The organism is Bacillota bacterium, from assembly GCA_013314855.1.
GTDB lineage: Bacteria > Bacillota > Clostridia > Acetivibrionales > DUMC01 > Ch48.
In genome coordinates this window covers 1-57,671 of sequence record JABUEW010000005.1, presented here as the reverse complement: position 1 = coordinate 57,671, position 57,671 = coordinate 1, and the positions used below count along the sequence as shown (strand labels likewise).

Genomic DNA, 57,671 nt, shown 5'->3' with positions numbered 1-57,671 from the left:
TGGAGATGTATGATGAAGGTTATGTGGCAAAAAGGATGGAGATAGGGGCGGTTATCGGTGCAGCTCCAAGGCAAAACGTGGTGAGGGGAAAACCGTTGCCGGGCGATGTTGTAATATTGCTTGGAGGAAGGACAGGCCGTGACGGATGCGGAGGAGCTACAGGCTCTTCCAAGGAACATGATGAGCAATCATTATTAAAATGCGGGGCGGAAGTCCAAAAAGGCAATCCTCCGACCGAGAGAAAAATACAAAGGTTGTTTAGGAATCCTTCAGTAAGTAGATTGATAAAGAAATGTAATGATTTTGGTGCAGGCGGTGTGTTAGTTGCTATCGGGGAGCTGGCTGATGGCCTTGAGATAAACTTGGATGCTATACCTAAAAAGTACGAGGGGCTTGACGGTACAGAGCTGGCAATATCAGAATCCCAGGAGAGAATGGCAGTTGTGGTCTCTCCTGAAAATGTAAACCAGTTTATTTCTGAAGCGGCTTTAGAGAACCTTGAAGCTACGCCGGTCGCTTATGTTACTGAAGTGCCCAGGGTTAGAATAAGATGGAGAGGAAAATTAATTGTAGATATCAGCAGGGAGTTTTTGAATACTAATGGAGTGAAGAAAAAGAGCAATGCAGTTATAGTTGCGCCTGATGAAGCAAAAAACTTCTTTAGTATGTTGCCTGATGAGGTATCAATGTATAAGGACGACATTAAGAGTGCCTGGTTGAATAACCTCGGAAGGCTTAATGTTTGTAGCCAGAAAGGACTTGTTGAAAGGTTTGATAGTACTATAGGTGCAGGAACGGTACTGATGCCTTTTGGAGGGAAATGTCAGCTAAGTCCTTCAGAGGGCATGGTCGCGAAAATTCCTCTCCTCGAAGGTGACACATCTACAGGGACTATCATGACTTTTGGGTATAATCCGGTATTATCAAAATGGAGTCCGTTTCATGGGGCGGTTTACGCTATTATCGAAGCAATATCAAAAGTTTGTGCCATTGGAGGAGACTACCGGAGAATAAGGTTGACCTTGCAGGAGTATTTTGAGAAGCTGGGCAAAGTGCCCGAAAAGTGGGGGAAACCATTGTCAGCTTTACTGGGGGCATATTACACACAAATAAGGCTTGGCATACCCTCCATAGGGGGGAAGGACAGTATGTCCGGAACCTTCAAGGATATGGATGTTCCCCCTACATTGGTTGCTTTTGCAGTGGATGTTGCAGATGTAAATTGCATAGTTTCCACAGAGTTTAAAGAAGTGGGGAGCAAGGTTGTTATCCTTCCTCTAAATAGGGATAATAATGAATTGCCTGATTTTGAACAATTAGATAGAAACTATACAAGAATCCATTCCCTTATAAAAGAGGGGAAGGTCCTGGCTTCTTCTACTGTAAAAGCCGGTGGTATTGCTGAAACCATAAGCAAAATGTGTTTTGGCAATATGATTGGTTTTACCTTTGAAAATATAGGGGATTTGGGGCAGCTGTTTGTTCCTGAATATGGCTCTATTATTCTTGAGATTCCGGGGAATGAAGATTCTGATGCCTTATTGGATGGACTGGAATACCGCTTGCTAGGCCATACAAACAGAAAAGCGGAAATAATCATAAATGGTGTGGTCATAAGTCTTAAAGAGGCATTGCACAGTTGGGAGAAGCCCCTTGAGGAGATATTTCCCACAAAGATAGGGACAGAAGAGAAAATAGGGGCAGAAAAATTTAAGGACAATAGTAATTTAGAAATAAAAAGTGATGGAATAAATTGCAAGGAAATTAATGAGGTCCGGATAAATAATGATACGGAATGGTTTGCAAATCAGTGTTTAAGCCGGAATACAGGGCTTAATAAGATAACTTCAAGGATTAGAGTGGCAAAACCCAGGGTGTTTATGCCCGTATTCCCTGGAACTAATTGTGAATATGATACCACAAGGGCTTTTGAAAAAGCCGGTGGACTTGTTGATATAATGGTAATAAGGAATATTACCTCTAAAGACATTGAAGAATCCATTGAGATGATGGCAAAGAAGATAAGTAACTCCCAGATTATTATGCTTCCAGGGGGGTTCAGCGGGGGAGATGAGCCTGATGGTTCAGGCAAGTTTATCGCTACTGCTTTCAGAAATCCTTATATAAAGGAAGCGGTGATGGATCTTTTAAAGGAGCGGGACGGGCTTATACTTGGAATATGTAACGGTTTCCAGGCACTTATAAAGCTTGGACTGGTACCCTACGGGGAAATCAGGGATATGACGGAGGACAGTCCAACCCTTACATTTAATACTATTGGACGCCATGTTTCGCGGATGGTTTATACAAAAGTAGTATCAACCCTTTCGCCCTGGCTTGCCAAAGTGAAACCGGGTGATGTCCATACTATTGCCGTATCCCATGGAGAAGGCAGGTTTATTGCTTCACCGGAACAAGTTTCCGATATGTTTAAAAAAGGACAGGTAGCAACCCAGTACGTGGATTTTGATGGGAAGCCTTCTTATGATATCCGTTTCAACCCCAATGGTTCCGTTATGGCTATTGAAGGCATTACAAGCCCTGACGGCAGGGTATTTGGAAAAATGGGCCACTCTGAAAGAATAGGGAGCAATGTTGCAAAAAACGTGCCGGGTGAAAAGGACCAGAAGCTGTTTGAGGCTGGAGTGGAGTATTTCCTGTAAGGTTTGCAGGAATTTATGATATTATGATATATTCAGGGATATGTTAAGGATATATTTTTAAAGACCAAATAATTAATATTTGATTTAATTGGATTTAATGGTTTGAGTTTTTTACGGAGGTACAAATGATTGCTATTATAGACTATGGTATGGGAAACTTGCGCAGTGTTCAGAAAGCATTTGAGTATACAGGTTATGAAGCGGTAGTTACTAAAGACCCACGCAGGATTTCCGATGCAAGCCATGTTGTACTGCCTGGAGTGGGCGCTTTTGCAGATGCTTTTGAAAACTTAGAAAAAACAGGCTTGCTTGAGAGCATATATAAAGCTGTAGAGAGTGGGAAACCTTTCTTAGGCATATGCCTGGGATTGCAGCTTTTGTTTGAGAAAAGCCATGAGGGAGGACTATTTGGAGGGCTTTCGCTTTTACCTGGAGAAGTAAAAAGGCTCCCGAAAAATCTTAATATAAAGATACCCCACATGGGGTGGAACGAGTTAAAATATAAGGAAAATCCCATTTTTAACAACCTGGAAAATCCCTCTTATGTTTATTTTGTCCATTCCTATTATGTAAAACCGGAAAATCAGGAGCATGTTATTGGAACTACCTTTTATGGCATGGATATTTCGGTGGCGGTTAACAGGGAAAATATATATGGACTTCAGTTCCATCCTGAAAAGAGCGGAAATGAAGGACTTAAAATACTGGTGAATTTTGCAAAGCTTAAGTATTAGGAACATATAGACCTTTGGACTTATCGACATATTGACTTGCTGAAAATATCGGCAGAGTATTAACTATAAGGGGGGAATTTGATGCTTACAAAACGTGTTATCCCTTGCCTGGATGTTAATGAAGGAAGGGTTGTAAAAGGTGTTAATTTTGTTAATCTGCGGGATGCAGGAGACCCTGTGGAAATTGCAAAAACATACAATGAGGCCGGTGCTGATGAGCTGGTTTTCCTTGATATAACTGCATCAGCGCAAGAACGAAAGATTATGCTGGATGTGGTTGAAAGGACTGCCGAACAGGTTTTTATCCCCTTGACGGTGGGTGGCGGTATACGGGAATTATCGGACTTCCGCGATATTTTGAAGGCCGGGGCCGACAAAATCTCTATCAATTCTGCAGCCATACGCAATCCGGAATTAATAAACCAGGCAGCTTGGCGATTCGGCAGCCAGTGTGTAGTGGTTGCCATTGATGCAAAACTTCGCCAGCATAAAAAAGGTTGGGATGTCTATATTAACGGAGGAAGGATAAATACTAGTAAAGATGCAGTAGAGTGGGCCATGGAAGCGGAACGAAGAGGAGCGGGGGAGATACTTCTTACAAGCATGGATACCGACGGTACAAAAAACGGGTACGACATAGCTTTAACCAAGGCAGTATCTGAAGCTGTAAACATTCCTGTTATTGCATCGGGTGGTGCTGGAAAGCTTGAACATTTTTATGACGTAATTGTAGAAGGCGGAGCTGATGCTGTGCTGGCTGCGTCACTTTTCCACTATGGTGAGCTTTCAATAGCCCAGGTGAAGCACTACCTTGAAGGGCGCGGAATTCCGGTAAGGAAATAATCTGATCGAATCAGTCCTGGAAATAACATAAGCTAATAAAATAACCTAACCCGGAAAGCAACTTAAAATAGGTGTGATGGAAAGATTTTGTTAACAATCGGTAAAGGTATGGGATCAGATGCTTATCCCCTAATGCTAATGAATTTTCATTTCTTTTTAATAGTTAAATTTTCCATGTCTAAAACAGCTTTATTTTGAAGCAGAAAATCCATACCAATAATTCCATTGATATCAAACCCATAGTTCATCCCGCCAACTTCTATGGTAAAGTCTTCTACAAACAAATCCCCTATCTGTATTCTATCAACTGTTTTAGTTATCACAAGTTCGGTCCCGCCTACGCCTCTAATGGTTTCTACAGTATCACGTTCATCAATCTCGAGACCTATCTCCGCTAATTTATCAAAGCTCAATATAGTTCCGGCCGAACCTGTATCAACTAAGACTTTTGAAAGAATAGTAACAGCTTGTTTATAAGTTACTTGAAGATTAACAAACGGGAGTCCATCAATAATCTGCATCCTGCTCATGCTCTACGAACCCCCATCCAAAGCTTTTCCTTTATCTCTAGCTCTTTATTACTGGTGCTAAAAATAAATAGCTCTCTTTCAGGATTTTGCTTATGCAGTTCAATGTACTTTCTCATTGCCTCTGTTCCTGACTCGAAAGTATTTAGTACAGCCATATCCTCAATGATTCTTTTACCCTGTTCCGAATGAGCAACTATTGCTTCAAATAACACCCAAGTGTTAGGATAATTGTCTCTTACCTGTTCCCACTTCATTACTAACACCTCTTTTATTAAATTACCTGTTTTTATTATAGCACAAATTAATGAATATTGTAATTACGAATTAATTATTTTATTCTAATACTACTATGTTGATTTACCAATAACCTTTACCTTGCATTACCAGTGAAAAAAGGTTTAAAACCATGTAAAATATAATACGAGCTATAAAATTCTATAAGAATTGAAGCTATTTAAAGATAAATCTAATTTATTGAGATAGGGGAAGGAATAATATCATTGATGATAGTAAATTTACTTGAATGTAGTAATGAATAACCCCATATAAATAATACTTATCTACCATATTACAATTGATGATTTTACTATTATGTTACCCTATAGTATAATATATGGGAAAATGAAAGGGGTTTTATACTTGAATAATGAGCTTGTGTTAATTCTTGATTTTGGAGGTCAATACAACCAGTTAATTGCAAGAAGAGTAAGAGAGTCTAACGTTTATTGCGAGATATTTCCTTATAATATTTCAATTGATAAAATTAAAAATTTAAATCCGAAAGGAATTATTTTTACAGGGGGCCCTGCATCAGTTACTGATAAAGGGGCTCCTTTTTGTAATGCAGAAGTTTTTAAACTGGGCATTCCAATCCTTGGAATATGCTACGGTATGCAGCTTATGAGCGTTATGCTGGGCGGGGAAGTTGCCATGGCCGAACAAAGGGAATACGGAAGCACGGAAATAAACTTAAATTCATTAAGCCGGCTTTTTTCCGGTATAGAAGAGAAAACCACCTGCTGGATGAGCCACACATATTATGTAAGCAGGCTGCCGGAGGGCTTCAGAGTTATAGCCGGTTCGGCAAATTGTCCAGTGGCAGCCATGGAAGATGAAAAAAACAAATTTTACGGAGTGCAGTTTCATCCCGAAGTCGTGCATACCCCGGCAGGTAAAGCCATGCTGGAGAATTTTCTCTTCAGAATATGCCGCTGCTCGGGCGATTGGAAAATGTTATCCTTCGTTGAAAGTGCAATAAGCGACATAAGAAAAAAAGTAGGTAATAAATCGGTGCTTTGTGCCCTTTCAGGAGGAGTGGATTCATCTGTGGCAGCTGTGCTGGTGCATAAGGCAGTAGGTGAGCAGCTTATCTGTATATTTGTGGATAACGGCCTGCTTAGAAAATTTGAAGGTGACCAGGTTGAAAAGGTATTTAGGAACCAATTCAATATTAACCTTGTAAGGGTGGATGCAGGAGAGAGATTTCTTGGCAGACTTAAAGGAGTTATAGAGCCTGAAATGAAAAGAAAAATAATTGGTGAGGAATTTATCCGGGTGTTTGAAGAAGAAGCTAAAAAGATAGGAAAAGTTGATTACCTGGTGCAGGGAACCATATACCCCGATGTTGTTGAAAGCGGCTTAGGAGACGCAGCAGTAATAAAAAGCCATCATAACGTGGGTGGTCTGCCCACCAATATAGAGTTTAAAGAAATTATAGAACCGTTAAGAAATCTTTTTAAAGATGAGGTCAGAAAGGTTGGAAGGGAGCTTGGCATTCCGGATGAGATAGTGTTAAGACAGCCTTTCCCAGGACCAGGCCTTGCAATAAGGGTAATGGGGGAGGTAACCAGGGATAAACTTGAGATTGTGAGAGAATCAGATTACATTTTCCGAGAAGAAATTGCCAAAGCCGGACTTTCAAGTGACATAAACCAGTATTTTACTGTCCTGACAGGCATAAAAACTGTAGGTGTTATGGGGGATGAGAGGACATACGACTATGTCGTTGCTTTAAGGGCAGTTACCACTACGGATTTTATGACGGCAAACTGGGCAAAAATTCCATATGAAGTATTAGAAAGGGTATCCAACAGAATTGTGAATGAGATTAAAAACGTAAATAGGGTATTATACGATATAACAAGCAAACCTCCCGCTACTATAGAATGGGAGTAAAGTACCGGATATGTATTAAAGCATGAAAATGTATATTGCTGAGAAATATGTTATTAAGCTAACAATAGTACAGTTAAGAAAGGAGAAAATTAAGTGGGATTTTTAATATTAGAAGATGGAACTGCATTTAATGCAGTTTTTTTTGGGGCTGAAAACAAAGTAATCGGCGAAGTGGTATTTAATACAGGTATGACTGGCTACCAGGAGGTTTTGACAGATCCGTCCTATTGTGGACAGATAGTAGTAATGACCTTTCCGCTAATAGGAAATTATGGTATAAATGAGCTTGACGTTGAATCTGAAGGGCCCAAAGTGAAAGGATTTATTGTCCGGGAAGCTTGTAGAAAACCTAGTAACTGGATGTCAGGGGGAACTCTAGAAGAGTATCTTCGCAAGAATAACATAGCAGCTGTTGAAGGGGTCGATACGAGGACCTTGACTAAAAAGATAAGAGACAGGGGGACCATGGTGGGACTTCTCACGCCTGATATTCCTACAGAGGAAGATATTTTTCAGCTCAGGAATTACAGCTTCCGACATCCTGTTGAGCAGGTTACTACAAAACATGCATATACAATTCCAGGAGAAGGATATCACATAGCAGTAATGGACTTTGGAGTCAAGAAAAACATTCTCGTATCTCTTCAGCACAGAAACTGTCATATAACGGTATTTCCGGCAAGGGCAGGAGCCGAGGAAATTCTTGGCTGCGAACCTGATGCTATTGTACTGACTAATGGCCCCGGTGACCCGAAAGATAATATGGAAGCGGTAGAGACTATAAAGAAACTTATAGATTGTAAACCGATTTTTGGAATTTGCTTGGGGCACCAGCTGCTGGCACTGGCATCAGGTGCAGATACGGAGAAATTGAAATATGGCCACAGAGGCTGCAACCATCCTGTAAAGGATTTAACAAGTGGGCGCACATATATTACATCCCAAAATCATGGCTATACGGTAAAGGATGGGTCCGTTGACACTAAAAAGATTGAAATAACTCATCGAAATCTTAATGATGGCACAATCGAAGGGATGAAGTATAAAAGTAGGCCGGTTTTCAGCGTTCAGTTCCACCCGGAAGCCTGCCCGGGTCCTAACGATACAAATTTTCTTTTCGATGAATTCTTGAAGTTGGTAGGTGGTTAAATAATTGTAGTAAACTAGAGGCTTTCAGCCGGTAAGTTTTATTGCTTTAAAAATAAACCGCCTTAATATAATCGCCGCACTATAGTGCTGGTGTCGTTAAATAACGGGAATAGTTAATTAAGTAGAGAGGAGATTATACGTGCCAAAGAAAAAAGATATTAATACAGTATTAGTTATTGGGTCAGGACCAATAATAATTGGACAGGCAGCAGAATTTGACTATGCCGGAACCCAAGCATGCCGGGCATTAAAAGAGGAAGGTGTGCGTGTAATCCTGGCCAACAGCAATCCTGCCACTATAATGACGGATATGCATATGGCTGACAGGGTGTATATAGAGCCTTTAACAGCAAGGGTAATCAAGAACATTATAATAAAGGAAAAACCAGACAGCATACTTCCTACCCTTGGAGGGCAAACGGGACTGAATTTGGCAATGGAGCTTGCAGAAAGCGGGTTTCTTGACGAGCAAAATGTAAAACTACTTGGGACTTTAGCTGATTCAATCAGAAAGGCTGAAGACAGAGAAATGTTCAAAAAAACCATGGAAGAAATAGGGGAACCTGTTATACAAAGTGTTGTTGCCAGTAATGTGGAAAAAGCCCTTGAATTTGCTGACGAGGCAGGATACCCGGTTATTGTACGTCCTGCCTACACCTTGGGTGGGACCGGGGGAGGTATTGCAAAAAATGCAGAGGAACTAGAAAGAATTGCTGCTGATGGAATCAGGTCAAGCCGGGTTAATCAGGTTTTAATAGAAAAATCCGTGGCAGGATGGAAGGAGATAGAATATGAGGTTATCCGCGACAGTAAAGGCAATTGCATAACGGTTTGCAACATGGAAAACATTGATCCTGTAGGTATACACACAGGAGACAGTATTGTTGTGGCACCTTCGCTGACCCTACGGGATAGGGAATACCAAATGCTAAGGACGGCTTCTATCAAGATTATCAGTGCACTTGGAATTGAAGGCGGATGTAACATACAGTTTGCACTAGATCCGGAAAGTATGAAATACTATGTTATCGAAGTAAATCCAAGAGTAAGCCGGTCAAGTGCCCTAGCTTCTAAAGCTACAGGGTATCCTATCGCAAAAGTGGCTACAAAAATTGCCCTGGGCTATAGTCTGGATGAGATACAAAATAATGTAACAGGTAAAACTTTTGCCTGTTTTGAACCGGCCCTTGATTATGTAGTGGTAAAAATCCCTAGATGGCCTTTTGACAAATTTGTTAAAGCGGATACCTCACTGGGAACCAGAATGAAGGCTACAGGAGAAGTGATGGCTATAGGAACAACCTTTGAGATGGCCTTGATGAAAGCAGTACACTCCTTGGAACTTGGTATTGACTCGCTGGAAATGGTACACCTGTCAAATTTAAGTAAAGAAGAAATAGCCAAAAAGTTGGAAGAAAAAACTCATGAACGCTTATTTGTAGTTGCGGAAGCTTTACGGAGAGGAATTCCGGTGGATGAAGTAAACCGGAAAACTCAGATTGACCCCTTCTTTCTTTATAAATTTTTAAATATAGTAGAATTGGAAGAAAAATTGAAAAAATTATCATTTGAGCAGCTTGACAGAGAAACCCTGAAATCTTGCAAAGATAAAGGCTTTTCAGATGAGGCAATTGCCAGGTTTTTGAAAGCAAAAACAAAAGACATCCGTAAAAATAGAGAAGAGTGGGGAGTAATACCTGCCTATAAAGTGGTGGATACGTGTGCTGCGGAGTTTGAAGCAGTAAGTCCCTATTACTATTCTTCCTACGGGCAAGAAAATGAAGTAAATCCGGGAACAAAGGGAAAGGTGGTGGTAATAGGTTCAGGACCTATTAGAATCGGCCAGGGAATTGAATTTGACTACTGTTCTGTTCATTGCATCTGGGCATTAAAGAAACTAGGTTATGAAGCTGTCATAATAAACAATAATCCCGAAACTGTCAGCACAGATTTTGATGTTTCAGACCGTCTGTATTTTGAGCCCTTGACACCGGAATATGTACTGAATATACTTGATAAAGAAAAGCCTGATGGTGTAATGGTCCAGTTTGGAGGCCAGAGTGCCATTAAACTTGCAAAAGCAGTTCATGAAGCAGGTTATAAAATTCTGGGCACTCAGATGGAATACATTAACAAGGCTGAGGACAGGGAAGAATTTGATACACTGCTTGGTGAGCTTGGAATAACAAGGCCTGCGGGAGATACGGTATTTACCGTTGAAGAAGCGGTCAATACTGCTGAAAGGTTGGGGTATCCGGTACTGGTAAGACCTTCATATGTACTTGGAGGACAGGGAATGGAAATTGCCTATAATATGGAGGATATAATTGAATATATGGAGATAATCAACAGGACCAGGCAGGAACATCCTATATTAATTGACAAATATATTATTGGCAGAGAAGTGGAAGTAGATGCCATTTGTGACGGTGAAGACATCCTTATTCCAGGAATAATGGAGCATATTGAGAAGGCGGGAATACATTCGGGTGACAGCATATCTGTATATCCTTCCGTAAATATACCTAATCATATTATAGAGCAAATTGTGGAATGGACTAAAAAGCTCATGATATCTCTGCAGGTAAAAGGCCTTATAAATATACAGTTTATAGAACATAATGGAAAACTATACGTAATTGAGGTAAATCCCCGTTCAAGCCGTACAGTGCCCTATATCAGCAAAGTAACGGGAATACCGATGGTTGAGCTGGCAACCAGGGCAATGCTGGGAGAAAAATTAAGAGACATGGGTTACATGACAGGCCTTTATCCTTCGAAGGGTATGGTGGCTGTAAAAGTGCCGGTGTTCTCTTTTGATAAGCTGCCTATGGTTGAAGTGAGCTTAGGTCCTGAAATGAAGTCTACAGGTGAAGTATTGGGTATTGGCAGAAGCCTGTACGAAGCATTATATAAGGGATTAACGGCAGCAGGATATGCCTTCCCTGAAAAAGGGACTGTTTTGATTACAGTTGCAGATATTTACAAACAGGAAGCTATTTCCGTTGCTGAAGAATTTCAAAAAATAGGCTTCCATATACTTGCAACTGAAGGTACTGCCAGGGTTTTAAACTTGAATGGAATAAAGGCTGAAGCTATCAATAAGGTGAGCCAATCCGGACCTAACATTAGTGATGCAATAAGGAAAAGAGAAATAAACATAATAGTTAATACTCCTACTCGTGGAAGAGTTCCTCAAAGGGATGGATTCAAAATAAGGAGGTTGGCGGTGGAAAACTCAATACCATGCTTGACATCATTGGACACGGCGCGAGCTTTTATTAACTCTTTTAAATTGCATATGGAAGGTAAAAACCAGGATGTGATTTGTTTAAATGACATCTGATTTTAACCTATATAAAGTCTATTTTAATCAAAATAAAACAGAATGGAGTGATAATGTATGTATAAAAAATTATCGGAACAGCTTATAAAGTGGATATACAACCAGGTAAAGGAGGCCGGTGCTAAAGGTTGTGTGTTAGGAATAAGTGGAGGGGTGGATTCTGCAGTAGTGGCAGCTTTATGCATGAAAGCTTTTCCTGACAACGTTCTGGGACTTCACATGACCTGTTATAGTGCACCCCAAGATACTGTTGATGCGAGGCTTATTGCACAACACATTAAACTCAACTATAAAGAAATTAGCCTTGAGAAGGTTTATGATTGTATGATGGAAGCGTTGACTACAATCAGAACAGGTGAGGAATCCAAAATGCCTGGGGGAGAATCCCGGCCTACAGGCGACGCAGAGAAGCTTGCATCAAGCAATATAAAACCCAGGCTTAGAATGATTACGCTATACTATTATGCTAACCTCTATAATTATCTTGTTGTGGGAACAGGCAACAGGAGTGAGCTGGAAATTGGTTATTTCACAAAGTATGGGGATGGAGGGGTTGATATACTGCCTTTAGGTGGACTTGTCAAAACCCAGGTGTGGGAACTGGCAAAGCATCTTGGCATACCTGATGAAATAATACGTAAGCCTCCAACTGCTGGTTTATGGGCTGGTCAGACTGATGAGGGTGAATTGGGCTTCACATATAAACAACTGGACGAAGTTCTTCTTACGGGAACTGGTGATGAAAGAATTGTTGAAGAGGTGAAAAGACGAAGGATTATTAGCAAGCATAAAATCAGGATGCCATCCATACCAGACATAAAAATTCTCGATAAATAAAGAAACTGTAAGTCTAATTATCTATTTGATGAGCTAGAATGATTGCTCTTGCTAATTCACGCAAGGGTATACCTCTATCCATACTCTGTTTTTGTAACAACCTGTAGGCTTCGCTTTCCGACAGGTTATTTTTTTCCATTATAATACCCTTAGCCTTCTCGATAAGCTTTCTGTCTTCTAATGTTTCCTTTAGTTTTTTTATTTCTTCTTTAAGGCTCATTATTTTATGGTAGCTTATCAAGGATAGCTGAATAGTTTGCAGCAATGCGGATTTAGTGATTGGGCGTTGAAGAAACGCAATGCCCTTAGGATGTTCAACATCGATCCATAGACTGTCTTTATCTGAGTTAGTTATTACGATAACCGGGGCAATACCATCTTCTTCCGCGATTTCTGCAATCCGAACACCGTTTATTCCCGGAAGGTCACTATCTGCAATAATTAAGTCAGGGCGAAGGGTTCTTATACGCCTTATGGCTGATGCCCCATCAGTAGATTCATCTATGACAGTAAACCCATAATGTACTAAAAAAGATTTAATTTTTTTCATCTCTTCAATTTGACCAAGAGCAAGACATATTCTAATTCCAACCATATAAAATTTCCTTTAATATGCCAATAGCTTGAATATAAAATAATTTTCAATTTATTATACTGTTTTATAATCTGCTTTGCAATAGGAATTTGAAAATGCGCTTATTTGAAAATGTATTGCTAAATTAGGACATTATGATATTATAAGTAAGTAGATGTAAAAGTAGCATGGTAGATTACAGTTTGCTTATTTATAAGTTTAGCTTATTTATAGTATCACAATTATTAATTTTGACAATACACCATGCTATAGTATAATGTATTAGTAAAAAAGGGTAGGAAAGAGAAAATTAAGCTAAAATTCTGCAAGAATCAGGATAGCAGTACCAAAAGAGAAACTAAACTTAAGAAGGGAAAAAATGACTGGTAAAAAAGTTGTTTTAATGGATAAATTAAAAGAAGAATGTGGAGTATTTGGTATATACAGCAGAGATGGCCATGATACTGCCAGGCTTACCTATTATGCACTTTATGCTCTTCAACACCGTGGACAGGAAAGTGCCGGGATTGCAGTTAATCGCAATGGAGAAATAATTTACTATAAAGATATGGGGCTTGTGCCGGAGGTTTTCAATGATACAGTATTAAATGGCCTCAAAGGTAACTCAGCGGTAGGACATGTGCGGTACTCTACTACAGGAGCCAGTATAAAAGAAAATGTGCAACCACTGGTTATAAAGTATATAAGTGGACAGATGGCACTTTCACATAACGGCAACCTATTAAATACATTGCAGTTGAGAAAAGAACTTGAAGAAAAAGGTGCCATATTTCACACAACGTGTGATTCAGAGATTATTGCAAGCCTAATTTCTATGTACAGCATTGAAAGTGGGACTATTGAAGAGGCAATAGAGAAAGTGATGAGGGAAGTAAAGGGAGCGTATTCACTAGCAATACTTACTGGCGAGGGGCTTATTGGAATAAGGGATCCATATGGAATCAGGCCCTTATGTTTAGGAAGGTTACAAAACTCACACGTGATAGCATCCGAATCCTGTGCACTGGATGCGGTTGGTGCTGAATTTATACGGGACATAAACCCGGGAGAGGTTGTATTAATAGGAAATAACGGCATTGAATCTATCCGGATGAAAGCTCCGGAAAGGACAGGATTGTGTATTTTTGAATACGTTTATTTTGCAAGGCCGGACAGTATAATTGATGGGGCAAGTGTTTACCGGGCAAGGATTGAAGCAGGAAAGCAGCTTGCAATAGAACATCCGGCAGAAGCGGATTTAGTAATAGGTGCGCCTGATTCAGGATTGACTGCAGCCTTAGGTTTTTCAATCCAGTCAGGTATTCCTTATGGGCAAGGGCTTTTGAAAAACAGATATGTTGGAAGAACTTTTATACAACCAGCTCAGAAACAGCGGGAAATGGGTGTATCAATAAAATTTAATGCTATAAAAAAAGCTGTGGAAGGGAAAAGTATTGTTATGGTAGATGACTCCATTGTGAGGGGGACTACTACAAGGAGAATAGTTCAAATGCTTAAAAATGCGGGAGCTAAGAAAGTCCATATGAGAGTGAGTTCTCCTCCGGTAAGGTATCCGTGTTATTTGGGCATAGACACTCCGTCAAAGAAACAACTTGTTGCGTCGTCCTGCTCCGTGGAGGAAATCAGGGAAATGATAGGTGCTGACAGCCTGGGTTACTTAAGCCTTGAAGGGTTGCTTAAAACACCGGTAGGTGTGAAATGTGGTTTGTGCACCGGATGTTTTAATAACCAATATCCCGTGGAAGTGTGAGGGGAGGTGTATAGAATGGCAATAACAAGAGAAATTATAGAATATATTGCCGGACTGGCAAGATTGCAGCTTGACGAAAAGGATAAGGAAGAAATGGTTATTGAAATAAGCAAAATTATCGCATATTTTGATAAACTTAAAGAGATGGATACATCAAACATAGATGCAATGGAATATCTGAGTATGGATGAAGATATGGATGGAAATGTTTTAAGAGATGATGTGATTACTGAGTCTTATGATAGAAAAGATTTACTTTGTGGGGCTGAAGAAGAGGAATTGGGATACTTTATTGTTCCTAGGGTTGTAGAATAATAGTTACTCTGCGAGAATGGAGGAAGAGTTGTGGAATTTCATGAACTCACAATAAGTAGTTTAAGCAGCCTTATAAATAAAAAAGAGATTAGCGTGCCTGAATTAACAAGGTACATGCTGGATAGGATAGGGAAACTGGATTCAGAATTCGGGTGTTATATAAGTGTTGTCGAAGAACAGGCCATGGAACAAGCAGTTAAGGTCCAGGAGAAGTTGGATAAAGGTGCTTTGAATTCTCCCTTGGCAGGAATCCCTATGGCTGTTAAAGACAATATTTGTACCAAAGGTATACCTACTACATGTGCTTCTAAAATGCTGAGTAATTTTGTTCCTCCATATGACGCTCATGTAGTAAAAAAACTTTATGATAGCGGGGCAGTGCTTTTAGGAAAAATTAATATGGATGAGTTTGCCATGGGAAGCTCTACAGAAAGCTCTTATTTCAAAAAGACAAAAAACCCCTGGGATACCGAAAGAGTGCCGGGAGGTTCAAGCGGAGGCTCAGCAGCTGCTGTAGTTGCAGGAGAAGCAGTGTATTGCCTTGGGTCGGACACAGGAGGTTCTATAAGGCAACCGGCTTCATTCTGTGGGTGTGTAGGCTTAAAACCAACCTATGGTTTAATTTCAAGGTTTGGGCTTATAGCTTATGCGTCTTCTTTTGACCAGATTGGGCCTTTGACCAAAACTGTTGCTGATTGTGCCATAGTGCTTAACGCAATAGCAGGCTATGACCCTATGGATTCTACTTCTTTAAGAAGAGAGCATCCTGACTATACAAAAACCCTTATAGATGATGTTAAAGGCATGAAAATCGGTATACCGAGAGAATTCATAGACGATAGTGTGGAAAAGGATGTCAGAGATGCTGTACTTAATGCTGTTCGGATATTTACAGGTTTAGGTGCTGAATGTGAGGAAATTTCCATTCCGGTAATGGAATATGTTGTTCCGGCTTATTATATTATAGCTCTTGCAGAAGCCAGTTCCAACCTTGCCAGGTATGATGGAATTAAATTCGGATATAGGGCTTCAGGCTGCAAAGATTTGATAGACTTTTGCAAGCGAACCAGGAGTGAAGGTTTTGGAACTGAAGTAAAGAGGCGTATCCTTTTAGGAACTTATGTATTAAGTTCCGGTTATTATGATGCGTATTATAAAAAAGCACTTAAAGCAAGGACAGTTATAACCCAGGAGTTTAACAGAGCTTTTGAAAAATGTGATATAATTATCGGGCCTGTAACACCTACAACAGCTTTTAAAATAGGTGAAAAAATTAATGATCCGCTTAAAATGTATATGGGAGATATATTTACAGTTCCCGTTAATATTGCCGGACTTCCAGCTATGTCTATCCCCTGTGGTATGGACAGTAAGTCTATGCCGATAGGGCTTCAGCTCATAGGAAAGCGTTTTGATGAAACAACAATCCTTAGAGCGGCTTATACCTTTGAACAAAATACTGAGTTTCATAAGAATAGGCCTGTGTTAAACGGATCAAATATATGATTTGATATGATTGATTTATTGATATGATATGATTCGATGTGATTCGATATGATTTGAGGTGAAAAAATGGTTTATGAAGCAGTAATTGGCCTGGAAGTACATGCGGAATTATCTACAAAAACAAAAATTTTTTGCTCCTGTACCACTGAGTTCGGTGGCCTTCCAAATACCCATTGTTGTCCTATTTGTATAGGCATGCCGGGAGTATTGCCTGTTTTAAACAGGCGTGTTGTTGAATATGCAATAAAGGCAGGACTTGCTACAAATTGTACAATTTCCGTCTTTACCAAGCAGGACAGGAAAAACTACTTTTATCCGGATCTTCCAAAAGGTTACCAAATATCTCAATATGATTTGCCTATTTGTAAAAATGGATATATAGAAATTGAAGCAGGAGGACGAAAAAAGAAAATAAGAATTCAAAGGATTCATATAGAAGAAGATGCAGGGAAGCTTTTGCATAGCGAGGATGGCACTTATTCTTTTGTAGATTACAATAGGGCAGGAGTACCTTTGATTGAAATTGTGAGTGAACCTGATATAGCATCTGCCGAAGAAGCAAGGGCCTACCTTGAAAAACTTAAATCCATACTTCAGTTTATAGGTGTTTCAGATTGCAAAATGGAGGAAGGCTCCTTGCGTGCTGATGTGAATATTTCTATCAGACCACAAGGAAGAAAAGAGCTTGGAGAAAGGACCGAAATGAAAAACTTAAACTCGTTCAGAGCTATTTTCAGGGCTATTGAAGCTGAGGTTGCAAGGCAGATAAACGTAATTAAAGCCGGGGGGGTAATTCTCAGAGAAACAAGACGTTGGGATGATAACAGAGGAGAAAGTTATCCGATGAGGAGCAAAGAAGATGCGCAGGATTACAGGTATTTTCCTGAACCTGATTTACCGCCTTTAACAATCAAAAAGGAACTGGTAGAAGGAATGAAAACTACACTACCTGAGCTTCCCAGTGACAGAAGAGAAAGGTATATATCCGAATATGGACTGCCTGCATATGATGCTGAGATTCTTACATCTTCAAAAGAGTTATCAGACTTCTTTGAAGAGGCAGCAAGGAAAAGTACAAATGTTAAGGCCGTGAGCAATTGGATTATGGGAGATTTAATGCGTATACTTAAAGATAGGAATATGGGGGTAGAGGATATACAGTTTCCGCCGGAATATCTTGCAAAGCTAGTATCCTTAATTGACAAAGGTATTATTAACGGGACAACAGCTAAAAAGGTTTTTGAGGAAATGTTTGATACTGGAAGGGAGCCTGAAGTTATAGTAAAAGAGAAAGGACTGGAGATTTTAAACGACGAGGAGGCCCTCTTTGATGTTGTGAGGAAAGTAATAAAGGATAACCCTGCTTCAGTGGCTGATTATAGGAACGGAAAGAAGAAAGCATTGGGTTTTCTCATGGGGCAGGCAATGAAGGAAACAAAAGGCAAAGCCAACCCTCAAATTATAAATGGGTTATTATTAAAAGAATTAGAAAAATAAAAATGGAGCCCCTGCACTTTAGTGCAGGCGGTGTTAAATCATCGTCAACGCATTATAGTCAACGCATTATAATATTCTCCCTCCTGGGGCCATTGGATATCCATTTTATTGGAATACCTATAAAGTTTTCAATAAACTCAACATATTTTTTCGCATTCCCTGGCAAATCATCATATTTTCGGATTCCTGATATGTTACATTTCCAACCGGGGAATATCTTATATACCGGTTTGGCCTTTTCAAGTAGAGAAGTAACCGGAAAGTTTTCCGTTACATGTCCATCAATTTCATAGCCTATACAAACCGGAATCTCATCGAGATAACCAAGAACGTCAAGTAAAGTCAACGCAGCTTCCGTAGCACCTTGAACCATACAACCATATCTGGTAGCTACAGCATCAAACCAGCCCATCCTGCGTGGACGGCCAGTGGTAGCTCCATATTCGCCTGCATCACCACCCCTTTCGCGGAGCTCAGAAGCCTCTGCGCCGTGTAGTTCGGTTACAAAAGGGCCAGCGCCTACACAACTGGAATAGGCCTTGATGACAGCAATGATGTCTTTGATCTCATAAGGGGGAATACCTGCGCCTATAGCGGCAAATCCTGCCAGCGGTGAGGAAGATGTAGTAAAAGGATAAATCCCGTGGTCAGGATCTTTTAATGCACCCAGTTGCCCCTCAAGGAGAATCCTTTTCCCTTCTTTCAGTGACTTATGCAGGAAGCTTGTAGTATCACAAACCATGGATGATATTTTTTCGCCCAGAGACAACAGTTCATTATAAACCATGTCTTGGTCTATAGGTGGCACGTTGTACAGCGTTTTAAGCAATAGGTTTTTTACCTCGCATATAGAAGTTATTTTATCTTTAAGTATCTCCCTATCGTAAAGGTCACATACCTGTATACCAATTTTATAATACTTATCTGAATAAAAAGGAGCAATACCTGCTTTCGTGGAGCCAAACTGCCTGCTGCCTAGCCTTTCTTCTTCGTATTTGTCAAATAGAATATGCCATGGCATTACAACCTGTGCCCGTTCGGATATAAGTAGTTTTGGTTTTGGAATACCTTTATCTTCTAAATTCTTTAATTCATCGAGAAGAATTTTTATATTCAGCGCAGTGCCGGGCCCCAAGATATTAGTTACGTGATTGTAGAATACACCTGACGGAAGTAGGTGCAAAGCAAATTTTCCGTAATTATTTATTATAGTATGGCCTGCATTACTGCCCCCCTGGAATCTTACAACAATATCTGACTCAAATGCAAGCATGTCGGTCATTTTACCTTTACCCTCGTCACCCCAATTGGCTCCTACTACAGCTCTTACCATCTAAAAACCCCCTAAAACAATGTACGTCTATTATGTTTATTTTATCTCTACTGCTATTATATTTGTTTTTAGGGAATAAGTAAAATTCATATTACTTATTTAAATCATAAGATGAAGTTATACACTTTAAAATTTTCCAATACTGGTCTTGTTTTGAATCAACTCCATAAACTTTTTGGCTGCAGCAGTCAACGGCACGTTACGTAATTTAATTATGCCAATATGCCTTGGAGGTATTTTTTCCTCCAAGGCAATTTCAAATAATATACCACTTTTTATGCTTTCTTCTGCAAAATTCCTGACAACACAGGATATGCCCAAACCTCTGCAAGCGAATTGAACAATAAGGTCGCTTGTTGCAAGCTCAAACTCAGGAACCAGTGATACCGAATGCTGAGACAGGTAATCATCTATATACTGCCTTGTGCTCGTATTTTTTTCAAGCATAATTATAGGATACTTGACGAGCTCCTTTATTGAGACTTCCCTTGAAGTAAGGTCGCTAAAACGGTAATTTGCAACAAAACAGTCCTGAATTTCCATTACTTCAGATACATCGATTGTTTCATCATTAGTTAAAGGAAGGCTTACTACCCCAAAGTCAATGGAACCCATTTTCAGGGAATTCACAGTTTCGGGAGACGGACCGTTTGTAACTTTTATTCTAATTTTAGGGAATTGCTTGTGAAATTCTTCAAGGTAAGGAAGTAAAAAATATTTTAAAGTCATGTCGCTTGCACCAATACGTATATTGCCCAAATCAAGATTAATAGCTTCCATAAACTTGCTTTCTGCTAACAATATCGTATTATAGCCTTGTTCAATATATTTAAACAAGACTTCTCCTTCAGGTGTAAGGACAATTCCTTTAGGTGCCCGGGTGAACAATTGCCCTCCAAGCTTGGATTCAAGCTTTTTTATGGCCTGACTTACTGCAGGTTGTGAGATAAAAAGCTCCTGGGAAGCTTTGGAGATGCTACCTGTCTTTACAACATAATAAAAAACTTTATATAGTTCCAGATTAACATCCATAAAAACCACCATAAAAATAAAACGGATTGGACAAATATACAGTATATTTTATTATAACATATTGTTATAGTTAATATGTGTTAATTATATAAGTTTAATTTTAATTGATAGTGTACAGCATAACATACATAGCATTCATTATATCAATACTTTGTTAAATAGTGTTCAAGTTCCCATTTGGTTATTTTGGTCCTGTAATCATCCCATTCTTTTCTTTTGGCTTCAATATATTTAACAAAAATATGCTTTCCCAAAATCTCCTCGGCAAGTTTGCTCTTTTCTAATTCATTGATGGCTTCTTCAAGGCTTCCGGGAAGTGAAAGAATGCCTTCTTTCAGCCTTTGTTCTTCTGTCATTTCGAATATATTTTTATCAATTGGTAATGGAGGCTGAATTTTGTTTTCTATTCCATCAAGACCTGCAATTAAGATTACAGCTAAAGCCAGATACGGGTTACAGGATGGATCAGGGCACCTTAATTCAAGCCTTGTAGCTTCTCCTCTAGCAGCCGGTATTCTGATAAGAGGACTTCTGTTCCTTGCAGACCAGGCGATATATACAGGTGCTTCATAGCCAGGCACAAGGCGCTTATAAGAATTTACAGTGGGGTTTGTTATTGCTGTAATTGATCTTATGTTTTTAATAAGTCCTCCGATAAACCAATAAGCTTCCTGGCTTAATTGCAGGGAGTCGGTTTCATCATAAAATGCATTTTTGCCATCCTTAAACAACGAAATATTTGTGTGCATACCTGAACCGTTAATTCCAAAAATGGGTTTTGGCATGAATGTAGCATGCAAACTATTCTTTTGGGCTATAGTTTTAACAACCATCTTGAATGTCATTATATTGTCTGCTGTAGTAAGAGCTTCCTGATATTTGAAATCAATTTCATGCTGGCCGGGTGCAACTTCATGGTGAGAAGCTTCTATTTCGAAGCCCATTTCCTCAAGAGCAAGGCAAATATCCCTTCTTGAATTTTCGCCTAAGTCCACTGGTCCAAGGTCAAAATATCCGGCATTGTCGTGGGTTTTTATTGTTGGGTTTCCTTCGTTATCGGTAAGAAACAAAAAGAATTCACATTCGGGACCGACATTAAACTTTTCATAACCCATATCGGCGGCTTTTTTCAAGGCTTTTTTCAAAACATACCTTGGATCTCCTTCAAATGGAGTACCATCAGGGTTAAGTACATCACATATAAGCCTTGCTACTTTACCGGTTTGTGGCCTCCACGGAAATACTGCAAATGAATTGGGATCCGGTGCTAAATACATATCTGATTCTTCAATTCTTACAAACCCTTCAATTGATGATCCGTCAAACATGCACTTGTTATTCAACGCCTTCTCAAGCTGTTCTGATGTAATAGCAACATTTTTCAGCATACCAAATATGTCAGTAAACTGAAGGCGTATAAATTTTACATCTAGTTCTTCTACAAGCTTTAAAACATCTTCTTTTCCATATCTTGACATGTAATACTCCCCTTTCATAAAATTTGTAGTTTAAATTTATAGTTTTTAAACCTTTATAATAAATAAAAAGACGTACTTGACGAATGATAAATACCCTTCGTTGAGTACGTCTTGCAATTACCTGTATGCTTCATTGCACAATCAAATAGGTATTAAATTTTATATTACTAAAAAATGTTTAACTATTTTTTATTATAGCATAATAATTATATTGATGCAATAGTTTATAATAAAATTTTATAAATTTTTAAAAATGCAGGATTTTTATTACTAACTTGCAAAACCAGATAGCTCTGCATCTATATCTGCTTTATCCGGCTACTGCCTGCTTATTTCTTAGCAAGCACCTTTTTTAATTTGGCAAACCTTGGTAGGCCATCCTCAATAGGAGGCCTTGATTCACCTTGAATTAACGGAAGGGCATATTTTGCAAACTCATCTGAAACTCCCGTCCCATCATTAATAATCCATTCAAGAGGCACTTTCTTTTCAGTATTGGCTACATCAGTAAGATTAATAAGTTTAATATTACACTTGTATTCAGGTTGTTCAGCCCTTTCAAAAGCTACCATCTTGTCCGTAACTCCCTGTACAGCATGTTGGACTGCAGCCTGTCCAGCCATGTAAGCCTCATTTACATCAGTAAGTGAAGCGAGATGAGCAGCACATCTTTGGAGCAAGCTGAATTCAATGCCGCGTACCTTTGCCCCCGTTTTCTCCTTTACTATATTTGCAAGGGTTGCAGCAAGTCCCCCAAGTTGCGCATGACCAAAGGCATCTTTATGTTTGGCAAGGTCGGTACCATATTCCGAAATATATGTGCCTTCTTTATCTTTAATGCCTTCGGAAACGGCAACTATAACATTCCCGTTTTCTTTGTATATTCTGCTGACATTTTCAATAAATTTGTCAAGGTCAAAAGGAAGTTCAGGCAGATAAATCAAATCTGGTCCGTAACCTTTATATGACGCAAGAGCAGATGCGGCAGTAAGCCATCCTGCATTTCTTCCCATAATTTCCAGTATGGTTATCATCCCCTTGTCATATACCCTTGCATCATGGTATATTTCCATTATTGATGTAGCAATATACTTTGCTGCACTGCCATACCCAGGACAATGGTCGGTACCCCAAAGGTCATTGTCTATGGTTTTGGGTACGCCCATCACTCTGCATTCATAACCAGCTTTTTGCATATATTTGCTGACTTTATTGCAGGTATCCATGGAATCGTTTCCGCCATTGTAGAAGAAATACCTTATGTTATATTTTTTAAATACTTCAAGAATTCTTTTATAATCTGTTTCGTCTTCTTCAGCCTTTTTAAGTTTGTAACGGACAGAACCCAGGGCGGAAGATGGCGTTGTCTTGAGCAATTCCAATTCATAAGGGTCTTCCTTGCTCATATCATAGAGGACCTCATTTAAAATTCCTTTAATTCCATGAGCTGCTCCATAAACTTCAGTAATGCAGTCTTGTTTTAATGCTTCCTCTATTACACCGGCGGCACTGGCATTAATAACCGATGTCGGCCCGCCTGATTGGCCAAACACACATGCACCTTTTAACTTACTCATGTAAAAACCTCCTTAAAATGTGTATAGTTAAGTATATTAAAGCATTAAACTAAGTTTTAATCTACATAAAAATATAACATAATACTTGTTTAATTGCAATCTGCTTTGATATGAAAAGAGTGACAAGCGTCGCATCGCGTTGTCAGACTTCGGACACAAAAATCCTCACATATACCCACATATATATTCCGAAGAGATTATGAACAAAAATATCTATAGAAATTCCATAAAACATCTATAGATTTTGCATCAAAAAGTTATGAATATTGTATATACTGAAAGCAGATATAATTACTATTTATATAAACTCAAATTTAATAAAGGCAAGAGATTATAGTTGGCTAAAGTTTGTGAAAGGGGAATTTTCATGGGAAATGCAACTTTGCGGCTAAACAAATCCGGATTATTATCCAATGGCAGGATAGGTAAATTCGGGACGTTGCTCAACAGAAAAAAAGCAGGATTGAGTGGAGTAAATTTAAGAGAATGAAAGCGCTCTACATTATTTTTCTCATTCCCTTGATTCACATGCTAGTATTTGATTATCTTCCAATGTACGGAGTATTAATATCATTTAAGAACTTTAAATATGCGGATGGTATACTAGGGAGTAAATGGAACAATTTCAAGCATTACAAAGACTTATTTGGAGATATATTGTTTAAACGGGTGTTCTGGAATACATTAAGATTAAGTGTATTGCGGATAGCTTGCTTTCCTCTCCCGATAATATTTGCACTGCTTTTGAATGAAATAACGAAAATGAAGTTTAAAAGAGTAGTCCAGACTATTTCGTATCTCCCCCATTTCTTGTCATGGGTAGTTATAGCAGGTTTCGTGTATCAGCTTCTTTCCCCTGAAGTAGGTATAATTAATTATTTGAGGACTTTATTCGGAAAAGAACCTGTTTATTTCATGATAAAAAGCTCGTACTTTATTCCAATATATCTGGTAACAACTTTTTGGGCGGGAGTTGGATGGGGATCCATAGTATATCTTGCATCAATATCTGCAATAGACATAAATATGTATGAATCAGCAGTTCTAGACGGTGCAAACAGGTTCCAGAAAGCCATTCATATTACATTGCCTTCTATTACTCCAACAATAACAATATTATTTATTCTTAGCCTTCGCAATATATTGAAGGCGAGTTTTGACCCGATTTTTAACTTATACAACCCCCTTATTTACGATGTTGCGGATGTTATTGAAACTTACACTTTCAGGAAAGGACTTTTTGAAGCGAAATACGATTATGCTGCTGCTGTAGGACTATTCCAAAATGTTGTTGGACTATTACTAATATTGATTACAAACAGTATAATAAAAAAAATAAATGATTATGGAATATGGTGAGAGGAAGTGCTTGAAAAGTGAGTTTTCTAAAACAGAAGTCAATAGGAGGATTTGTATTTGATATATTCAATTATACTTTTATGGTAGTATTTTGCATCTCAATACTATTTCCTTTCTGGGATATGATAGTTCTTTCATTTACTCATCCTGACAATACCACTTCGCTAACTTTAAGGCTCTGGCCGGAAAGGTGGTGCTTTGACGCATATGAATTTGTTTTTTCCGACAACAAAATCATAAATGCATACGCCATAACAATATACAGGACAGTTGCAGGCACATTGCTTCATATCGTGTTGACCCTGTTCGCAGCATATCCTTTATCAAAAAGAAATCTTCCTTTAAGGAAATGGCTAATGATATATATATTGCTGCCCATGTTTTTTTCCGGAGGGCTTATACCGTCGTATATTATCAACAGGAAACTGGGATTTGTAGACAGCCTTCTTGTCTATATAATTCCTGGGGCAGTTGGCTCATATGTAATAATCCTGGTGCGCAACTATCTTATGTCAATGGACAATGCCCTTGAAGAGTCTGCGTTTATAGACGGAGCGGGATATATTACTATACTATTTAAAATAACCATGCCCCTGGCAAAACCAATAATAGCTACGATTGCGCTCTGGAGCGCGGTAGGTCATTGGAATGCATGGATGGATTGCCTTATATATATAAGGGATGAACGCAAAATCGTTATGCAGATGATACTTAGGAGAATGATCGATTATTGTATCACGCAAGGTAGAAGTTAAACAGGAAGCGCCGGATTTTAACGTTAGTATTTTATAGTTCTGGTGGGTTTTTAAATATATACAAAATATATACAAATAAAAATAGATAAAGGAGGGTAAATGTACATGTCAAAAAAATTATCAAATATTTATGCCTGGCAATTGCTCTATTCATGATAGTAGGGCTTGCCGGGTGTGTAAAAACCATCAGTGAAAAAGAGCAGGATGATGGAAAGGAGGAAGAGGCCAGTCAGACCGGTGCGATCCCGGAAGATCCATACGCCAAGAAGTTTGAAATATCATGGGTATCATGGGCTTGCGGAGATATCGAACAGGATAACTGGGCAGCTAAAAAATTGGAAGAAAAGCTTAACATAAAGCTTGTAACCAAAAAGGTCGATCTTGCCCAAAGTCAACAGGTTGATCTAATGTTAGCCTCGGGAGAAATGCCTGATTGCGGATGGATAGGCAGAAGCCCTGAAAAGATGGATGAACAAGGTTTGATAAGGACTATACCCAAAGACTTGATAACCAGGTATGCGCCAAATTACGTCAGGCTTCTTGACAGCGACCCGATTGGCTGGAAATTAAACCTTGCAGAAGGCAAAGAAGACGAATATCTTTGTCTTTCGGGCTACAGGGCAGGAGACAAAGATGTATTATCCTTTACTTCGGTTTATCGTCTTGACTGGCTAGAGAATGTTGGCATAAGCCCTAATGGTTCCCTGGAACAAATAGATAATGATGGCAGGATATTTATTGTTCAAAATCCGTTTACCCAGGAACAGTTCGTAAGCATAATGGAGGCATTTACCAAGAATGATCCTGACAAGAATGGCAAAGATGACACATACGGCATGACGGCGGCGGGAAGAGATGCTTTTTACTGGAATCCTATTTTTGGCATGTTTGGTTTTCAGGATACCGGGATAGTTGAGGAAAATGGAAATGCTGCAGAGTTTTATGTAACAAATCGTTATAAAGAATTTCTTAAGTTTGCAAACAATTTATACAAGGAGGGTTTTCTTGATACTGAATTTGCAACACTAAACCGGCAAAAAGCATGGGAAAAGATTGCATCCAATAAAGCCGGATATAGCGGTATTACGGTTGGATGGCTTAATAGCGGCTTTAAAACAAGGCCTCCTCTTAACATGCTGCAAAATGAAGGGGCAAAAATTTTGATAACTCCGCCTGAAACCGGTTTAAACGGAAAAGGTGGAACAAGGCCTTATAGCTTTATGAACTATGCTTATTACTTTTATGTGGCAAAAGAGGTAGACGATGAAAAACTGGTTCGAATACTTCAGTTGTTTGATTACGCAAACTTTGACAAGGATGCGAAATTCTTTTTAAGATACGGAGAGGAAGGGGTTCACTTTGAATGGTCAGGGAAACCTTATGAATCGGCTCCCATATTAAAAGAAGGAATTAAAACCGGTTCGAATACAGGATTGGGGTCATACAATTCAAATTATATTACGGACCTGGATATTAAAAAGCTTTCGTGGGAGGAGACTACGGCAAAAGCTCAAAAATATGCATGGAATGAATGGCAGAAACATCTTTTAAAACCTTACAAGATGGGAAAATTACATTAAAAGAATCAACGACGCAGGATATTCCAAGATACAAGAAGAATTAAACAAGGCGCCCCTTTATGAAGATGTATTGAAAGGCGATTTTTAGTTTTTTGGTTTAACGTAAGGTTAGGTAGTCCGGGAGAGCGTATAAGCGAAACCGGCGGTGGATAGCCCGGTAGATATGCGAAGCCGGATATAGGAAGCTACGCATCCGGAAATCATCAATTGTTTATCTTCCGGTTATCTTCCGGTTGTCTCCCGGATATTAACAATGCATTTGAAGGCAAGGGCAAAGGAGAATAAAACATGAATATCAATAACATGAGAGGTCTTATTATAGCTTCTCCTACTCCTTTTGACAGTAAAGGCGGTATTGATAGAGAAGCAACTGAAAGAATGCACAACTATTTTATTGAGAATGAAGCAGATGGAATATTCCTGCTGTCTTCCACAGGGGAGTATTTTTCCATGCATCCCCAAAAAAGAAAGGAGTTTGTCAAAGTATCTGTTGATTGTGTTTCCGGGAGGGTGCCGTTAATGCTTATGGTTAGCGATGCCTCGCTGGAAGTTGTAATGGAAAATATAAAATGCTACTCGGAAAGTGGAGTGAACGCATTTGTGCTTACTCCTCCATACTATTACAGGTATTCACAGGATGAGCTTTACAGGTTTTTTACAAAGGCAGCTGATTGCAGTCCCATACCATTAATACTGTACAATGTTCCTCTCAGGCTTCCGAATAATCTTGAACCGGATCTCGTCGAATCCTTAAGCCGGCACTCGAATATTATAGGAATAAAAGAAACGAGCTTGGATGCCGAAAGGCTTTTCAAGCTTCTTTGCATATTTAAAGGCAGAGAAGATTTTGTTGTATATAGTGGGTCTGAAAGGTTTGCCGCTTACACAGCCCTGTTCGGAGGCAGTTTTGTCTATGCGCTTGCAGCGCTGGGACCGAAGCTTTTCAAGGAAATGCTCAGGCTTGGGAAAGAAAAAGACACAGGTGGAATACAGATGCTTCAGGATAAGATAAATAAACTTTCCGGGATTTTCAATGCAGTAAAAGGAGGAAGCCAGGAAAGTTTTTCGAATTTTTCCATCGGGATAAAAGCTGGTTTAAAGCTAAAAGGGATATGTGAAATCCATGGTTCCCAGTTAGGGTATGAACTATGCGATAGAGATTGGGAGCGGATCAAAGAAGCCGTTCTTGAAGCAGGAATTAGTAATGCAGGTAAATAATACAGGGGATAAACAGAAATAGTTTTATTACAGAATCAATATAAACATAATTAATATGTAAATTTGATATATAAATATGTAAATTTGATATATAAATAGGAAAAAGGAGTGAAATACTTGGAGAAAGACATTCTTACCCCGGATAAAAAAGTTTTTATTAGAAGCGAATACGGACCAATATCTTTTGGATTAGTGCTAAGGGGTTCGGTAGTGGAGTGGTCCGGCAGGGGTGCCAGGGATTTGCTTATTAGCAGGTGCTGGGAAGGGATTTACCTATATCCATCCAAAAGCCTTAATGATACAGAGCTAAATACCGAACCCATAAAAGTTTTTCCATCTCTTGTTCAACCAACTTTGGCTATTCCTGCCGATTGGAATGGAGATGGCCTTGATGATCTCATAATATCGGATAGAAGAGGATTTTTATATTATTCAGAGAGAAGAGGGGAGTACCCGGATTTATCTTTTGATTTTATGGGTGTTTTAAAAGATTACGATAGCGGCCTTACATTTAATATACCGTATGATAATCCCGGACATCAGTTGAATGATCAAAATAAATATATAGAACCGCAATTTCATAATTATACCTATCCATCAATCTATCCCGAAGGAGAAGGCAGCCGGCTGAACCTTGTTATTGGGGATTTTTCGGGCAATTTATGGTGGCTTCCCGACCTGGGGGACGGAAAGGAGAAACCTGTTTATAAGGGCCGAAAATACAGAAAAGATAAGTCACAGCTGGTAACACAATATGGCATGGAATTTATAGAAAGATACGGTGATGAATATGTAATGCCCTGTTATAAACTGGTGGATGAAAATGATATCCCGTTTTTGCTTGGAGAAGGGGTCGATGGAGAAAAATACTTCACGGGAAGCAATACATGCCCGGAATTGTATGGAAATCCTGTTACGGATACATATGACCTTTTAGTATTGGCAGGTACAAAAACCAGGAAACTTTTCTTCCTTCATAGGATTGGCAGCAATAGCCAGGATGTCCCCATGTTTAAAAATATGGGAGAAGTGCCTGTTGAAGGGCTGGATATATCAGGATTCGGATTTCATTCAACACTTATTGACATTTATAATGAGGGGTGGACTGATATTTTCATATCCAATGGAAATGAACTGGCTTTGCTTAAGAATAAAAGAGTCAGCAATATAGTGCCCGAATTTAAATTTGACAGGTGGATAAGCAGCAATGATGCAATTACTTCAGGATATAATTTTACTGAGATCCTGGAAGATAAGGACAAGAAAAAAAGATTCATAATTGACTCCGGGAATAATAACTGGAGTTGCAGAGAAATATTGGCAAAAAATGGCGAGATAAGGTTATCAAAAGAAAAAATTCCCATAAAAGATCAAAACGGCATATTTGCCGTAGAAGGCGAAACGGATTCAATAGGGGGGAAAAACTGGGGATTTAATAGAATGTTTAAATGGGATTTCGACAATAGCGGCAGGCAGCATATGATAGTAGGCACCGATAAAGGGTTTTTGTATATTTTAATTGATGAAGGCCGGATATGGAATAACAAAGAAATAAAATTCAAATCGGCAGGTCCCCTGAAGGATATTCACGGAAATATAATCAAGGTGCATAACAGGCTGTGCGCGGTACCTGCGGATTTAAACAACGACGGGTATGAAGATCTGATTTTGGGTGCCGCAACGTATCAACTGGGGATAAAAACCGATCCTAATCCCGGTGGAGGTTTATATTATTTGATTAATAAGGGTATTGGCGCTGACGGACTGCCTCTGCTGGCAGAGGTTATGAAACTCCCCATAGAAGGCTGGGAGCCAAAAATCGGTTTAAACAGCATGATTAACATGCAAACCCTGGATATTGATAATGATGGAGAAAAGGAAGTCATAATAGGGATAAGGGAAGAAAAATATTTGAACAGAGTCTTTAAAGTAAAAAAAGATGAAATAGGATTACAATATACAGGTTTCAAAGTGCCAGGAATGCGCCATATAGAGCATCTTCTGGATATAGACGGAGATGGGATGGCAGAAATTGTTTTTGCCGGGGGAGAACCGGGGATTGGGTATTATATAAAATGCAGCTGTTGCTAGGAGCCTGCCCGGATAACCTGCTATTTTCGGGCAGACTCCCAGAAAGCCGCATACGGCAAATGACAGTAGTAGTATTATTATTATAAATATTATCATTATGGGGAGATCCTTTATGAAGAAATTAAAAATTATGGCAATATATGCTCATCCTGCCGACCCGATTACCGATTGTGGCGGTACGCTTGCATTGCATGCCGAAAGAGGAGATGAAATAACCGTATTAACATTAACTCATGGAGGCAGAATTCATCCTAACCTGTTTGCTGAGGAATGGAGGAAGAAAAACCCGGACCAATCAATAATCAATGCAAAGAAAAGCGAAGTGATAATGAAGAAAAGGAAAGAACTTGAGAAAGCGGCTGAAATAATAGGTATTCATAATTTAATATCTTATGACTTTGAGGATAACTATATTAAAATTGAAGAAGATATTGTGAATAAAACTGCGGAGGAAATTGCCAGGACAAGGCCGGATATTATTATAATGGATTATCCTGTTAATGCGGCTTTCCCGGATCCTCACACCCTTGCAAGTATAATGATCTTCAACGCTATAAACAGGGTAAATTTATTTGTGAAAAATCTTGATGGCAGACCGGAGCTTCATGTAAAACAAATATTTTTAACCAAGTTGCCGGTAAATGCGAGAGATGGAATAAGTCTCAACGGATTAAGGAACGATTTATTTATTGATATAAGCAGTATTATAGGAAAAAAGATAGAAGCCATGGACCAGTTCATAAGCCAGGGATATAGCGGAGATTTTGCCCGCATATTTCAGTGTGGTTTTTAAAAAACTTACAGGTCAGAATTTTGTCGATTATGTAAACAAAGTGAAAGTAGAAAAAGCCAAAATTCTCCTTTTTGAAATCAATATATCTTGGACTTGACAAGGATTATATCAGTATATACGATGCCGCGGGAAATCTCGTCGCATCCAATAAATTCCGCCAGAAAACAAGTTTGGATCCCGAAAATATTGAGTTTAAATGGAATATAGATGAGAAGATTTTGGATTACAAAACTGTAAAGCTGATACTTCAACCCGTTATAGAAAACTCAATATACCATGGCGTAAATAAAGTGGAACGGCACGGTGTTATTGAAATATCATGCATTGATGCCGGTGAAAACATTGAATACAGAGTTAAAGATAACGGCGCGGGTATAAGTGAAGACGCTTTGCAGCTTTTAAGGAAGAGCTTGAGTGAACCCGGTTTGGGCAACAGGATTGGTATTTATAATGTCCAGTCAAGATTGCGGCTTTATTTTGGAAAAAGGTTCGGGCTTGCAATACAGAGCAAAAAAGGGGAAGGCACGGAAGTAACCATAACAATACCTAAAATTCCTGATACTCTTACCGGATGAATTGTTGGAGGTGTTAAACTCATAATAACTTGCATAAACGAAGTGTATGTGTAAATTGCGGCAGCTGCGGCGATAAATCTATGATGGCAAGACATCGTCCGGAGCTATATTATCACTATTTGACGATTATAGGTGTTGGAATTTTGTGAGAAGACAATGCCAAGGAATACATATTATATCGTGTTGACAAAATATATAAATTCGGCTATAATATATGCAAGTTGTATTTTAGCCGAAAGGGCGTGTTGCTATGAACTATATAAAACGTGATTTAGAAGATATAGTGCTGGGATTATCTAAGGAATATCCGGCTATACTCATAACAGGTCCGAGACAGGTTGGTAAAACTACAATGCTCCGGAAGTTAATGGAAGGAACCAGTCGTATATATGTAAGTTTGGATGATTTAAATAATAGAAATTTGGCAGAAAATGATCCGGCAATGTTTTTTCAGATTAATAAGCCCCCTGTATTGGTAGACGAAGTGCAGTATGCTCCGGGACTTTTCAGATATATTAAAATACTAATTGATAAAAACCACAATGCTGGTGATTTCTGGCTTACAGGCTCCCAAATTTTCAAACTAATGAAGGGAGTACAGGAATCTTTAGCAGGGAGGGTTGCTATACTTTCCATGTCATCCTTATCACAACATGAAATATATGGAGAAGGCAGCAATGAACCATTTACAATTGATTTGGATTCACTGCTAAGAAGAAAAAACACTAGAAAACCTGCGGATACTCCTGAAATGTTCAGAAGAATTTTTAATGGTTCCATGCCTGCTATAATTAGTGGAAAGTATACCAATACAAGCATATTTTATAGTAGCTATCTGAATACATATTTGGATCGGGATATAAAAGAAATATCGGGAACGATAGATTCTTTAAAATTTTTTAATTTCATTACGGCAACTGCTTGTAGATGCAGTCAGATGCTTAATGTGGCAGAAATTGCAAGAGATGCGGATATAAATCAGGTAACAGCCAAAAGGTGGTTAACCATATTGGAGACACTGGGAGTTATTTTTTATCTGCATCCATATTCAAACAATATGCTCAAACGAACTATTAAATCGCCAAAACTATATTTCTTTGATACAGGATTAGTTACCTATCTTACGAAATGGAGCAGTCCGGAAACATTGGAACGGGGTGCGATGAGCGGAGCAATATTAGAGAATTATGTTGTTTCCGAAATTGTAAAGAGTTATTATAACTCAGCTAAGCAACCGTTTATCTATTATTATCGGGATAAAGATACAAAAGAAATTGATGTAATACTTGAGATAGATGGTAAATTAATGCCTATGGAGATTAAGAAGACAGCAACCCCAGGAAGACAATTAACAGAAGTTTTTAAATTGCTTGAAAAAGCTTCCGTAGAAAGAGGACAAGGAGCAATTCTTTGCATGAAGCAGGAATTATCTGCTATTGATAGAGATAATCTGATTGTTCCAATATGGATGATATAGAGTAGAAAGACAATATTATCGCAAAATAAACAAATTCCTGTGTCAACAGAGATGAAGCACGAATTTAAAAGAATGTGTCTAATGGGGACGTACACATTTTGTCACATTTTTTGTCAACTGTTTCGCAAGTGGGAGAAGGAGTCACAGGAGAGGAGGATGGTTTTTGCTTGGTGTATTTATAAATGACTCCGGAATTTTTCATACACCCATGCTTCACGCTTTACTATGCGGACTGAGCGCGGAACGAGCTACCCACTAAGCGGACTCGCCAAGCGGCGCCATTTAGAGATTCCAAGAAAGAGTATAGTTGCACATAGAATTGACTATTGACATAGAATCAGCTATTGACAGAGAATCGAAGCTGACTCCTCTTTTCAAAATTGATGAAGAAATAAAGCAATTCAGACCTTATATATTTCAAGTGCTTAGCGAAGAAGTTGCCTTGAAAGACATGATGAATATGCAGGGGATGGACTTCATAAAGGGTTTTTCCGGAACAAGAATGGCCACTCTCACATTCAACAAGACAGATGGTGACAAGAGGCTTCTTTCCATGAATGAAACAGCAAGAAACGAAATAGACAATACTTATCAGCTTATTGATCTAATAAAAGGAGAGGTTGACAAATACCTTCCTGTCACCGAATCTCAAGAAAACGAGGATGTCTTTGTTCTTGGTCCTAATTTCGTTGAGACGCTTTACAAAAAGATCGACATTATGCTAAAGCACATGATTGATGCTGAAAGAAGACTCTATGAAAGCAACAATAGGTAGAATGGATAAATGGACAAAAGAACCATTGCGCATAAATAAATCACATCTTTTTGCAAACAATATAAAGCAGAGACGGTGTTGACTTTAACAAGGAATTTTTTATTACAATGTATCCATGCTAAGCTCATCATTCATCATTTTCAATATGTCTTTATATTTAGTTTTATAAATACAGTTCATAAAGCAGTCATAATATTTTGCAAATTTATTCCAGAATATAGCTTCTTTGTCTGCTTTTGTTTTAGTCAATATCTGCACTTCCTTTCTCAGTGCTTTTGCAAAAACTATTTTCCTTCTTTGAAATTAAAAAAGAAATTGGTGCATTATATAAATCAATTATATTATATCTTGCCGTTTAATAAAAATAAAGAGCATATAAATAATGCTTATTCTGCACAAAGACCCGCAAGTATCATGCACGTATCACGTATATAACTGCTCTGCTATAATAAAATTAGAATACCTTAACTTTTTTTCAATATTAAGATCAGAGCTAAATTTTCAAAACTCCTTGATTTTAAACCACAATATGTTAAAATTATATTAAACATGACAAAAAGTTAACAAGGAGAGATTATATATGCCGTTGGTTACATCAAAAGAAATGTTTAAAAAAGCCTATGAGGGTGGTTATGCAATTGGTGCATTCAATGTAAACAATATGGAGATTATACAAGGGATTACCGAAGCAGCTAAAGAAGTAAATGCTCCCCTTATCTTACAGGTATCTGCAGGAGCCAGAAAATATGCAAAACATATATACCTTATGAAACTTGTTGAAGCAGCGTTGGAAGATACAGGACTTCCTATTTGTCTCCACTTAGATCATGGTGAAGACTTTGAAATATGCAAGGCATGTATTGATGGAGGATTTACCTCGGTTATGATTGACGGTTCAAAGTATCCTCTAGGGGAAAATATAAGGTTGACAAAACAGGTGGTAGACTATGCCCACAGCAAGGGAGTTGTTGTCGAAGGTGAGCTGGGAAGGCTTTCAGGAATAGAAGATGCAATCAATGTATCTGAAGCGGATGCTGCTTTCACAAAACCTGAAGAAGTTGAGGAATTTGTTAAAGCAACAGGCGTTGATTCACTGGCAATTGCTATTGGAACCAGTCATGGTGCTTATAAATTCAAGGGTGAGCCCAGGTTGAGATTTGATATCCTGGAAGAAGTACAAAAAAGGCTTCCTGGTTTCCCTATAGTGCTTCATGGGGCATCATCAGTTATTCCGGAACTTATTGATGATATTAATAAATATGGCGGAAAAATGCCCGGAGCAAAAGGTGTTCCGGAAGAGATGTTAAGAAAAGCAGCTTCAATGGCTGTATGCAAGATAAATATTGACTCAGACCTCCGCCTTGCTATGACTGCTTCTATTAGAAAACATTTTGCAGAACACCCTGAAGACTTTGACCCCAGGAAATATTTAGGTCCTGCTAGAGCAGCTATAAAAGAATTGGTAAAACATAAACTTATTAATGTATTGGGTTGCGCCGGCAAGGCGTAAACTTGCATGTGGTACCAGTGCCCGCGTGTTGCACCGGCTAAGACTGCCCTTCAAAAAACAAATTAAAATTTAGGGCAGTCTTTTTATCTTTACATATTACTCTTTTTGCAAATGTTCTCTTTCTGAGTGAACTACCTCCTAAGACAAGCAATGATGGTTTTCTTGAAGTATAAGAATTTATATATTTTTGCTCAGGTTTAAGCAGTTGATGCAAGTGGGTTTGAAGCAATACACCAACAATTTACATGGTAATAAATGTCTGTTAAAACTGAAGAGAAAATGATAGAATTAGGGATATGGATACGAAAGAAAATATATTAAAGCAAATATTTTTTGATGAGAATAAAAACTGGGACAGATTTGTAAAACTGCACGGTAAAAACATAAGGGAGGTAGTAATTGAAGAAGTAGAGAAATTCCGGTTGTGTGGTGAGAAAGAAGCAGGGTTCAGCCTGTTTGCGTGTGATTGTTGTGGTGAGACAAAAGTAGTGCCCCATCGTTGTAAGGGAAGATTTTGCAGTGTTTGTGCAACAGGATATATGCAGGAATGGAGCAGGAAAACGGCAGAGAATATGTATGACATTCCACATAGGCATATCATGTTCACACTTCCTGAGGAGATGTGGGAAATATTTCTAAGACGTCGAGATCTGCTAAAAGACTTAATGGATATATCAGTTGACTTATTGCAGGACTGGTTTAAAAAAAGAGAAAAAGTAGAAGTTGGTATGATGGTGGGGCTTCACACGTTTGGAGCTACAATGAATTTTAATCCTCATGTACATGTATTACTTACAGAGGGTGGGTTAACAAATGATGGTAGGATGAAACGAGTTGGTTTCATCCCATATGAAATGTTGAGAAAAAGATGGCAGTACTGCGTAATAAAAATGCTAAGAAAGAAGTTATCGGGCCGTGACAAAGAAAGATACGGGAAGGTATTAGGCAAGACATACAGTAATAATGATGAGGGGTTTGTGGTATATGGACCGCCAAACAAAAGGAAAGTAGGGATAAAGGAGCAGATTGGTTATATAGGCAGATATATAAGGAGGCCGGCAATAGCTTTAAGAAGGATATTGTCATATGATGGCAAGACAGTAACATTCAAATATTTTGATAAAAAAGAAAATAAGGAGAAAACAGAGACAATAGATGTAATGGAATTTATAGCAAGGATAATAAGGCATATACCGGACAGGAATTTTAAAACGATAAGGTATTATGGGTTATATTCAAGGAGAAACAAGGCAAAAGTAGATAAAATACTCAAAGTAAAAAAGAATAAAATACCCAAAAAGAGCTGGAAGGAAAAAGTTGAGGCGGGAACAGGGAAGAATCCGCTGATGTGTCCAAGATGTGAAGTAGAAATGGAATATAAGGGCGAGGTATGTTTGAAGAATGGTAAATTAGTGATAACATATGCAAAGTGTGCGAAGGCCCGACGATGTTTGGAGGGATTGATAGGATATGAACCGCCAAGAAAAAAGAAGATTGCAAAGGGAAGAAGAAAAGAGAAAATGGTTAAAATCAACCCAAAACAGCAGCAAATCGACGGTCAGATTCATTTGCTTGCAATGTAATGTTGAAGAGGATATACCAAGGGAAGTTGTAGAATATTGTGATGCAATGGATGATGGAGATATAGATGTACCGCCACGATTCTCTTGTGAAAACTGCGGCGGTGAGATGATACCAAAAAAGTATAAAGGTGTCCATGGTATTCAGTACGAGTATTAGCAGGTACTTGAATTAGTTACGCGAAGCGGTGCGCGTTAGCGCTTTTTTTAAAGTATAAGAATTTATATATTTTTGCTCAGGTTTAAGCAGTTGATGCAAGTGGGTTTGAAGCAATACACCAACAATTTACATGGTAATAAATGTCTGTTAAAACTGAAGAGAAAATGATAGAATTAGGGATATGGATACGAAAGAAAATATATTAAAGCAAATATTTTTTGATGAGAATAAAAACTGGGACAGATTTGTAAAACTGCACGGTAAAAACATAAGGGAGGTAGTAATTGAAGAAGTAGAGAAATTCCGGTTGTGTGGTGAGAAAGAAGCAGGGTTCAGCCTGTTTGCGTGTGATTGTTGTGGTGAGACAAAAGTAGTGCCCCATCGTTGTAAGGGAAGATTTTGCAGTGTTTGTGCAACAGGATATATGCAGGAATGGAGCAGGAAAACGGCAGAGAATATGTATGACATTCCACATAGGCATATCATGTTCACACTTCCTGAGGAGATGTGGGAAATATTTCTAAGACGTCGAGATCTGCTAAAAGACTTAATGGATATATCAGTTGACTTATTGCAGGACTGGTTTAAAAAAAGAGAAAAAGTAGAAGTTGGTATGATGGTGGGGCTTCACACGTTTGGAGCTACAATGAATTTTAATCCTCATGTACATGTATTACTTACAGAGGGTGGGTTAACAAATGATGGTAGGATGAAACGAGTTGGTTTCATCCCATATGAAATGTTGAGAAAAAGATGGCAGTACTGCGTAATAAAAATGCTAAGAAAGAAGTTATCGGGCCGTGACAAAGAAAGATACGGGAAGGTATTAGGCAAGACATACAGTAATAATGATGAGGGGTTTGTGGTATATGGACCGCCAAACAAAAGGAAAGTAGGGATAAAGGAGCAGATTGGTTATATAGGCAGATATATAAGGAGGCCGGCAATAGCTTTAAGAAGGATATTGTCATATGATGGCAAGACAGTAACATTCAAATATTTTGATAAAAAAGAAAATAAGGAGAAAACAGAGACAATAGATGTAATGGAATTTATAGCAAGGATAATAAGGCATATACCGGACAGGAATTTTAAAACGATAAGGTATTATGGGTTATATTCAAGGAGAAACAAGGCAAAAGTAGATAAAATACTCAAAGTAAAAAAGAATAAAATACCCAAAAAGAGCTGGAAGGAAAAAGTTGAGGCGGGAACAGGGAAGAATCCGCTGATGTGTCCAAGATGTGAAGTAGAAATGGAATATAAGGGCGAGGTATGTTTGAAGAATGGTAAATTAGTGATAACATATGCAAAGTGTGCGAAGGCCCGACGATGTTTGGAGGGATTGATAGGATATGAACCGCCAAGAAAAAAGAAGATTGCAAAGGGAAGAAGAAAAGAGAAAATGGTTAAAATCAACCCAAAACAGCAGCAAATCGACGGTCAGATTCATTTGCTTGCAATGTAATGTTGAAGAGGATATACCAAGGGAAGTTGTAGAATATTGTGATGCAATGGATGATGGAGATATAGATGTACCGCCACGATTCTCTTGTGAAAACTGCGGCGGTGAGATGATACCAAAAAAGTATAAAGGTGTCCATGGTATTCAGTACGAGTATTAGCAGGTACTTGAATTAGTTACGCGAAGCGGTGCGCGTTAGCGCTTTTTTTACGCCTTTTTTACGCCTTTTTTACGCCTTTTTTACGCCTTTTTTATAAAACCCTTTTTGCACCGGATATATAGTCAGCTGTATAATTAAAAAAATATAAGCCAATACTATTTTCCGAGGTGTTGACCAATGGGAAAAAAAGTTGGGATTCCACGGGGATTGTTTTATTACCAATATTATCCCCTCTGGAAGACTTTTTTGGAGGAACTTGGTGCGGAAATTATTGTATCTGATAACACGAATAAAAGAATCATGAATGATGGTGTTAAAAAGTGTGTAGATGAAGCCTGTCTGCCGGTAAAAATATATCATGGGCATGTGATGAACCTAAAAGACAGAGTGGATTATTTATTTATTCCAAGGTATACCAGCGTATCAAAGAGGGAATATGTATGTCCTAAATTTGGCGGCCTGCCTGATATGATAAGGCATACTTTTACTGAATTACCTCAAATAATTGATGTAGAAGTTAATTTGAGGAAGTCAAAGGTAAATGCTGCAAAAGCAGCTATAGAGGTTGGAAAATACTTAACAGACGATATTAGAAAAATAAAAAAGGCATACAAAAAAGCTCTGATGGAATATAAGCATTTTAGACTAAAAGTGAAAAAAGGAATATTACCGAGTGAGATATTGGATGGTTGCCGGGAGCAGTATGAAGAAAGCAATGAGAGTGGCTATATAAGTTATGGACATAAGAGTAGTAAAAGTAATCAATGTGAAAAAAATATACTTAATATAGCACTAATAGGGCATAGCTATAACCTTTATGATAACTATGTAAATATGGATATTATTCCAAAACTCAAAAGGCTTGGAGCCAATATCATTACAATTGATATGATAGATGGGCGTACAATCCATGAAAAGTCTAATCTTCTTAATAAGAAAATATTTTGGTATTTCGGCACAAAAGTTATGGGAAGTATATATCACCTGCTGGATAGGAATGATATAAGCGGGATTATATATGTTATGAGTTTTGGTTGTGGAATAGACTCTTTTGTATGCGATTTAGCAGAAAGAAAAATTAGAAGAAATAAGGATATTCCCTTTATTGTGCTGACAATTGACGAACACTCGGGGGAGGCGGGACTGAATACAAGGATTGAAGCATTTATAGATATGATAAGGTGGAGGAATAGTAATGAAAGTAACTTTTCCCCATATGGGGAATCTATATATTTGTATTAAAGTTTTAATGGAGGAATTAGGTATAGACTATGTAATTCCTCCTTTTACAAGTAAAAGAACTTTAGAAATCGGGACCAGGCATGTACCTGAATGTGCGTGCCTTCCTCTTAAGATTACTACGGGGAATTTGATTGAAGCTTACCAGGTGGGAGCTGACACTGTATTAATGGCCGGTGGGTGCGGGCCTTGCAGGTTTGGTTACTATTGTGAAATGTACAGGGAGATTTTAAAAGATTTAAATTATAATATGAATGTTATAACACTGGAACCACCTAATGGAAATATGGTGAAACTTTTACAGAGAATAAAGAATCTATTGGGAGGATTTAATTTATACAAAATACTGAAAGCAATAAAAAATACCACTCAAGTTGCCATAGAAGTTGATGAAGTTGAGTGCTTGGCATCTAAAATACGTCCACGTGAACTGGAAAAAGGGGATGTAGATAAAATATACAAAAAATTTCAAAAGGATGTTATAGCAGCAAAAGGTATAGAACAAATTAAAAAACTGATAAGAGACGCCAAGAATAATCTCTTGAAAGTAAAAACCGATGAAAAAGCAAATCCTTTGAAGATAGGAATAGTAGGAGAGATTTATACTACTATTGACTATTACACGAATTTTGATATTCAATCGAAGCTTGGAGCTATAGGGGTTGAGACACACCGTTACGTAACCATTAGTGATTGGATAACAGAGCATATCGTCAAAAATGCTCTCAGACTTCCCAGGAATTTAAGTTATGCCCACGCAGCAAAGCCTTATTTGGGGAAAATGATAGGCGGCCATGCCAGGGAGACAATAGGAAATACTATATTGTATGCACAACAAGGATATGATGGTGTTATTCAGATTTATCCCTTTACATGCATGCCTGAAATTGTGGCTGAAAGTATACTGCCTGCTGTTGAAAGAGATTTTGATATTCCTGTCCTAACATTAATAATTGATGAAATGACGGGAGAAGCAGGGTATTTTACACGGATAGAAGCATTTGTTGATTTACTTCACAGAAGGAAGGAGAAAGGAACAGTTGACTTTAGATACATATTATCTGGGGATTGATGTTGGTTCAGTAAGCACGAATTTAGTTGTTATAGATACAAATGATAAAATAATTGAGAAACTCTATTTGAAAACAAGCGGTCAGCCAATAAAAGTACTTTGCGAGGGCTTGAAACTTCTTGGAGACCATTTGGGTAGAAATGTAAATATTTGCGGCGTAGGTGCTACCGGAAGTGGAAGACAGCTTGCAGCCGTTATTACAGGTGCAGATATAATTAAAAACGAAATTACCGCTCATGCTGTTGCTGCTCAAAGAATTGTACCGGATGTAAGGACGATCCTGGAAATTGGGGGGCAGGATTCAAAAATTATTTTTCTAAAAAATGGAATAATATGTGATTTTGCAATGAATACAGTATGTGCTGCAGGTACCGGTTCTTTTCTTGACAGGCAGGCAGCCAGGCTGGGAATACCGATAGAAGAGTTTGGCGGATATGCATTGCGTTCAAAATCACCAGTGAGAATAGCAGGAAGGTGTGCTGTTTTTGCTGAATCGGATATGATACACAAACAGCAAGCGGGGCATAGTCTTGAAGACATTATTTGCGGCTTATGCGAAGGACTGGTCCGAAACTATTTAAATAATCTGGCTAAAGGTAAAGATATATCAGAACCGGTAATGTTTCAGGGCGGAGTTGCAGCTAATGTGGGTATAGTTGCTGCTTTTAAGAAAGCACTACAGAAGGATATAATAATTCCCAAGTACTATGATGTGATGGGGGCGTATGGTGCAGCATTGATTGCAAAGCAGAAGACAAAGGAAAAGACGCAAAAAAACAGCACTAAATTCAGAGGATTCAAGTCGGCAGAGGATAATTATGAGGCAAAAAGCATTGAATGTAACGGATGTTCCAATATGTGTGAGGTTGTGGAAATATCATCTAATGGAAATGCAATTGCCAGGTGGGGAGACAGATGCGGAAAATGGGCATTTAGTATTTAAAATTACCCACCATTAAAATGGGGTGTACCCCCTGCACTTTAGTGCAGCGGAGGAGGAATATATGGAAAGCTGGATGTAAGGGATTAGAGGCTGCGCCTGCTTTTAAAAAACTGTATAAGTTTTACGATTGCTTTTAATATCTTATAAAGTATAATTAAAACTTCAATACATATAAGGAAAATCAACAGGATGAAAATATCCCTGTTCTCCTTAAGCCTTTTCACCAATGTTGTATAGAAATTATCTGGAGGCAGTATTTCTGTTTCCGGATAAAGGTTAACATCAATGATTGTGCCGTCCTGTAAAGTATAACGGGCTATACCTATAATCATGCTTTTTGTTATTGGAGGTTTGAGGTTCTTAGATATGTTAAAACTAAAGCTTTTTACATAAGTTTCACCAATAGGGTATGTGTAATAAATATCACTTGTACTAATTAAGTTTATTTCTTTATCTCCAATAGTTATACTTGTTAAAGGTTGATTTTTGGATACCAGGACACCTTTTTTAAAATTATTAAAGCCATAATCCAGAAGTTTGACAGAATCTTGAAGGACGCTATTTTCAGGGGCATCTAAAACTATAGCTATAAGCCTTCTGTCATTTCGTGTTGCAGTAGTAATAGCTGTTTGCAGTTCCTTTTGAATATATCCGGTTTTTCCTCCATCAACACCTTCATATTCCCAGAACAATCTATTTGAATTTGTTAATAAATCCGTACCTTTTTTATCTACCCAGGGTACAGCCCTGTATGAAAAAATCCTGTTGAACGTGGGAAGACCAAGGGCATATTTCATAAGGATGCCAATATCATTGGCAGTGGTATACTGGGCACTGTCATATAGGCCCGTAGGATTGGTAAAATAGGTGTTTTGCATATTCAATTCTTTAGCTTTAGTGTTCATAATTTCAACAAATTTATTTATATCCCCGCCAATATATTCTGCCAGTGCATTTGCTGCGTCATTGGCATTTGTAAGTATTATTGCATTAAGCAAGTCTTCTACGGTGTATTTTTCTCCTACAGTAAGAAATAAAACGGAACCTTCTGACGCAGTAGACTCCTTACTGATTGTAACTTTTGACTCAAGGTCTCCTTTTTCAATAACAAGTACGGCTGTCATTATTTTATTGGCAGTGGATATATGGAGTTTTTTATCAGCTTGCTTCTTATAAAGAATCTGGCCCCTTTCGGCTTCTATAAGTATTGCGGAGGGTGCTTTTATTTCAGGGCCGTCATCTTTGAGGTCATTGCTATCGCCGTTAATATAAAGAGGGATTGTGTTATCAGGAATATTATTTACTGCTGCTACATGTACCGCTTGTAATAGTAAAATACATGCCAATATTATAAAAACAAATACCCTATTAGCCTGACACAATAACTTTTTTAAAATATTTAACATACCTAACCCTCCATTTAGCTTATACCTTATATTATAGTTATTTGCCGGGTAATAAGTCAACCTGTGGATTTATTTATGCGCATTTCTATGTATGACCCATATAATGACAGAAACATTGCGCAAGGCCTCGTAGAGCCTGTTAATCCGACGAGGGATAAGCAAATCAACTGTATGAGCAAAATAATTACATTGAAATATTATTAAATTCCAGTCAAATTATTTTGCGAGTTTGATTTGCCCCGAAGTGAATTTACAGGCTCTAGAGGCCTGGAGCACCGTTTATGGAATATAATGGGTCATGGAAAGAAAATGCGCCTATTTATTTATGCCTCTGTATAAGTTTTACTAATTCTACAAAAGGTATAATTGATAATGATGCAGTAGCTACTATGAGCCACTGGGTAAAGTTTAGGGGACTTATCCTAAAAATGTTATTCAAATATGGTACTGCAATAACAGAAATCTGGAGAAAAGCAGACAACAAAAAAGCCCATACCAGGTATTTATTTGATGTAAAACTTATATTAAAGGCTGATTTTATACCTGAACGTACATTAAAAGAATGTACTAATTGTATAAGTCCCAATGTAGCAAAAGCCATAGTGATTGCAGTACTTGATGAATACTTCTTAAAACCTATATAATATACGGCAAGTGTTATAAAACCCTCTAGAATGCCCTGGTAAAGTATATTCACTCCAAGATTGCCGGAAAAAATGCTACTGTTGGATTTTACAGGTTTGCGGGTCATGATATCCTTATCAGCCTTTTCGACACCCAGGGCAAGGGCAGGAAATGTATCCGTAACCAGATTAATCCACAATATATGTATGGGGAAAAGGATGGTCCAATTCAGCATGGTAGCAATAAATAATGTTATAACTTCCCCCATGTTGGCAGATAAAAGAAACTGTATAACCTTCCTTATATTGCTGTATATCCTCCTACCCTCTTCAACTGCTGTTACAATAGTGGCAAAGTTATCGTCTGCCAGGACCATATCTGAAACACTTTTAGAAACATCAGTACCGGTAATTCCCATTCCTACGCCAATGTCAGCACTTTTTAGAGCCGGGGCATCGTTTACTCCGTCCCCGGTCATGGCTACAATCATTCCCTTTTTCTTCCATGCTTTAACTATCCTTACTTTATGTTCAGGAGATACCCTGGCGTATACTAAATATTTCTCCACTTGATCTTCAAATATATCGTCGCTGATTTTATCAAGTTCACTGCCTGTAATGACTTGGCTGTTATCAGCTATTATACCAAGTTCTTTTGCTATTGCTATGGCGGTGTCTTTGTGATCCCCTGTTATCATTATGGGTTTAATACCTGCCTGTCTGCATACTTTCACTGCGTTTTTTACTTCAACCCTGGGGGGGTCTATCATACCGGTTAGGCCAACAAATACCAAATCATTTTCAATATTTTCTGAGGATATATTTTCAGGTATAATATCTATATCTTTGAAAGCCATAGCAAGTACCCTTAAAGCCTTGCCCGCCATCAGGCTGTTTGCCTTTTCAATTTCTTTAAGGTGCGATTGAGAGAGAGGTAAAATTTCATCATTTATTAATATTTTACTACAATACTTTAACAACATATCGGGAGCACCTTTAGTCAGCACTCTATATCTTTCGCCATGTTGATTGATAGTAGTCATAAGCTTTCTTTCAGAGTCAAAAGGAATTTCATTTACCCTTGGCATGGATCTCTCCATTTCTTCTTTATTGAGTCCTTTGCTCATTATAAAATTTACCAGTGCTGTTTCTGTAGGGTCTCCAATAGCTTCAATTTCTTCCCCGTCTTTCTTTTTTACCCTGGAATCATTACAAAGAGCCATAATTTGGGCAAAGATATTAAAATTCTTATCATGTAAAGTGACAGTATGGGCAAATTTTAAACCTCCATCTAAATAAACTTCAGTTACGGTCATTTTATTTTGTGTAAGGGTGCCTGTTTTGTCGGAGCATATAATATCTGTACTGCCCAGGGTTTCAACTGCGGGTAGTTTCCTTATTATTGCATTCCGCTTTGACATTTTCTGTACACCTATGGCAAGCACTATGGTTACTACAGCAGGAAGACCTTCAGGTATTGCTGCAACAGCAAGGCTTACTGAAATAAGGAACATTTCGAGAAATTCTCTTCCTTTAAGCATCCCGGTTATAAATATTATCACAGCTACAACTATTACACCTATACTGATATATTTCCCTATTTCGGCAAGTTTTTTCTGGAGAGGGGTCTCATCAGGCTTGCTTTTGGTAATATATCCTGCTATTTTACCTACCTGTGTATTCATACCTGTATGTGTAACAACGCCCATACCCCTGCCGTATGTAACACTGCTGCCGGAAAAAACCAGATTTTTCCTATCTCCAATAACAATATCCCTATCATTTATTTCCCGGGTAAACTTTTCGACAGGTACCGATTCCCCTGTAAGGGCCGCTTCTTCAACCTTTAAATTTACTGATTCTACCAATCTCATATCGGCAGGTACGAAGTCTCCTGCTTCAAGTAAAACTATATCACCGGGAACTATTTCTTCAGTTTTTAATAAGGTTACATTACCGTTTCTTTTTACTTTTGAGTATGGAGAAGACATTTTCTTCAAAGCTTCCAGGGCTCGTTCAGCTTTACTTTCCTGGATTACTCCAAGGATAGCATTTATTATTACAACAGCTAAGATTATTATTGTATCGGTAATCTCTTTTAAAAACCCCGATATAGCAGCAGCCACAAGAAGGACAAGAACCATTACATTCTTAAATTGCTCCAAGAACATGAGGAAAAGGGTTTTACGTTCCCCTTCCTCAAGAAGATTGCTGCCATATATAGATTTTCTTTTAAGGGCTTCTTCTTCCGTTAAGCCGTTTAAATCCGTGTTTAAATATTGAAGCGTTTTTTCTACCGAAATTGTATGAAAAAGAATTTCCTTAATTTCCTTTGAACGTGTTTCTTGAAGTTTATCTTTATCCATAGTATTTATCCATCCTCTCTCCCTCTTATTTACATTATATTCTTTTTAAAATACTTTTAAACAAATAATACAACAAAAAAAGACTTTTAACATAATCCTTAAACTGAATTATGTTAAAAGTCTTGCTTTCCACGTGGGATTATAAAGCCAGGCAAAAAATTGCCGGTTGTTGACTTTATAATTTAAAGCTACTCCCTCTTAACAATTTTACGTCATCATTTCTTGAGTGCTTGTTACAATTATAATATAATCAAGAGTCTATTGCAATATGTTTTGGGTTGCATTTTCGGAAGTTTGAAGAAAATGTGCCCCTTTTACACCTTTCAACATTTTGCTAAACTACTTTTTCATGTTATAATAATACTCGGCAACTTTCCTTATCCCGGCAATGACATCTGCTAAATCCTGTTGGGTATAGTATTCCTTTACAGGGATTGTTATTGCCGTCTTCAAAATTTCTTCAGCGGTTGGACATAATCCCTTATGATACTCAATATTCTTTCCATAATATTTGCAGCCAAAGGGGCAATCTGTTCCTGGATAGGCATTTTTCTTTGTAAAGATATCATATTCATAAACACATATAGGTATATAACCTGCTCCATTAGGTATGCCTTCAGCAGCAAGGGCTTTAGAAAAATCATTCCTGCTTACACCTAATATATTTTCATCTACCCGGAACATATAGAACCAATAGGAAGATTTACACCCTTCAAGTACTTTATGAGGATATATGCCCGGTAAGCCTGTTATTCCTTTTGTAAGGGCATCGCCGTATGCATTTCTTCTTTCACATATTGACTCAACTCTATCCAGTTGTGCAATGGCTACCGCACCCATAAGTTCATTCATCCTGTAATTTGGAGCAAGGTACTGTATAGCCCTTGTGGCTACAGGATCTGTTGCAAGCCTATTGTAATTCTTGTCTGCAAATCTGAAGGCTTTTTCATATAGTTCATCGTCATTCATAATCAACATTCCGCCATCACCAACGGAAATATGTTTAAAATCGTTAAGGCTGAAACACCCTATGTCACCTATTGTCCCGGCAAGCCTTCCTTTATAATAGCACATGTAGCTTTGAGCACAGTCTTCAATAACCTTAAGATTATGTTTTTTTGCTATATCCATAATAGCATCCATATCTGCAGCGTTACCGGCCAGGTGTACGACAATGATTGCTTTTGTCTTGTCGGATATCTTTTCTTCTACAGACTTCGGATCCAGATTATAAGTATGCGGGTCCAGGTCAGCAAATACCGGTATGGCATTTTGATAAAGAATTCCAATTACAGTTCCCATGTCTGTTATAGGAGATGTAATTATCTCGTCCCCGCAGGTAACTCCTATTGCGCCAAGAGCAACATGCAGGGAAGCGGTACCTGAAGATGTAGCAACACAATGCTTTACTCCGTAAAGATTTGCAAATTTCTTTGTGAAGTCTTTAACTTTATTACCTGCCCAATAGAAAAGAGTGTTTTGATCTAATGCTTCCTTTAGTTGTTGGAGCTCTTCTTCCCCGAATCTTTTACCGGTTCCAAAAGGAGTGGTTTTAACCTTTTCTCCTCCGAATAATGCAAGTTCACCCATACAATTCACCTACCATTTAAATATTTATTGTAAATATTTGTTAATTGTATTATTTAACAGCATTTATCATATTAGTTTATATTAGCTTCAGAGCTACTTCCTTCTTAGATTTATAAGATTCTGCTACAGCGTTAAGTAGTGCCACGGGTGCATACAGATGTTCAAGAGGCATAGGCAGTTTCTTAGTCCTTAACATTTCAACAAACTTTTCGAATCCAAGGCGATAAACGAAAGATATATCAATTTCTCTGAACATTGTACCTTTTTCACCGTAAACTATTGCATAGTATTCTTTTGAATCGGGTATAAAGTTCATAACAACTTGATAGTTTTCATAATTTACTGTTGCAATTACAGAGCCGTTATTTTCATTGGCAACTACTGATTTTGCATTATATCCGAAAGCTGCCATGGTCATTTCTGCCAGGTGTGCCCCATAGAAATATATTCCCCCATATTCATTTTCCAGGGTTGCGGGGAAATTCAAAACTGCCGATTTTATTTTCCCTATTCTGCTTCCAGCTTCCACCGCATTTTTTAACATTAGCACATCATAAGCGTATTTACAGGTGGAACCTCCCGTAAGAAGAGTATTGTGTTCCCTTGCTGCATTAATGAGGCTGAGTGCGTCTTCATTTTTTATTGTAAATGGCTTATCTATCCACGTGGGTATTCCAGCCTTTATAAACGGAAGAGCATATTGAGCATGCAAATCCCCATGGCGGAATACCACCATTACGGCATCTACCTTATCCATAAGGTCTTCAGGCTTTTCTGCAATAAAATCAATTTTTCCGTTAGCTGCAACTTCTTCGGTACGTTTTTTTTCCAGCCCGAATATCCCTGTTATTTTACAATCAGGAAATAAAAACTCGCCTGTTTTGGGATCAGGAATATTCACTAACTTTGAAAAAGCATCTGCATGACTGTTATCTGAACCTATAATTCCAATGCGGAACATAAAACCACCGTCCTTTTAATTTTATAATTTTTTATCCTCTGCCCACCTATTGTACAATTTAATTATAAGAGTTACTATAATAAATTTCTAAACTTTTTTGATTTTTTCATTAACATTTTTAATAAAGAATTTGCTAATAAATCAACAATAAGCTAACTGCTTCACAAAATCAGTTATTTCTATTATAATGTATATTAAAATTTAAATTAAAAGCGCCATGTTAAACTACCGGTTGTCGGGAGAGTGTTATGGAAAAGATTTCAACTTCTTCAACTTTGGAATATCTGGAATATCTTGATAAGGAAGAGTATAGAGATATACTACTGCTGAAAATGTCAGATAACAACCACGGGGGATTGCCTATTTTTGTGCGTAAATATACTGTACAGCCGAATACTGCGGGTCAATTGCACAGGCATGAGTTTATGCAAATCAATTATGTTTGCCATGGAAAGGGAGGGCATTACATTAATAAACAGGAATTTAAAATTATTAAAGGAGACATATTTGTAATACCTCCCTATATACCCCATAAAATTAATACAGGAGAGGGGTCAACTATACAAATATTCGAATTTGAGTTTATACCCGAGTTTATAAACCAAAATTTCGGGAGCATTGAGAATGTAGAATCTTTTTTTGACTTTGCATATATTGAGCCTTTTCTTGTGGGGGAAAGCAGGGTAAAGCCCCGCCTTAACCTGGTAGGTAAAATCCAGGTTGAAGTCGAAAACATTTTAAATGAAGTTTTAATGGAGTATAATGAGAGAAAGTCCGGATACCTGCTGGTAATAAAATCTTTACTGCTAAAACTGCTTGTTATGGTGGGCCGGGAGTTTACCAGGGAACTTCAAAATTCAGAATCCCATTCTGCTTTTGAAAGACACAGGGACTCCATATTTGGAGCAATTAAATATATTGACCAACACTATGCAGAGGATTTGAGTGTTGAAGAGGTTGCCAGAAGGTTTATGCTATCTCAATCATATTTTAGCTATTTATTTAAAAGCATAACTACAAAAACATTTACTGAATATTTGAATGATTTAAGAATATCAAAGGCAATGGAACTTCTAAGAAGCACTGATAAAAGAGTGCTGGATATTTGTTACGAAGCCGGTTTCAATAATGTTAATCATTTTAACAGGTTATTTAGACAGAAGACCGGGATATCACCAATGATATACCGCCGCCACAATACTTGAGAATGCTTCGTAAAATATGTCAATTAATAAGTGGAATCTGCAAAGATAACATATCGGCAATATTCTATAATACAACCAGAAGTATAAATACAGAAGTATAATTAATACTCTTATAAAAGATTAGGGGGGTTATTATAAATGGCGGAGAAACTTGCATTGTTTGGTGGGCCAAAAGCAGTACAGAGTGATCCCGGTGATATTTTTAAGTGGCCTATAGTTACGAAAGAAGATGAAGACGCAGTATTGGAAGTTCTCCATAGAGGAGCTATGTCGGGTACGGATGTTACAAGGCAGTTTGAGAAGGAATTCGCAGAGTGGCAGGGAACGAAATACGCTCTTGGCTTCAGCAGCGGGACTGCAGCAATACAGACTGCTATGTATGCCTGCAAGGTTGGAGTTGGAGATGAAGTTATATGCCAGAGTGTAACTTATTGGGGTTCTGTGGCGCAGGTATATTCTCTTGGTGGTACACCCGTGTTTGCAGAAATAGATCCTGATACTCTTTGCCTGGATCCAAAGGATATTGAGCATAGAATTACCGACAGGACAAAGGCTATAATTGTAGTACACTATTTAGGCCATCCTGCAGATATGGATCCTATTATGGAGATTGCACGCCGTCATAATATTAAAGTTATTGAGGACGTTTCCCATGCCCAGGGCGGGCTTTATAAAGGCCGCAAGCTTGGAACAATAGGTGATGTTGGAGCAATGTCCCTTATGAGTGGGAAATCCTTTGCAGTGGGCGAAGCAGGTATGCTTGTAACAAATGACAGGGAAATTTATGAAAGAGCAATAGCTTTCGGACATTATGAAAGGTTTAATGCAAATGAAATTGAAACAGAGTATTTGAAGCCTTACGCAGGATTACCATTAGGCGGATATAAATACCGTATGCATCAAATGAGCTCTGCTGTTGGCCGTGTACAACTTAAATATTATGACCGGCGCTGCGAAGAGATCCGTAAAGCAATGAATTATTTCTGGGACCTTTTAGAAGGGGTGCCGGGAATAAAGCCTCACCGTACACCGAAGGATTCCAACAGCAATATGGCAGGTTGGTATGCACCTCATGGCTTATACAGGCCAGAAGAGCTGGAAGGCCTTTCAGTAACCAGGTTTACAGAAGCTGTAAGGGCTGAAGGCGTCAGTGACTGTTATCCGGGATGCAATGCTGCATTGCATACGCATGCCTTGTTTAATACCTGCGACGTATATGGGCATGGCAAACCTACAAGGATAGCTAATTCAGAGAGGGATGTCAGGGAGTTTGACAAGAGCTTGCCTATAAGCGAGAAAATAGGTTCCATGGTTTATTCTATACCCTGGTTTAAACACTACAGGCCTGAAATAATAGAACAGTATGCAAAGGCATTCAGGAAAGCTTCAGAGAATTACAAGGAATTACTTAAGGATGACCCGGGTAATCCACCCAGATTGGGAGGATGGCACTTCTTCAGGCACCGTTAACAATTAAGGTACGGCTTAAGAGATAAGAGTATTTAATAGCTACCCCTGCAATTTACTGCAGGGGTAGTTTAACAAGGATGGAATTATAAACATTATAGACAATAATGAAGTTGCTATATTATGTAACAATAAGACTGTCTTTAGACATTCCCTTGAAAATCTAGTGATTGATGAACTAATGAGCCTTGAAGGAGTAAACTTCAGATACGAAGATGAGTATACAGGAGAAAATTTCACAGTAATTGCCTATTATAAGTATTATAGAAAATAGTAAATATGATAGCTGCTTTTAAGCCTGTGGCAATATCTTTATAAGCTTATTATAAAGATTAGGAATTGTTACCTTGTGGTCTCCGCAAAAATGCCAACCTTTTCCTCCTTTGCTTGTAGGCCTATTTACAATATTTTTCCTTGGCCTATAGTAATAGTGTGGGTGGTCATAACCCAGTTTTGAACGGTAATCTCCAAGGTCGAGAATATCAAAATTTCCGGTAGTAATATTAAATGTAGGAAAACCTAAATTTCTTGATATGGAAAGGGCTTTAAGAAAAACTTCAGGCCCGATAACCCCTGACCCAAAGTTTAAAAACACCCCGCCGTCAAGCATTGATACAGACTTACAAAAATATTTAAAATCCTTTCCGCTGGTTGCGCCTATTGCAGCAAAATCCACTATAGGATGCTGATGTATAATATCTGTTCCAATTGCCACATGATATGTAGCATAAACACCATTTTTAAAAGCTTGATAAAAAACACAGTCATCTTTGTAAGGGAACTTTTCAGGGTATTTATCAACATATTGTGCCAGGCTTTCACCGTAACCCATACCATATTTGTACCCTTCCTGCAAAGCTTCGTTCATCCACCTTCCTGTTTCCTCCCACATCCCGAAGGAACCGTCTTCAATGGCGGTAGGGACGTCTTCAGAGGTACCCCCATTGTATGCCAGTTCAAAGTCATGAATACTGCCTGCCCCGTTGCTTGCAATGTGGGTCAGCAATCCTCTTCTTGTTAAATCGATTAAGTAACGTGATAATCCATTTTTAATTACATGGGCACCCATAAATAAAATAACAGGACGTCCGTTTTTTCTTGCATGGGCTATACGGGATACAAGTTCATCGAAATCTTCATTTCCCCATTCAGGCACCTGGTCTATCCCCGGCTTAGCCATATTTTCTATAGTAACCAGGTTCCTTCTTCCTTTGACTGAGTATGTTTTTATACCGCCAAAATCAAAATCCGTTTTCTGCCACTTCATATTAACTTCACTCCCTGACTCTTCTATAAACATTGCATCTCTCATTTCCAACCTTTCACTTTCTGCATACGGCTTTCCGCCTTAAAGGTCCCATAACGTTTTCCCATCCATACCTTAATGTGGATATTGTACCATCGAAATCAACGAGTACAGCTTTTAGTTTCGGCATGTTTCTTGGTAATGTTTCTAATATCTCCACTTCTTCTTTTATGTACCTCAACAAATTTTTGCGCTTCTATTTAAAAATATTTATTTACTTTATGTATTTGTTAACTGATTTAATTATATTTGTTGCATAATTATTTGTCAATTGCTTTAACAAATTAATATTGTTATGCTAAGTTAGATAGAAAACCAAAAAATTTCTTAAGATAAAAAGGATTTTTCAAATCTATGTCGAATATAATATATAATAAAGTGGTCAGGCCACCGGACAAATAAGTTAATGCTTTATGACCTAAAAAGAAAACTGTTAACAGCAGCACGTAAAAACAGAAAAAAGGGGGAAAATATGGAAGTTAGCCCTATAAGCATAAAGAGAATATACCAGTCGATAATCGAGCAGCTTGTCCTAATGATCAAGGAAGGCAAGCTTAAAGTTGGAGACCGCCTTCCCCCGGAGAGAACTCTTGCGGAAATGTTCAATGTGAGCAGGGCATCAATAAGGGAAGCTTTCAGCGCCATGGAGATAATCGGGCTTATTGAAGTGCGCCAGGGCGAAGGTTCATTTATTACGGATATGAATATAGCTCCCTTTGTTAATACAATAGCGCCTCTTTTTGTTCAAAATGAAAATATGGAAACCGATCTGCTGGATTTCAGGAAAATGCTGGAGATAGAGGCAGTAAAGCTTGCCGCAAGAAGACAGGCTTTAGAAACGCAGCTTGAAAATGTGAAAAAAGCGCGTGCTGCAAATGAACAATCCAAAATAGAAAAGGATTTTAAAATGCAAGAGGCGGATAAATGTCCGAGCACTGATGTCAGACTGCTGGAAATACATCTTGAGAACATGCGCAAGGCCCTCGAGGGAAATGATATTAATATGGGAGCTGAGGCTGACATACAGTTTCACAAGACAATATTCTCCCTCACAGGCAATATGGTTTTGATAAAGGCTGCCGAATTTATTGCTTATATACTGGAAAGTTCCGTAAAATTCAATAGGGCAAAGATATTAAAAGACAGCAGCAATGCAAAGGTCCTTTATTATCAGCACAAGAAGATATACGAAGCCATAAGGGATGGCAACCCTGAACTTGCTGCGGAAATTACAAATAAGCACCTGGATTTTGTAAAAGAAGCAACCTGACAACCAGAACAAAAGACAACCAGGGCAAAGGAGGATGGAGATTTGTGATTTGTAGCGCTGATTTTACTTTTTAGTGGTCAGGCCACTATACCACAAAAGGTCAGATCAATGTATCGCAAAAATAAACAATAATAGACAAAAATAAAAAAATAAAGAAAGGAGATATTATTGATGCAGGATAAAATGCAAGACAAGACAGTAAGAAATAACAAAGCAAGTTTTAAAAAGATAACAGGTGAAGATATAGCGAATTTAAAGAGAATATGCTCACCTGAGAGAGTTTATGGCAGAGACGAGATTAATGATGATTATGCGCATGACGAAATGCCCGTATATGGCAAGTTTTTGCCTGAAGTGGCAGTAGAAGCGATAAGCACCGAGGAAGTATCCGCTATTATGAAATATGCTTATGACAACAATATACCCGTAACACCAAGGGGAGCAGGTACAGGGTTATGCGGGGGCGCGGTTGCCATTCACGGAGGGATACTCTTATCTCTTGCCAGGATGAATAAGGTGCTGGATTTTGATGGTGAAAATCTTATAATAACAGTCCAGCCGGGATTGCTGCTAATGGACCTTATAAAGGAAGTAGCTGAGAAAGGTCTAATGTACCCTCCTGACCCGGGAGAGAAAGGTGCCACTATCGGCGGGAATGTTATGACTAATGCGGGCGGCATGAGAGCCATAAAATATGGAGTTACAAGGGATTATGTTATGGCTATGACTGTTGTTCTTTCAAACGGAGAGGTAATCAAGCTCGGTGGAAAAGTTGCAAAAAATAGTTCCGGGTACAGCCTGATAGATATTATGGTAGGTTCGGAAGGTACGCTTGGTATTGCAACGGAAATAATGTTAAAGCTGATACCTGCGCCCAAAGTAGTAATGAGCCTGCTTGTGCCGTTTGAAAATTTCGATTCGTGTATTGATACGGTACCGAAGATAATCAAATCAAAAACCATTCCTACGGCAATTGAATTTATGCAAAGGGAAGTAATTGAGGCAGCGGAAAAATTTCTTGATAAGAAGTTCCCCGATAAATCATCGGATGCATATCTTCTGCTTACTCTTGACGGGAGCTCGGAGGAAGAAATCGAAAAGATATGCGAAGATGTTGCAACCATTTGTCTTGAAGCCGGGGCAGTTGATGTTTTTTTATCAAACACCGAAGAACGCCAGAAATCTATTTGGGGTATCAGGGAAGCATTCCTTGAAGCCATAAAGAGTTCAACAACCGAGATGGATGAATGCGATGTTGTTGTCCCGAGGAATAGAATTGCCGAATATGTCAAATACGTGAATAGCCTGGAAAGAGAGTACGGGATAAGGATAAGGAGTTTTGGCCATGCAGGAGACGGCAACATTCATGTGTATGTTTGCAGGGATGATTTGTCCGACGATGTATGGAAAGAAAAATGCGGTAAGGTTATGAAAGCGATGTATGATAAAGCACTGGAGCTTGAAGGGCAAGTTTCGGGGGAGCATGGAATAGGGCATGCAAAAATCCCATATTTGAAAGAATCGGTCGGAGAAACAGTGATTGGCCTTATGCGGGGAATAAAGAGGGTTTTTGATCCAAAAGGGATTTTAAACCCTGGGAAAGTATGTGGGAGTGATTAAAATGGAAGATATAGTAAGAATAAAAATTCCATATTCCACGGGATACATGGAATTGGTAATGGAATCCGGCAGGATTAAGGGAATATTGCGCGCAAGAACCGCCGAAATTTCAGCAACACAGGAGGATATTATACTGGAAGCGCTGCAAAGCCCGATTCATTCCGAGAGATTAAGCTTAAAAGCCAGAGATGCAAAAAAAGTGCTTGTAATTACAAGTGACCACACCAGACCTGTCCCCAGCAAGATTACAATGCCGCTAATACTGGAGGAAATCAGGAGGCTAAACCCGGATGTTGATGTAAAGATTTTAATAGCAACCGGTTTCCACAGGTTGACAACCCGTGAAGAAATAATTGCAAAATTTGGTGCCGAACTGGCCGAAAAAGAGGATATTATTAACCACGATTCCAGGAACAGCAGTAGTATGGTGTTCAAGGGCATACTGCCTTCGGGTGGCGAGTTATGGCTTAATTCACTGATAGATTGGGCTGACCTTGTGGTATCTGAAGGCTTTATTGAGCCTCACTTCTTTGCCGGGTTTTCGGGGGGAAGAAAAAGTATTCTGCCGGGAATTGCATCAGAAAAAACAGTACTTGCCAACCATTGTTCCAGGTTTATTGCAAACAGAAATGCAAGGACAGGAAACCTTCAAAATAATCCCATACATACTGATATGCTTTTTGCAGCCCGCAAGGCAAACCTAAAATTTATATTGAATGTAGTACTGGATAGTGAGAAGAAAATTACCAGAGCATTTGCAGGACACCCGGAAAAAGCTCATGAATGTGGCTGTAAATATGTAGAAAGAATAGCGAAAGTATGCTCAGTTAAAGCTGATATAGTGGTTACATCTAATGGAGGGTACCCCCTTGATCAGAATATTTACCAGGCAGTGAAGGGTATGACTGCTGCAGAAGCTTGTGTAAACGATGGAGGGGTGATTATAATGGTTGCGGAGTGCAGAGATGGGCATGGAGGTGAGGCTTTTTACCGCTGGTTTGCAGATGCAGCTACTGTAGATGAGGTAGCCCGGAGAATTTCATGCATTCCACAGGATAAGACAATGGCCGACCAGTGGGAAGCCCAGATTTTGGCAAGAGTCCTTATGAAGGCTAATGTAATTATGGTTACGGATAAATGTGATCCTGGGCTTATACATGATATGAAAATGCTCCACGCCTTTTCACTGGAAGAAGCTGTTAAAATGGCCGAAGATATGGTAGGTAAGAATGCGAGTATAGTTATAATACCGGATGGGGTAGGGGTTATTGTGGGTTAGCGTAAAATTACTGTAGGGCATGAGGAATATATTACCAGAAAAGCTGAAGAAAAGATGACATCCTGGTGAGTTAATTAGGGTATATAACACTAGGGGGGAAAATACAGGGTTCATAAACTACAATATAAAAATACCCAACTATGGTCGGTGAGGAAAAACTGGAGAGGTTGGCTGATGAGGCAATAAAACAAATAAAAGACAAGAAATACTACAAAGATTTTGAAGGAGAAGGTTTCAAAGAAACCCTCCTGATGGGTATAAGCCATCATAAGAAGCAATGTGTTGTAAAAACCGAGTATTTGAAAATTTGTATTTTTCTGTATATCCCAATGGGGTGCATTTTCTTCATGAAAAGAAAAATGTGCCCTTTTGCACCCTACCCTATATTGACAAAAACCATTTTTAATGTAATTATAATGTAGAGTAATTATAATGTAGAGTAATTATAATGTAGAGTAATTATAAT

The 57,671-nt window shown here is 38.4% G+C and carries 47 protein-coding genes (1 of these 47 running past the window's edge); 34 read left to right on the top strand and 13 right to left on the bottom strand.

What is annotated here, in order from left to right; all coding sequences use genetic code 11:
• The 3 genes from HPY74_01695 to hisF form a co-directional block, all read left to right on the top strand.
• On the top strand, nt 1–2,663 hold the 3' portion of the coding sequence (locus HPY74_01695) for a phosphoribosylformylglycinamidine synthase (GenBank protein ID NSW89391.1). It extends 1,234 nt beyond the left edge of the window; 2,663 of the gene's 3,897 nt are visible here — the last part of the coding sequence; the start codon falls outside the window, past its left edge; the stop codon is at nt 2,661–2,663.
• A gap of 125 nt (nt 2,664–2,788) precedes the next feature.
• Entirely contained in the window at nt 2,789–3,397 is a 609-nt protein-coding gene (gene hisH / locus HPY74_01690) for an imidazole glycerol phosphate synthase subunit HisH (protein NSW89390.1), read from the top strand.
• An 81-nt stretch (nt 3,398–3,478) separates the two neighbouring features.
• Entirely contained in the window at nt 3,479–4,240 is a 762-nt protein-coding gene (hisF, locus tag HPY74_01685; GenBank protein ID NSW89389.1) for an imidazole glycerol phosphate synthase subunit HisF, read from the top strand.
• 146 nt (nt 4,241–4,386) lie between these two features.
• On the opposite strand, the gene HPY74_01680 is transcribed toward hisF, so the two are convergent.
• The gene (locus tag HPY74_01680) at nt 4,387–4,770 is read right to left on the bottom strand and encodes a clan AA aspartic protease (GenBank protein ID NSW89388.1); all 384 of its coding nucleotides are present in this window, start codon (nt 4,768–4,770) and stop codon (nt 4,387–4,389) included.
• Nucleotides 4,767–5,024 carry a hypothetical protein gene (locus tag HPY74_01675; GenBank protein ID NSW89387.1) on the bottom strand — a complete coding sequence of 86 codons (258 nt, stop codon included), beginning with the start codon at nt 5,022–5,024 and terminating at the stop codon, nt 4,767–4,769. The genes HPY74_01680 and HPY74_01675 overlap by 4 nt, the downstream gene beginning before the upstream one ends.
• A 385-nt stretch (nt 5,025–5,409) precedes the next feature.
• Between HPY74_01675 and guaA the strand changes: the two genes are divergently transcribed.
• The 4 genes from guaA (at nt 5,410) to HPY74_01655 (ending at nt 12,277) form a co-directional block, all read left to right on the top strand.
• Nucleotides 5,410–6,945 carry a glutamine-hydrolyzing GMP synthase gene (gene guaA, locus HPY74_01670; GenBank protein NSW89386.1) on the top strand — a complete coding sequence of 512 codons (1,536 nt, stop codon included), beginning with the start codon at nt 5,410–5,412 and terminating at the stop codon, nt 6,943–6,945.
• Between the two features lie 93 nt (nt 6,946–7,038).
• Nucleotides 7,039–8,094, top strand: coding sequence for a carbamoyl phosphate synthase small subunit (locus HPY74_01665; GenBank protein ID NSW89385.1), 1,056 nt, complete (start codon nt 7,039–7,041; stop codon nt 8,092–8,094).
• Between the two features lie 139 nt (nt 8,095–8,233).
• A complete protein-coding gene (gene carB / locus HPY74_01660; GenBank protein NSW89384.1) occupies nt 8,234–11,440 on the top strand; it encodes a carbamoyl-phosphate synthase large subunit in 3,207 nt (1,068 codons plus the stop codon).
• Nucleotides 11,441–11,497: 57 nt separating this feature from the next.
• On the top strand, nt 11,498–12,277 hold the full coding sequence (locus HPY74_01655) for an NAD+ synthase (protein NSW89383.1): 780 nt from the start codon (nt 11,498–11,500) through the stop codon (nt 12,275–12,277).
• 13 nt (nt 12,278–12,290) lie between these two features.
• Here HPY74_01655 and HPY74_01650 read toward each other — a convergent pair whose 3' ends face one another.
• Nucleotides 12,291–12,872, bottom strand: a complete 582-nt coding sequence (locus HPY74_01650) for an ANTAR domain-containing protein (GenBank protein ID NSW89382.1) — start codon at nt 12,870–12,872, stop codon at nt 12,291–12,293.
• A 358-nt stretch (nt 12,873–13,230) separates the two neighbouring features.
• Here HPY74_01650 and HPY74_01645 point away from each other — a divergent pair, with 358 nt between their 5' ends.
• The 4 genes from HPY74_01645 to gatB all read left to right on the top strand — a co-directional run bounded on the left by HPY74_01645 (nt 13,231) and on the right by gatB (nt 17,940).
• On the top strand, nt 13,231–14,622 hold the full coding sequence (locus tag HPY74_01645; GenBank protein ID NSW89381.1) for an amidophosphoribosyltransferase: 1,392 nt from the start codon (nt 13,231–13,233) through the stop codon (nt 14,620–14,622).
• 15 nt (nt 14,623–14,637) lie between these two features.
• The gene (gene gatC, locus HPY74_01640) at nt 14,638–14,937 is read left to right on the top strand and encodes an Asp-tRNA(Asn)/Glu-tRNA(Gln) amidotransferase subunit GatC (GenBank protein NSW89380.1); all 300 of its coding nucleotides are present in this window, start codon (nt 14,638–14,640) and stop codon (nt 14,935–14,937) included.
• Nucleotides 14,938–14,967: 30 nt separating this feature from the next.
• Entirely contained in the window at nt 14,968–16,443 is a 1,476-nt protein-coding gene (gene gatA / locus HPY74_01635) for an Asp-tRNA(Asn)/Glu-tRNA(Gln) amidotransferase subunit GatA (protein ID NSW89379.1), read from the top strand.
• Nucleotides 16,444–16,509: 66 nt separating this feature from the next.
• Entirely contained in the window at nt 16,510–17,940 is a 1,431-nt protein-coding gene (gene gatB, locus HPY74_01630) for an Asp-tRNA(Asn)/Glu-tRNA(Gln) amidotransferase subunit GatB (protein NSW89378.1), read from the top strand.
• Nucleotides 17,941–17,998: 58 nt separating this feature from the next.
• On the opposite strand, the gene HPY74_01625 is transcribed toward gatB, so the two are convergent.
• The 4 genes from HPY74_01625 to HPY74_01610 all read right to left on the bottom strand — a co-directional run bounded on the left by HPY74_01625 (nt 17,999) and on the right by HPY74_01610 (nt 23,360).
• Complete coding sequence (locus tag HPY74_01625; protein ID NSW89377.1) at nt 17,999–19,273, bottom strand: adenylosuccinate synthase; 1,275 nt, start codon at nt 19,271–19,273, stop codon at nt 17,999–18,001.
• Nucleotides 19,274–19,399: 126 nt separating this feature from the next.
• A complete protein-coding gene (locus tag HPY74_01620; GenBank protein ID NSW89376.1) occupies nt 19,400–20,305 on the bottom strand; it encodes a LysR family transcriptional regulator in 906 nt (301 codons plus the stop codon).
• A gap of 143 nt (nt 20,306–20,448) precedes the next feature.
• On the bottom strand, nt 20,449–21,783 hold the full coding sequence (gene glnA / locus HPY74_01615) for a type I glutamate--ammonia ligase (GenBank protein ID NSW89375.1): 1,335 nt from the start codon (nt 21,781–21,783) through the stop codon (nt 20,449–20,451).
• Between the two features lie 329 nt (nt 21,784–22,112).
• On the bottom strand, nt 22,113–23,360 hold the full coding sequence (locus HPY74_01610; protein ID NSW89374.1) for a 6-phosphofructokinase: 1,248 nt from the start codon (nt 23,358–23,360) through the stop codon (nt 22,113–22,115).
• A gap of 486 nt (nt 23,361–23,846) precedes the next feature.
• Here HPY74_01610 and HPY74_01605 point away from each other — a divergent pair, with 486 nt between their 5' ends.
• The 9 genes from HPY74_01605 (at nt 23,847) to HPY74_01565 (ending at nt 33,983) form a co-directional block, all read left to right on the top strand.
• A complete protein-coding gene (locus HPY74_01605) occupies nt 23,847–24,719 on the top strand; it encodes a sugar ABC transporter permease (protein NSW89373.1) in 873 nt (290 codons plus the stop codon).
• A 17-nt stretch (nt 24,720–24,736) separates the two neighbouring features.
• Complete coding sequence (locus HPY74_01600) at nt 24,737–25,474, top strand: carbohydrate ABC transporter permease (protein NSW89372.1); 738 nt, start codon at nt 24,737–24,739, stop codon at nt 25,472–25,474.
• Nucleotides 25,475–25,626: 152 nt separating this feature from the next.
• A complete protein-coding gene (locus HPY74_01595; protein ID NSW89371.1) occupies nt 25,627–27,054 on the top strand; it encodes a hypothetical protein in 1,428 nt (475 codons plus the stop codon).
• 288 nt (nt 27,055–27,342) lie between these two features.
• Nucleotides 27,343–28,272, top strand: a complete 930-nt coding sequence (locus HPY74_01590) for a dihydrodipicolinate synthase family protein (protein NSW89370.1) — start codon at nt 27,343–27,345, stop codon at nt 28,270–28,272.
• A gap of 117 nt (nt 28,273–28,389) precedes the next feature.
• Entirely contained in the window at nt 28,390–30,363 is a 1,974-nt protein-coding gene (locus tag HPY74_01585; protein ID NSW89369.1) for a hypothetical protein, read from the top strand.
• A 112-nt stretch (nt 30,364–30,475) separates the two neighbouring features.
• Complete coding sequence (locus tag HPY74_01580; protein ID NSW89368.1) at nt 30,476–31,156, top strand: PIG-L family deacetylase; 681 nt, start codon at nt 30,476–30,478, stop codon at nt 31,154–31,156.
• 71 nt (nt 31,157–31,227) lie between these two features.
• The gene (locus tag HPY74_01575; protein NSW89367.1) at nt 31,228–31,731 is read left to right on the top strand and encodes a hypothetical protein; all 504 of its coding nucleotides are present in this window, start codon (nt 31,228–31,230) and stop codon (nt 31,729–31,731) included.
• Between the two features lie 250 nt (nt 31,732–31,981).
• Entirely contained in the window at nt 31,982–33,208 is a 1,227-nt protein-coding gene (locus HPY74_01570; protein ID NSW89366.1) for an ATP-binding protein, read from the top strand.
• 307 nt (nt 33,209–33,515) lie between these two features.
• Nucleotides 33,516–33,983, top strand: a complete 468-nt coding sequence (locus tag HPY74_01565; protein NSW89365.1) for a hypothetical protein — start codon at nt 33,516–33,518, stop codon at nt 33,981–33,983.
• Between the two features lie 102 nt (nt 33,984–34,085).
• On the opposite strand, the gene HPY74_01560 is transcribed toward HPY74_01565, so the two are convergent.
• Entirely contained in the window at nt 34,086–34,232 is a 147-nt protein-coding gene (locus HPY74_01560) for a hypothetical protein (protein ID NSW89364.1), read from the bottom strand.
• 331 nt (nt 34,233–34,563) lie between these two features.
• Here HPY74_01560 and fba point away from each other — a divergent pair, with 331 nt between their 5' ends.
• The 8 genes from fba to HPY74_01520 all read left to right on the top strand — a co-directional run bounded on the left by fba (nt 34,564) and on the right by HPY74_01520 (nt 42,112).
• Complete coding sequence (gene fba / locus HPY74_01555; GenBank protein ID NSW89363.1) at nt 34,564–35,493, top strand: class II fructose-1,6-bisphosphate aldolase; 930 nt, start codon at nt 34,564–34,566, stop codon at nt 35,491–35,493.
• Between the two features lie 296 nt (nt 35,494–35,789).
• Nucleotides 35,790–37,076 (top strand): transposase, encoded by a 1,287-nt coding sequence (locus HPY74_01550; GenBank protein NSW89362.1) that lies wholly within the window; start codon nt 35,790–35,792, stop codon nt 37,074–37,076.
• Nucleotides 37,066–37,233, top strand: a complete 168-nt coding sequence (locus HPY74_01545; protein ID NSW89361.1) for a hypothetical protein — start codon at nt 37,066–37,068, stop codon at nt 37,231–37,233. Before HPY74_01550 ends, HPY74_01545 begins: the two co-directional genes overlap by 11 nt.
• Before the next feature lie 181 nt (nt 37,234–37,414).
• Nucleotides 37,415–38,701 (top strand): transposase, encoded by a 1,287-nt coding sequence (locus tag HPY74_01540; protein NSW89360.1) that lies wholly within the window; start codon nt 37,415–37,417, stop codon nt 38,699–38,701.
• On the top strand, nt 38,691–38,858 hold the full coding sequence (locus HPY74_01535) for a hypothetical protein (GenBank protein ID NSW89359.1): 168 nt from the start codon (nt 38,691–38,693) through the stop codon (nt 38,856–38,858). The genes HPY74_01540 and HPY74_01535 overlap by 11 nt, the downstream gene beginning before the upstream one ends.
• A 177-nt stretch (nt 38,859–39,035) precedes the next feature.
• Nucleotides 39,036–40,100: a hypothetical protein gene (locus tag HPY74_01530; GenBank protein ID NSW89358.1), complete on the top strand. Its 1,065-nt coding sequence runs from the start codon at nt 39,036–39,038 to the stop codon at nt 40,098–40,100.
• Complete coding sequence (locus tag HPY74_01525) at nt 40,054–41,169, top strand: CoA protein activase (protein ID NSW89357.1); 1,116 nt, start codon at nt 40,054–40,056, stop codon at nt 41,167–41,169. Before HPY74_01530 ends, HPY74_01525 begins: the two co-directional genes overlap by 47 nt.
• A complete protein-coding gene (locus HPY74_01520) occupies nt 41,138–42,112 on the top strand; it encodes a 2-hydroxyglutaryl-CoA dehydratase (protein ID NSW89356.1) in 975 nt (324 codons plus the stop codon). The genes HPY74_01525 and HPY74_01520 overlap by 32 nt, the downstream gene beginning before the upstream one ends.
• An 83-nt stretch (nt 42,113–42,195) precedes the next feature.
• Here HPY74_01520 and HPY74_01515 read toward each other — a convergent pair whose 3' ends face one another.
• From HPY74_01515 to HPY74_01500, 4 genes are all read right to left on the bottom strand, one after another.
• On the bottom strand, nt 42,196–43,518 hold the full coding sequence (locus HPY74_01515; GenBank protein ID NSW89355.1) for a D-alanyl-D-alanine carboxypeptidase: 1,323 nt from the start codon (nt 43,516–43,518) through the stop codon (nt 42,196–42,198).
• A gap of 319 nt (nt 43,519–43,837) precedes the next feature.
• Complete coding sequence (locus HPY74_01510; GenBank protein ID NSW89354.1) at nt 43,838–46,507, bottom strand: calcium-translocating P-type ATPase, SERCA-type; 2,670 nt, start codon at nt 46,505–46,507, stop codon at nt 43,838–43,840.
• A 339-nt stretch (nt 46,508–46,846) separates the two neighbouring features.
• On the bottom strand, nt 46,847–48,097 hold the full coding sequence (locus tag HPY74_01505) for a DegT/DnrJ/EryC1/StrS family aminotransferase (GenBank protein ID NSW89353.1): 1,251 nt from the start codon (nt 48,095–48,097) through the stop codon (nt 46,847–46,849).
• A 76-nt stretch (nt 48,098–48,173) separates the two neighbouring features.
• Complete coding sequence (locus HPY74_01500; protein ID NSW89352.1) at nt 48,174–49,058, bottom strand: Gfo/Idh/MocA family oxidoreductase; 885 nt, start codon at nt 49,056–49,058, stop codon at nt 48,174–48,176.
• Between the two features lie 248 nt (nt 49,059–49,306).
• Here HPY74_01500 and HPY74_01495 point away from each other — a divergent pair, with 248 nt between their 5' ends.
• Both HPY74_01495 and HPY74_01490 read left to right on the top strand, forming a co-directional pair.
• Entirely contained in the window at nt 49,307–50,263 is a 957-nt protein-coding gene (locus HPY74_01495) for a helix-turn-helix domain-containing protein (protein NSW89351.1), read from the top strand.
• A gap of 138 nt (nt 50,264–50,401) precedes the next feature.
• Nucleotides 50,402–51,733, top strand: coding sequence for a DegT/DnrJ/EryC1/StrS family aminotransferase (locus HPY74_01490; protein NSW89350.1), 1,332 nt, complete (start codon nt 50,402–50,404; stop codon nt 51,731–51,733).
• Nucleotides 51,734–52,022: 289 nt separating this feature from the next.
• On the opposite strand, the gene HPY74_01485 is transcribed toward HPY74_01490, so the two are convergent.
• A complete protein-coding gene (locus HPY74_01485) occupies nt 52,023–52,997 on the bottom strand; it encodes a hypothetical protein (GenBank protein ID NSW89349.1) in 975 nt (324 codons plus the stop codon).
• A 511-nt stretch (nt 52,998–53,508) separates the two neighbouring features.
• Here HPY74_01485 and HPY74_01480 point away from each other — a divergent pair.
• From HPY74_01480 to HPY74_01465, 4 genes are all read left to right on the top strand, one after another.
• Nucleotides 53,509–54,306: a FadR family transcriptional regulator gene (locus HPY74_01480; GenBank protein NSW89348.1), complete on the top strand. Its 798-nt coding sequence runs from the start codon at nt 53,509–53,511 to the stop codon at nt 54,304–54,306.
• A 183-nt stretch (nt 54,307–54,489) separates the two neighbouring features.
• On the top strand, nt 54,490–55,926 hold the full coding sequence (locus tag HPY74_01475) for an FAD-binding oxidoreductase (GenBank protein ID NSW89347.1): 1,437 nt from the start codon (nt 54,490–54,492) through the stop codon (nt 55,924–55,926).
• 10 nt (nt 55,927–55,936) lie between these two features.
• Nucleotides 55,937–57,205 carry a nickel-dependent lactate racemase gene (gene larA / locus HPY74_01470; protein NSW89346.1) on the top strand — a complete coding sequence of 423 codons (1,269 nt, stop codon included), beginning with the start codon at nt 55,937–55,939 and terminating at the stop codon, nt 57,203–57,205.
• Between the two features lie 140 nt (nt 57,206–57,345).
• A complete protein-coding gene (locus tag HPY74_01465) occupies nt 57,346–57,627 on the top strand; it encodes a hypothetical protein (protein ID NSW89345.1) in 282 nt (93 codons plus the stop codon).
• The last annotated feature ends 44 nt before the right edge of the window (nt 57,628–57,671 follow it).

Bases quoted from the DNA above. Each gene is read 5' to 3' on its own strand.
- HPY74_01510 (NSW89354.1), bottom strand. From the start codon at position 46,507: ATGGATAAAGATAAACTTCAAGAAACACGTTCAAAGGAAATTAAGGAA.
- fba (NSW89363.1), top strand. From the start codon at position 34,564: ATGCCGTTGGTTACATCAAAAGAAATGTTTAAAAAAGCCTATGAGGGT.
- HPY74_01475 (NSW89347.1), top strand. From the start codon at position 54,490: ATGCAAGACAAGACAGTAAGAAATAACAAAGCAAGTTTTAAAAAGATA.
- HPY74_01550 (NSW89362.1), top strand. From the start codon at position 35,790: ATGGATACGAAAGAAAATATATTAAAGCAAATATTTTTTGATGAGAAT.
- hisH (NSW89390.1), top strand. From the start codon at position 2,789: ATGATTGCTATTATAGACTATGGTATGGGAAACTTGCGCAGTGTTCAG.
- HPY74_01525 (NSW89357.1), top strand. From the start codon at position 40,054: ATGAAAGTAACTTTTCCCCATATGGGGAATCTATATATTTGTATTAAA.
- HPY74_01500 (NSW89352.1), bottom strand. From the start codon at position 49,058: ATGTTCCGCATTGGAATTATAGGTTCAGATAACAGTCATGCAGATGCT.
- HPY74_01650 (NSW89382.1), bottom strand. From the start codon at position 12,872: ATGGTTGGAATTAGAATATGTCTTGCTCTTGGTCAAATTGAAGAGATG.
- HPY74_01610 (NSW89374.1), bottom strand. From the start codon at position 23,360: ATGAGTAAGTTAAAAGGTGCATGTGTGTTTGGCCAATCAGGCGGGCCG.
- HPY74_01515 (NSW89355.1), bottom strand. From the start codon at position 43,518: ATGTTAAATATTTTAAAAAAGTTATTGTGTCAGGCTAATAGGGTATTT.
- HPY74_01495 (NSW89351.1), top strand. From the start codon at position 49,307: ATGGAAAAGATTTCAACTTCTTCAACTTTGGAATATCTGGAATATCTT.
- HPY74_01480 (NSW89348.1), top strand. From the start codon at position 53,509: ATGGAAGTTAGCCCTATAAGCATAAAGAGAATATACCAGTCGATAATC.
- HPY74_01645 (NSW89381.1), top strand. From the start codon at position 13,231: ATGACTGGTAAAAAAGTTGTTTTAATGGATAAATTAAAAGAAGAATGT.
- HPY74_01505 (NSW89353.1), bottom strand. From the start codon at position 48,097: ATGGGTGAACTTGCATTATTCGGAGGAGAAAAGGTTAAAACCACTCCT.
- glnA (NSW89375.1), bottom strand. From the start codon at position 21,783: ATGTCAAGATATGGAAAAGAAGATGTTTTAAAGCTTGTAGAAGAACTA.
- HPY74_01680 (NSW89388.1), bottom strand. From the start codon at position 4,770: ATGAGCAGGATGCAGATTATTGATGGACTCCCGTTTGTTAATCTTCAA.
- HPY74_01595 (NSW89371.1), top strand. From the start codon at position 25,627: ATGATAGTAGGGCTTGCCGGGTGTGTAAAAACCATCAGTGAAAAAGAG.
- HPY74_01620 (NSW89376.1), bottom strand. From the start codon at position 20,305: ATGGATGTTAATCTGGAACTATATAAAGTTTTTTATTATGTTGTAAAG.
- HPY74_01675 (NSW89387.1), bottom strand. From the start codon at position 5,024: ATGAAGTGGGAACAGGTAAGAGACAATTATCCTAACACTTGGGTGTTA.
- HPY74_01490 (NSW89350.1), top strand. From the start codon at position 50,402: ATGGCGGAGAAACTTGCATTGTTTGGTGGGCCAAAAGCAGTACAGAGT.
- HPY74_01625 (NSW89377.1), bottom strand. From the start codon at position 19,273: ATGGTAAGAGCTGTAGTAGGAGCCAATTGGGGTGACGAGGGTAAAGGT.
- HPY74_01540 (NSW89360.1), top strand. From the start codon at position 37,415: ATGGATACGAAAGAAAATATATTAAAGCAAATATTTTTTGATGAGAAT.
- HPY74_01590 (NSW89370.1), top strand. From the start codon at position 27,343: ATGAATATCAATAACATGAGAGGTCTTATTATAGCTTCTCCTACTCCT.
- HPY74_01655 (NSW89383.1), top strand. From the start codon at position 11,498: ATGTATAAAAAATTATCGGAACAGCTTATAAAGTGGATATACAACCAG.
- HPY74_01570 (NSW89366.1), top strand. From the start codon at position 31,982: ATGAACTATATAAAACGTGATTTAGAAGATATAGTGCTGGGATTATCT.
- gatB (NSW89378.1), top strand. From the start codon at position 16,510: ATGGTTTATGAAGCAGTAATTGGCCTGGAAGTACATGCGGAATTATCT.
- HPY74_01605 (NSW89373.1), top strand. From the start codon at position 23,847: ATGAAAGCGCTCTACATTATTTTTCTCATTCCCTTGATTCACATGCTA.
- HPY74_01485 (NSW89349.1), bottom strand. From the start codon at position 52,997: ATGAAGTGGCAGAAAACGGATTTTGATTTTGGCGGTATAAAAACATAC.
- gatC (NSW89380.1), top strand. From the start codon at position 14,638: ATGGCAATAACAAGAGAAATTATAGAATATATTGCCGGACTGGCAAGA.
- HPY74_01530 (NSW89358.1), top strand. From the start codon at position 39,036: ATGGGAAAAAAAGTTGGGATTCCACGGGGATTGTTTTATTACCAATAT.
- hisF (NSW89389.1), top strand. From the start codon at position 3,479: ATGCTTACAAAACGTGTTATCCCTTGCCTGGATGTTAATGAAGGAAGG.
- HPY74_01580 (NSW89368.1), top strand. From the start codon at position 30,476: ATGAAGAAATTAAAAATTATGGCAATATATGCTCATCCTGCCGACCCG.
- HPY74_01465 (NSW89345.1), top strand. From the start codon at position 57,346: ATGGTCGGTGAGGAAAAACTGGAGAGGTTGGCTGATGAGGCAATAAAA.